Source organism: Pedobacter puniceum (assembly GCF_009674685.1).
Taxonomy (GTDB): Bacteria; Bacteroidota; Bacteroidia; order Sphingobacteriales; family Sphingobacteriaceae; genus Pseudopedobacter; species Pseudopedobacter puniceum.
In genome coordinates this window covers 1-57,671 of the sequence record NZ_WKJI01000002.1, presented here as the reverse complement: position 1 = coordinate 57,671, position 57,671 = coordinate 1, and the positions used below count along the sequence as shown (strand labels likewise).

Here is a 57,671-nt window from a genome sequence, read left to right as displayed (position 1 = left end):
TTACACTTTAAGGGTAAAAACCTAAATGAAGTTAAAAAGCTAGTAATTATGTAAATGGTAATTTGAAATCATTTATGTCTTAAAGAAAAAGAGGTTGTCTCATATGATTATTCTATTTCATATCGAGCATAGTTGATGATTTTTTCGAGTATATCAGAGAAAATTTTAGCTCTATTTAATATGAAAAATAAAATTTTCAAGACAATCTCTTTTTTATATCCGTAATAAAAAATAAGAAATATCATTTAAAGATTTGCCAAGTTATTAAAGTTTTAACATTAAAAATGGGCTAATTTAGTCGTTTATACCCTATATAAATAATATATTAAAAATCATGAAAATCAAATTCGCTTGCTTATTATTAAGCTTATTTATTACAACCACAGGTATTGCACAAAAAAAATATGAACCTACTTGGGAATCTATAGATAGTAGGCCAGTACCACAATGGTTTCAGGACGCTAAATTTGGAATATTTATTCATTGGGGTGTTTATTCTGTACCATCTTATATTCATATCAATAGAGAAGGTTCAGTTTATGATTGTTATGCAGAATGGTATGAAATTCTAGCTATGTCTAAACCTGGTCCAAGTAGAGATTTTCACGATAAAAATTATGGTAAGAACTTTGGATACAGACAATTTGCGCCAATGTTTAAAGCAGAGTTATGGAATCCAGATAAGTGGGCTACCCTTTTTAAAGATGCAGGAGCGAAGTATGTTATCTTAACTTCTAAACATCATGATGGTTATACATTATGGCCATCTACAAGTAAATATTCTAAAGGATGGAACGCTATGGAAGTTGGACCTAAGAGAGATTTAGTTGGCGATCTTACTAACGCTGTAAGAGCTAAGGGTTTAAAAATGGGCTTATACTATTCGTTAATGGAATGGGAGAGTACGCCTACCACCAGACCTGGCAATTTTAATGGGTATTATCTTCCGGATTCTATCGTATCTAAGTATAAAATCCCAGGAGATAAGATGATTTCTGAACATATTGTTCCGCAAATGAAAGAATTAGTGATGAAGTATCAACCTGCTATCATTTATCCTGATGGAGATTGGGATGAGGACTATAAACGTTTACAAAGCTTAGAATTTTTAAGTTGGTTGTATAACAATGCACCAAATAAAGATGAAGTTGCAGTAAATGACAGATGGGGGAAAGTAAGAGGAGAGCATGGTGGTTATTATTCTAGAGAATATGCAGATACTGATGAAGTAAATAACGAACATCCATGGGAAGAAATTCAAGGCATGGGCTATTCATTCGGATATAATAGAAATGAGGATATTCATGATTATCGTAGTTCTGAGGAGCTTATACATCTTTTAGTAAATACCGTAGGTAGAGGTGGTAACTTATGTTTAAATGTAGGACCAACTGCAGACGGAAGAATTCCAGTAATTATGGAGCAGAGATTATTGGATATAGGAGAATGGCTAAAAGTAAATGGAGAAGGTATCTATGGTACAAAGGCATGGCATAATCCTGCTGAGGTTAAAAATATAAACTCTAAAGTTGAAACAGAGAAGAAAGAAAAGTCTGCCGCTGAAGCAGCATCAACAAATACTAATAGAGAAGTTTTCTATACTTATAAAGGTCAAGATTTATACATTTTAACTACAAAGTTGCCCCAGAATAATTTAATGGTTAAGGGTCTAACTGTTCCAAAAGGATATAAAATAGAATTATTAGGTACTGAGGTTCTTCCAAAATACAAATCAAAAGAAGGGAATCTTTATTTAGAAGTGCCTAAAGTAACCCCACAGGCATTTAAAACTAAATATGCTTATGTATTTAAAATAAACGGTGGAGCTTCATTAATTCAGAAGTAAATAAAACAAATAGAATCTTGCCGTCTTTTGTGTAGTTTAAACACAATAAAGACGGCTTTTTTTTGATTACAATTTTCAAAATAAACGTCAATTTAGTTTAAAAAATAGCCAAATTACTTTAGTTAGGCGATTTTGTTAATATATACCTTTATAATTATTAAACCTGAAATTTAGCTTCCTGATTTCTAGGATACTCGATTTAAGTAAAATTTTTATATGATAACAAATAGGAAATATCTAGTTCCATTTATCCTTATTACGTCTCTTTTTTTCTTATGGGGTTTTGCACACAATTTAAATCCTATACTAATACCCCACTTAAAAAAAGCATGTGAGTTAACAGATTTAGAATCCGCACTTATTGATTCTGCTTTTTACATAGGCTATTTCATTATGGCTATACCATCTGGTATATTGATGAGAAGATTTGGCTATAAATCTGGGATTGTTTTTGGACTATTATTATTTGCTTTAGGAGCATTCCTATTTTGGCCAGCTGCTGAATTGAGAAACTTCAGTTTCTTTTTACTTGCCTTATTCATCATAGCTAGTGGTTTGACATTTTTGGAAACAGCAGCTAATCCTTACATAACAGTTTTAGGAGAGCCAGAAACTGCAACTATTAGACTTAATTTTTCACAATCTTTTAATGGTTTGGCAGCCACATTGGCTCCTTTCTTGGGTGGGATATTTATATTATCAGGTGTTCATTTATCTGATGAACAAAAAGGTAGTATGTCTCTTATAGAGAAAGAAGAGTTTTTAAAGCAGGAGGCTTCAAGTGTACAAATGCCTTATTTACTTATAGGTATCCTAGTTTTATTAGTGGCCATCATCATTTGGCGTGTAAAATTACCAGAGATAAAAGTTGATAGTCATCAGAAATTAATGTCAAAAAGTAGTATTTGGAAAAATAAAAATCTAGTTTTCGGAGTAATCGCTCAATTTTTTTATGTAGGAGCACAAGTTTGTGTATCTAGCTTTTTTATCAGATTTATTGGTGAGGCAGCTGGTGTAGCAGAAAAAGATGCGGCTATGTACCTATCGGTTGCATTATTGGTGTTTATGATAGGCCGTTTTGTTGGAACATTTTTAATGAAATACATTAGTCCGAGAGTATTACTGGCCATTTATAGTATAGCTAACGTGATATTATTAATAATGGCTATTAATTTCGGCAATATGCTATCTATTTATGCCCTTATTGGGGTAGAGTTTTTTATGTCTATCATGTTTCCAACCATATTCTCTTTAAGCTTAGATGGCTTAGGAGAAGAGAAGAAAATAGGGTCATCCTTATTAGTAATGGCTATAGCAGGAGGTGCTTTTTTTCCTTTAATTATGGGTAAAATATCAGATATGGTAAATATTCAAATCGCCTATATCGTACCGCTATTTTGCTTTTTAATCGTGTTCTTATTTGCAATTCAATCAAAAGTTAAGTTTAATGAATAGATATTGTTTAGCACTGGATCTTGTAGATGATGATGCTTTAATACAAGAATATGAGCGTTATCATATTAAGATTTGGCCAGAGATAGAAAAAAGTATTAAAGATAGTGGTATACTCAGTATGCAGATATACAGGCTGCACAATAGGTTATTCATGATTATGGAAACGACAGATGAGTTTAGCTTTACTGAAAAAGCAAAGAAAGACCAAGTGAATCCGAAAGTACAAGAATGGGAAACTCTGATGTGGAAATATCAAAAAGCCTTACCCCAATCTAAAGAAAACGAAAAGTGGGTTTTAATGACAAAAATATTTGATTTATAGTAATTTATAAATGAACTCTTTAAATAATAATTATCTCCAAATACATCCATCAGATAATGTTTTGGTAGCATTGCAAGACTTACCAAAAGGTATGGTAATAGCGCATGGTCAAGAAAATATCACCCTATTAGATGACGTTAAAGCGAAGCATAAATTTAGCATCACTAACTTGCTACCAAACGATCAAATTATTATGTATGGTGTGTTGGTAGGTAAAGCAAATGAAAAGATAGCGAAAGGTGCTTTGTTAACCACAACCAATATTAAACATGCCACAAATGATTTTTCTTTAGGTAAAAGAAACATCAACTGGACTTCACCTGATATCCATAAGTGGAAAGAAAGAACTTTTAATGGTTATCATCGGTCTGATGGTTCTGTAGGAACAGCTAATTATTGGTTAGTTATTTCATTGGTTTTTTGTGAAAACCGCAATATGAATATCCTAAAACAAGCTTTAGTAGATAAATTAGGTTATGGTAAAACTACCAGTTATCAATTAAAATCTGATAGACTTATTGAATATTATAAAGCAGGAAAGACAGTTGATGATATTTTAAGCATCAATTTTGATGAAATTAAAACTGATGAGCATAAACCCAATCCTTTATTTCCAAATGTGGATGGAATAAAATTTTTGACTCATGATTTAGGTTGTGGAGGTACACGTAACGATGCCAGAAATTTATGTGGTTTATTGGCCGGATACATCACAAATGCCAATGTTGCTGGTGCTACGGTATTAAGTTTAGGATGCCAAAATGCACAAGTAAGTTTATTAAAAGAAGAAATTTCTAAACGCGATGCAAATTTTTCTAAGCCTTTGTATGTTTTTGAACAACAAGTAGAAGGCACAGAAGAAAACCTTATCAATAAAGCTTTGAAGAGTACCTTTTGTGGTTTAATAGAAATAAATAAATTAACTCGTAAACCGGCATCTTTAAGCAAACTTTGCATTGGTTTAGAGTGTGGTGGTTCTGATGGTTTTTCAGGAATATCTGCTAACCCAGCCATCGGTTACACTTCTGATTTGATAACAGCTTTAGGGGGGTCTGTTATATTGGCTGAGTTTCCAGAGCTATGTGGCGTGGAGCAAGAACTTGCAGACCGTTGTGTAGATGATGAAAATGCGAATAGATTTATAAGTTTAATGAGGTCTTATAATGATAAAGCTGAGGCCTTAGGTTCGGGTTTTTTTGCTAATCCATCACCGGGTAATATCAAAGATGGTTTAATTACGGATGCGATAAAATCAGCTGGAGCAGCAAAAAAAGGAGGTACTTCACCTGTAACTCAGGTATTAGATTATCCAGAAAAAGTTGAAAAATCAGGTCTTGCTTTATTATGTACACCGGGAAGTGATGTGGAGAGTACTACTGCAGTTGTAGGCGCTGGAGCCAATATTGTATTGTTTACCACTGGTTTAGGAACTCCCACAGGTAATCCTATTGCTCCAGTAATTAAACTTTCTACCAATACAGCTTTATTTAATAAAATGCCCGATATCATAGATATTAACTGCGGTTCTATTATCGAAGGAGAGGAGACTATACAGCAAGCTGGAGAAAGAATATTAGAGTATGTGATAAAAGTTGCTAGTGGCGAGGAAATACCAAAATCTGTAAGGCTAGCTCAAGATGATTTTATTCCTTGGAAAAGAGATATCTCTTTGTAAGAGTTTTGTACAATTATCTGCTTAACTAATTAGAAATGAGGATTAAACTTCATTATATACTTTATTGTTCTATCATTTTACAATCTTTAGCTATTAAAGCTTTATCCCAAGAAGCTTATATCAAGCTGCAGGAAAGACTTAAACTAGGTTGGCATACTTATAACCATAGTAGTATACTTAGTTATGTTTATATGCCCGGTAATTTTTCGGTTAAACTAAGCTTAAAAAGTAATAATATTGGATTATATGGTTATATGGGTGATGCCTATATTTCAACAAAAGTAAAAAGACCAGAACGTGTATACCCTATAGCTTATAGTGCAAACGGAGACTATAGTGAAGTTTTACTGACTTATGAGGAGATTGAAGTAAATATTAAATCTGCAAATATTAATAACGAATTATATTTACTGGTCACTCCAATAAAGTATAGCGGACTTAAACCAACTCTAGTTCTAGAAGGTGGTATCTTATGGAATGCAGCGGGTACTGTACAAAAAGATGGTAATATCATCATTGCCCAATTGCCACAGAAAAAAATTCAAGTACAGGCAACCCAACAAGCAATAAAATCTATCTTGCCAATTAATAACCCTTATTTGGCTTTTGATATGGAAGGAAAAATTGGTTTTACAAGTAAAGCCAACTTAACCTTAGCAGATATAGAACAAGCCATTGAAACAGTAAAGTTAAAACATCAAAAAAATCTAGAACAATATAAAAACCAGGCAGAAATGGTTAGTATCATACAAAATGCTATTGGTTTTAATACTACATACGACCCTTTGAATGACAGGGTAATTACACCCGTAAGCAGATACTGGAGCGAATCATTTGGAGGACCGTTTGTATTGTTTGCTTGGGATACCTATTTCGGAGCGTATATGGCTTCACTTTTTAATAAAGATTTAGCCTTTTCTAATGCTATAGCTATTACCAAGAGCTTAACGCCTGGAGGTTTTGTACCTAACTATACTTCCGGAGAGAACAGAATATCTGCTGATAGGTCACAACCCCCCGTGGGTAGCACTATAATTAGAGAAATATATAAAAAATATCCAGAAAAATGGTTCTTAGAATATGTTTTTGATGATTTATTAAGCTGGAACAACTGGTGGGTAAAGAGTAGAGCTACCTCAGAAAATTTATTATGTTGGGGTTCAGATTATTTAGGGGATGCATCAGCAAATACCTGGCAAGCGGCAGCTTATGAATCTGGTTTAGATAACTCACCCATGTTTATTGATGTTCCATTTAATAAAAATACACACTTAATGGACCAAGCAGATGTAGGCTTACAATCCTTATTTATTATGGATTGCGAGGCTTTAGCAGACATCGCCCAAATACTAGGTAAACAAAAAATTGCTAAACAATTAAAAGACAGAGCGGCTATCTATAAAAAGGCATTAGCTAAATTATGGGATCAAGAAACAGGGCAATACTTAAATTATAGAACCGATATTAAAGCATTTAACCCGGTAACTTCTCCCACAAATTTCTATCCTTTACTCATTAATTTACCTACACAATCACAAGCCAATAGGATGATTAGTCATCTAGAAAACCCCGAGGAATATGCTGGAGATTATATCATACCCTCTACACCTAAGAATAATAAGTATTATCAGGAACATGATTATTGGAAAGGTAGAATATGGGCACCTTTAAACTTCTTGGTTTATTTAGGTTTGAGGAATTATGAGACTTCTTTCAAAAAAGAGTTAGTAGAAAAGTCTGCTAAGTTGTTGGTTGACAATTATAAGGCTACTAGAGGTTACGTTTATGAAAATTATCATGCTATAAAAGGTGTTGGTAGGGCCAATGATGAAATCATCAATCAATCTGATAATTTTTACCATTGGGGAGGATTATTAGGCTTTATATCTATAATAGAGGGGGGGTATATGAATAGTCCTTTACAAAGTATAAGTAAGTAACTGCAAGAAAGTGGTAAAAAATCTTTCTAGAAGATAATAAGTATAAGTTTAATTTTTTATTAGATGAATTTAGATTTAAAAGACAAGGTTATTATAGTTTCGGGTGGAGCTAAGGGAATTGGAGAAGGAATAGCAAAAGTTTTGGCGTATGAAGGAGCTATACCTGTAATTATTGGAAGAAATATTCATGATGCTAATAAAGTAGTAGCTGAGATTGAAGATTATGGAGGAAAAGCTTTTGCTGTGCAAGCAGAATTAAGTTCACCAGAGCATTGTAAAAAATCCATCGAAACTGTAGCAGCTCAATTTGGCAAAATCGATGGTTTGGTGAATAATGCCGGGGTTAATGATGGTGTAAATCTAGAGCATGGGAATTATGAAAGATTTATGGCTTCATTGCATAAAAATTTAATTCATTATTACTTATTAGCTCACGAGTGCCTTCCTTATTTGAAAATCTCTAAAGGTAGTATCGTTAATATTGGTTCTAAAACTGCTGAGACAGGTCAAGGAGGAACATCTGCTTATGCAGCAGCAAACGGAGGTAGAAATGCCTTAACCCGAGAGTGGGCAGTAGAGCTTTTAAAATATAATATTAGAGTAAATGCAGTGATAGTTGCAGAATGCTATACACCTATGTATGAAAGTTGGATTAAGTCGTTAGATAATCCAGAAGAAAAGCTAAAAGAAATAACAAATACTATTCCTTTGGGAAACCGTATGACAAGTGCTGAGGAAATTGCAAATATGGTTGTTTTCTTATTGTCTGAGAAATCAGGTCATACTACAGGTCAATTGATACATGTAGATGGCGGATATACACATCTAGATAGAGCACTTAATAAATTAAAATAGGAAATGATGAAAAAATTGTGTTTTAGTTTTTTATTAGTTCTTATAATTCATGCAAGTTCATTTGCGCAAAAAGGAACAGTAAGCAGAAGTTTAGTATTAAAAAGTGCTATTCTAAATAAAGAGATGAAGTACTCTATTTACCTGCCTCTGGATTATGATAAAAATAATGAAACCTATCCAGTTTTGTATCTTCTTCATGGTTATGGAGATAACGAAAATGCTTGGATAGATTATGGTAAGATTTTCGAGTCTCTAAATCAGGATGTGTTAACAAGACTTAATTTTCAAATGATTATTGTTATGCCTGATGCTTTGAAAACTTATTATATGAATAATTATAATGGTTCAGTGAAATATGAGGATTATTTTTTTAAAGAATTTATACCACATATAGAGAGTGTCTACAGAATTAAAAAATCAAAAAATTACAGAGCTATATCTGGTTTATCGATGGGGGGATTTGGCTCTTTTTTATATGCTCTAAAATATCCTGAGTATTTTAAAGTAGTAGCTCCCTTAAGTTCTGCTGTGAGAACAGATGAGGAGTTAGTTAGCATGAAAGATTCTATATACAACCGTTCAGCATATGCTTATCTGTTAGGTAGTAATTTAAAAGGAAGAAAAAGACTCAATAAAACGTGGTATGAGAACGCTATTATCCATTTGATTAATAATAGTGATGCAGATAGCCTGAAAAGTATTAAATGGTACATAGACTGCGGAGATGATGATTATTTATTGAATGGTAATATTTATACGCATCTAGCTCTTGCGCAAAAGAGAATCCCTCATGAATTAAGAATTAGAAACGGTGAGCATAATTGGAAATACTGGCAAGTATCTTTTGTAGACGTATATCAATATATTGCTCATGTTTTCAAAAGTGAGTATAAAGAATAGGTATCTAAAAGGTTGATATGTGACTCGCTTTTGATACATTTTGTACTTATGAATGTCGCATTGGTTCACCATTGATGGTTTTGCACCAGATATACAGCATAACATCAGCTTGGTCCTAGACAGAATAAATAAAGCAAAATTTTTAGTTAAGCCGTAGGTACTGAAGATTACAAAAGAAACTTGGATAGTTAGGAAAATTTTAATAATGATAAATAATTAGTAAAGAATGAAAATATACAAAATAACAGATGGTATTGTAATTGAAGATGAAAAAAACAATTACTATTTAACAAAAGAAGAAAATTTTGATCAGTTTATAAATCAGGAAAATTTATATAATTTTCTTGAGAACAAGATTGTAGGCTTAACCCCTTTAATAGATACAAATTTCCAATCTCAAATACAAGCGCCATTAGTATCACAAGAAGTTTGGGCAGCTGGGGTAACCTATCTTAGAAGCAGAGATGCAAGAATGGAAGAGTCTCAGGAAGCAGCCGGCGCAACTTTTTATGATAAAGTATATGATGCAGAGAGACCCGAAATATTTTTCAAAGCTACTGCACAAAGGGTAGTAGGAACCAATCAAAAAGTAAGAATAAGAAAAGATTCTACTTGGAATGTTCCAGAGCCTGAGCTAACATTACTTATCACATCAACAGGTAAAATTGTTGGTTATACCATTGGTAATGATATGAGTTCTAGAAGTATAGAAGGCGAAAATCCTTTGTATTTACCACAGGCAAAAGTTTACGAGAAATGCGCTGCTTTAGGACCATGTATCTATGTTCCTAGATCTCCTATTTCTCCAGAAACAAAAATCAGTATCATGATAGATAGAGATGGGAATACCTTATATCAAGATAGTGTACAAATTAGTCAAATGAAACGTAAGCATACTGAGTTAGTTGAGTTTTTATTTAGAGAATGCGACTTTCCTGATGGATGTTTTTTAATGACAGGTACATGTTTGGTACCACCTAATGAATTTACCTTAGAAAGCGGAGATGAAATAAGTATCTACATAGAAAATATTGGCACACTTAAAAATAGCGTAGAATAATGGATATTACCGGAAAACACTTAATAGCATCAGAGTTTGTTGCTTTTAGTAGAAATACTTTTAACGCTTCAAGAGCAGCGGATGAAAGTATCATAGATATACCTTTTTATGAGGCTACTAAAGCAGAAATAAATGCTGCTTGTACAGCGGCAGCTTTTGCATTTGATACATACAAAACTAAAAGTGGGATAGAAATTGCTAAATTTTTAGAAACCATAGCAGAAGAAATTGTTGCTTTAGGGGATGTTTTAATAGAAACTGCCAAAGCAGAAACTGGTCTACCAGATGCTCGGTTAAATGGTGAAAGAGGGAGAACTACAGGTCAGTTAAATCTTTTTGCAAAGATGTTGAGAGAGGGAAGCTGGGTTAATGCTATTATAGATACAGCGCAACCAGAAAGAAAGCCTTTGCCAAAAGTAGATATCAGAATGATGCAAGTTCCTATTGGCCCTGTTGCGGTGTTTGGAGCAAGTAATTTTCCTTTTGCTTTTTCTGTGGCTGGTGGTGATACTGTTAGTGCTTTAGCGGCTGGTTGTACAGTTGTTTTTAAAGCACACCCAGCTCATCCAGCTACATGCGAATTGGTTGCTACCGCTATTCATAAAGCTATTATTAAATGTGATATGCCTGCTGGCGTATTTAATATGGTACAAGGCGCTTCTCATGAGACAGGTGCAGAATTAGTTACCCATCCATTAATTCAGGCAGTAGGATTTACAGGTTCTTTCAAAGGAGGTAAGGCCCTATATGATTTGGCTACTCGTAGAGAGCAACCCATTCCTGTTTATGCAGAAATGGGAAGTGTAAACCCAGTTTTTTTTCTGCCTGGTATTTTAAAAGAGAAAGGCGATGGATTAGCTAAGAGTTTGGCAGAGTCTGTAACTTTAGGGGTTGGGCAATTTTGCACTAATCCGGGGATGTTTATTGTAGAGCAATCTAAAGATGCCGAAGCTTTTGTTGAGAAGACAAGAAATGAGCTAGCATCTATTTCTGTTGGTCCTATGTTAACTTCAAATATTAAAAATGCTTTCCTATCAGGAGTAAACAAAATTAAACAAACAGTAGGGGTTAACTGCTTAACAAACGCTGTAGAAGGCAAGCTAAGCCCTTATTTATTCACTAGTAACGTTGCACAAGTTTTAGCCAATGAAGAAATTGCAGAAGAGGTTTTTGGCCCTTCTACAGTTGGTGTTTATGCGAATAATATAGAAGAAGTTTTAGAATTTGCTCGTAAATTAAAAGGACATTTAACGGCAACTATTTTTGGTACAGAAGAAGATCTACTAAAATATCGAGAACTCATTCATATATTACAGGAAAAAGTTGGAAGATTAATATTTAATAATTTCCCAACAGGGGTAGAAGTTACACATGCAATGGTGCATGGTGGACCTTATCCTGCAACCACAGATTCCCGTTCTACATCTGTTGGAACCACAGCTATTTACAGATTTACTAGACCTATTTGCTTCCAAAATTGCCCTGAGGAATTATTACCTAAAGTATTAAAAGAAAGCAATCCTTCAGGTATTATAAGAACTATAAACGGAATAACAGCTAAACACTAACTAATAAAATAATATGAAAAGTATATATAAGTGCTTATTAATATGCCTATTTACAAGTAAAATAACATCAGCGCAAGAAAAGAATATAGAGAAGAAGATAGACAGTTTGATTTCCTTAATGACACTTGAAGAAAAAGTAGGGATGATTCATGCTAATTCTTCCTTTACGTCTGGAGGAGTTCCGCGTTTGGGTATTCCAGAGTTAGTAACATCAGATGGTCCACACGGAGTAAGGGTTGAGCATGGCAGAGATTGGGACTATACCAATGATAAAGTAGATGATGCAGGAACCTATTTACCAACCGGTATTGGCTTGGCTGCTACATGGAATACTAAGTTAGGATACGAATTTGGTAAAGTTCTAGCTAATGAAGCAAAGGCAAGAGGCAAAGATGTGATTTTAGGCCCTGGTGTAAATATCATCAGAACGCCTTTAAATGGTAGAAATTTCGAATATTTAAGTGAAGACCCTTATTTAAATGCTAGAATGGCTGTTGGATATATTAAGGGAGTACAAGATCAAGGAATATCAGCAAGTGTAAAACATTATATTGCTAATAATCAAGAAAAAGATAGAAACACGATAGATGTAAACATGAGTGATAGAGCTTTAAATGAGATTTATTTACCTGCTTTTAAAGCTGCTGTAGTGGAAGGTGATGTGAATACAGTAATGGGATCTTACAATAAGTTTAGAGGACAATGGGCTGCACAAAATCATTACCTTATTAACCAAATTTTAAAAGGACAATGGGGCTTTAAAGGGGTATTGATAAGTGATTGGGGTGCTATTCATAATACTATGGAAGCACTGTACAATGGTTGTGATATAGAATTTGGTTCTGAGCTTAGCACAAGAAAAGGATTGGGATACAATAATTTTTTCTTAGCAGATACGGTGATTCAATTGGTAAAAGAGAAAAAAGTTCCACTTTCTATTATTGATGAGAAAGTAAGACGTATTCTACGAGTGATGTATAAAACCAAGATGATTGGTGGCGCCCAACGTACACCTGGAGAATTTGCAAGTACAGCACACTTTAAAAAAGCTTTAGCAATCGCAGAAGAGTCTATTGTGCTTTTAAAAAATGAGAAAAATATTTTGCCTTTAAATGCGAAGAAAATTAAAACTATTGCAGTTATTGGTCTCAATGCCAAACGTCCGCATGCTTTTGGTGGAGGTAGCTCTCATGTTAAAGCAAAATATGAGATTACTCCTTTACAAGGTATTGAGAAATATTTTGCTGGTAAAGCAAAAATAGTTTATGCTGATGGTTATGAGATTAAAAGAGGTGCTATAGCTAATCCTCAGTTAATTAACGAAGCGGTTAAGTTAGCCGCAAGTGCTGACCAAGTAATTTTTATAGGAGGCTGGCACCATGGTTATGATTATACCAAATGGGAAGAAAAAGCTTACGATACGGAGGGAGAAGATAAACCCGATATGAAATTACCATCTGGACAAGATGAACTGATTAAAGCGCTTTTAAAAGTAAAACCTAATACCATCAATATCATGATGGGAGGTGGCCCAGTAGATATGTCTGCTTGGATTAATGATGCCGCCGTTGTTGTACAAGCCTGGTACCCGGGTATGGAAGGTGGTACAGCTTTAGCCAACATCATTTTTGGTAAAACCAATCCGTCTGGAAAACTTCCAGTAAGTTTCCCTGTAAAATTAGAAGACTCTCCAGCACATAAGCTCGGAGCTTATCCCGGTACAAAAGGAGTTACCTACTATAGTGAAGACATTTTTGTAGGCTATAGATATTTTGATACCTATAAAGTAAAGCCACAATTTGCTTTTGGACACGGCTTATCTTATACAAAATTTGATTACAGTAATTTACAGCTATCCATGCAAGCAGATAGTACAGTAAAGGTTACTTTTAATATCAGAAATACTGGAAAAACAGCAGGTTACGAAGTTGCACAGCTATATGTAATGCCTTCTAAGGCTCTAATTCCACGGCCAGAAAAAGAGTTAAAGGGGTTTGAGAAAGTATGGTTAGAAGCGGGAGAAACCAAAACAATAAAATTAGTTTGCAGTGTAGATGATTTTAAATATTACGATGACCTACAAGCAAAATGGGTTTTAGAAAAAGGAACTTATGGCATTGCCATAGCAAGCTCTTCTGATGATATTAGGTTAAAAAAAAATGTGGAGTTGTAGTCTTTAAGCAAAAAGGAAAATTAGCTATACTGAGCTTCACGCTTAAACTTGCCGAAGTACAATACATAGAATTAAGTTAGCTTGGTTTAGCCGATATTAAAAAGAGTGTAGACCAAGATGAATTAAAAAGGTGGGAAAAAGCACAAAGTGGGTTGAGCTAAGTCCAAGATGTTGTTAAATCATGATTTATGAAAAATATAACCCCATTAATCTTACTGATAACCATAGTCTTTTTAACTACCAGTTGTAAAAAGAATGCAAAAGATAACAAAGGGCAGGAGCCCTGTCCAGGCTTTTGTGAAAACTTTGATTTCGGTCTGGTAGATTACCAGCCAGCCTGGAGCCCAGATGGAAAATACATTGCTTATTACCATATAGATATAGAAACAGCAAAGAATGGCATCTGGCTTATTACGCCAGACGGCAAAGAAAACCGTTTATGGCACTCGGGAGTAGGCGCAGAAACACCAAGCTGGTCACCGGATGGGCAGTGGATAGCTTTCTCGCAAGGTGTACAAATATGGAAGAAAAAGCTGAATGGCGATAGCCTCACCAGAATAACAAATGAAGGCCGTAATTTTTTTCCGGCTTGGAGTCCGGATGGAGAATGGATTGCTTATGATTCTGATTATGAAAGTTCAACAGGTTTGAAGTTTATTTGGAAAGCATCATCAAATACTAATATTAAAATCCGCATAGCTTATGAACCTCTCCAAGGAGAAATCCGAATGCCTTACTGGTCCCTAGACAATAAAATTTATCATATAAGATATATAGTAGGGAATTATTACTCCGAAATTTTTTCAATGGAGGCTGATGGAAGTAATTCCAAAAGATTAACAAATAATTCTGCAAGAGATAATTATCCCCGATACTCTTCAATAAATAATAAAATAAGTTATACCTCTCAATCTGTAAACGGCGTACCCCAATTATGGGTGATGAACATGGATGGAACAAGCCAGAAACAATTAACCCAAACAGGTGGCTATACCAGTGATTGGAGCCCTGATGGAAGTAAAATAGTCTTCACAGATTCCAGAGCTGTTAATGGCCGTTTATGGCTCATGAATGCCGATGGCAGCAACAAGCAACAACTTAGTTTTGCAGAAAATTTTAACCCTTAAATTATATAATATGAAAAAACAAGTATTATCTCTACTGTTATTAACGATCTTAATAACTATGCAAAACCTAAATGCTCAAAATAAAATTTATGATTATCCAATAAAACCTGGAAGTGTAGAATGGAAAAATTTAGCAAACACAAATGAAAAAATAAATGCTTGCCAGATTCCTGAAACTCTATTATTAAAACTAACAACATTAGATTTACTAATAATATGCCTAGACTACCCTCTATTGAATAATTATACAGCATCCAATAATCCTATAGAGGGACTAAAAAATATTGTTTCTAGTTTCAATGGATTAAAAGAATTTTTAAAACGTGAAGATGCTGGTAAAGTACTTTTAGAATATTATAAAAATGAAAACCTAAACAAAATCCAATCTTATTCTGATAAAGGTAAATACACTTTTGATTTTTGTGCTTTAGAGTTGCTTTTATGCCAAGATGAAATAATTCAAAAACTAACCCCATTACAAAGAAAAGAAGCGTTGAATAATGTTATAATAAAATATAATGAAAAATCTAAATATCAGGAATATTTTGGTTTTTATGGTAAGATGACTACTTCTTATATAGGCTCTAAATACATGATTTCTTTAGGAAATGATATAACTATAACAAGTCCTTCTAAAAAAAGATTTGTAGAACAAATGGCAATCTTGGATTTATCACTTATAGATGAAATAGTTCAGGATATTGATCAATATTTAAATAAAAGCAAATAAAGTATGAAAGCTATTAAACTTAACATGATAATTTTAGCCCTTTCTTTCATTTTACCATTTCAATCATGCGAAAAATCGACAGAAAATAAAGGTATTTGTGGTGTCGAAGATCCTCTCAATAACTTAAGCTGGCTAAATAAGGAGTTTAAGTCTCTTATTGGTGGTCCAGAAATGAATGGAATTGTTCTATATGAATACAATGAACAACAAATTATTGAGATTCAAAGTTCAGAATTTAGCTCTACCAATCAGCATCAGTATTACTGTGATGGCACTAAATTAAACCTAGATGACTCTATAGAATATAGTGATTTTATGAGAAATCGAAAAGAAATTAAAATTATTTACGGATCTAAAATATGGAGATAATCCAAGAATTATTTATGGAAATTTTAAAAAAAATTATAATTTTTTATCTATTGATAATAAACGTATCCACGGTATTTAGCCAAAAAACGCCCTTTTGTACAGACATATCGGGAAATATAGTTTTAACTGCTCCTTTGACACAATCTCAAATTAATTCAATTAATACAATGCAACTAAGCCAATTTCCAAATGTTTCTAAACTAGCTGAACCAACTTCTTCTTATAATTGTCATAATTATGCTTGGGTAAAGCGAACTGGTGGAAATTCATTTTGGTTAAATAGTCCAGGAGATGATGCGTTTTGGAATGACAATAGTTATATTCAAACAATAAATAACGGAGAAGGGGAATTACGTATTTCTTATCAAGGTGATCATTCTGCAGTATCAATAGGAAACTCAAATTTAGCCGATTCAAAATGGGGATCTTGGGGTCTTTATAGACACGCAATTACTGATGTACCAGCTTCGTATTTACCTAATAGTACCTTAACTTATTATAAGAAGAATGATATCATCGGCCCTATCCAATCTTGCCCTAACGAAACCTATAGTATTCAAAATCTCCCAAGTGGTTTTACTGTAACTTGGTCTGCAACAGGCAGTATTGGAATTACGGGTTCAAATACTGCTAATCCAGTATCAACTACTTCTTTATATAATGGTACGGGCGTACTTACAGCAACTATAACAACTACTTGTGGGCAAACAATAACTACTACTAAAAGCATCACACCCCTTGTAATAGAAGGTCCGTCCGCATTATGTGAGAATTCTAGATATACCATAGCTAATCTTCCGGTAGGGGCAACAACAACATGGAGTGTAACATCTGGTTATGTTTATAGTTATGGAAATTATCCTAATGGTACTGCCAGCATTAGCAGCTATGATAATAACTATGCAGACCTTAATAATACATCAGATGGATGGGTTACTATACAAGCTAATATTACTACTTCTTGTGGGAATAAAACCCTAACCAAACATTTAATGGCTGGCTTACCCCCTTGGGATGCAAATATGTATGTTACATATAGCCAAGGCTATGGCTATTCTTTTAATGTAAATGCTTTAACATATCCTGGGGCAACATCCTGTGAATGGTATTTAGATGGAATATTAATGGATCCTTCTACTAACTGTTTTGGAGCTACTTTAGATGTTCCTTTTGGTTCTGCCTATTATAATTATTTTCAATATACTTACTATGGTAACCATACAATAACGGCAATTGCTCATACCGCTTGTGGAGATGTAACTGTTGAGCATCAGTTTAACACCAACAGTAATTATTTTGCCATATCCCCAAATCCAGCAGATGAGGAACTTGTTGTAAGTACCCATAAAAATAATGAGGATGTTGTTTTAACAGCAGAGAGCCAGAAGATTTATGAAAAATTCAAAAACAAAAATAAGTTAGAGTCAGAAAATTTCCTTGTAAAATTACTAAATGACAAAGGTGAAATTTTAAGCTCTGGTAATATGTTTAATGGCAAAATCACCATCAACACTAAATCTATTCCTAATGGCATTTATTTCTTACATGTTTTAGCTGGTAAAGAAGTGATTAAAAAACAAATTCTAATTAGCCATAAATAGCTTTGAAATCTCATTCTTAAAATAGGCTAAATCGATAGTTAACAATTGTAAGAATTACCATTAGAGGATGTGATTTTGTTAATCATACTATATCATAGGGCGCTAGAACCTGGAAAGTACAATATATTAATTGGCTCAGCCAGTGATGATGTTAAACTTGATAAAGAAGTGAGATTTAATTAGAATTTTAAAAAGATAATTATCCAATTTTAGCCCATTGTGGGTTCCTTTTTAAAGAATCTTTTAGCTTACAAGAAGAGTAAAAAGATATAAATTGAAAGGGGGATAAAAAAAGCTAATTGGACGAAAGTCTAATTAGCTTTTTTATTGTAATTGCTTTCTCTATCAATAAATTATTGTTTTTTCAAAAGAATAACAGACGTGAAAGGTTTTAATACAATAGGTTCATCTACCTTTTCTCCATTAATGAGAAAGTACTGATCTTTTGGAAAATTAAAGGTCTTATCTTGTTTACTATCATTCACCAAAATCTCTGAGAGCGTATTTTTTGCCCAAAGGGTTGAGGCGTCAATGACAGTACTATTTTCATCTTGCCTGTATAGATTACGCCAATGCTCAAAAGTTAAATGAAGTTTAGAATTCTCTGGAACTTGTTTGGTTTCAAAATAAATGGGTGTCGTAGATTTTGTATTGATGTAGGTGTTATTATCGAGTGTGCCAATTTTTAAAGTTGGACCTATATAATTTTTTATGCTTAATGCTTTTTGCGAAGCATTGTTACTAGCAATTACATTATTGGTGTTCACGCAATCATAAATTTTTCCCAGTTTGGCCCATTCTGCATAACCTAAGCCTTCTTGGCAATTAAATACATTATTCCCTATAAAACTATTTTTAAAAGAAGCATCATTATTTACCATGCCCGCAGCCCCAGTTTTAATAACGGTATTATTTTCTACTAAAACATGATTAGTATTATTATCTAAATAAATCCCAAAAGCTAGGTTAGGATTATTTGGTGTAGCCTCGCTATCTCCAACGCTGTACCTTACAATATTATTTCTAAATATTGAATGGTGGGTGGCTCTTGGATCAGATCCATAACAGTATATATTGGCTCCATCATTTAAGGTTAAACTACAATAATCTATTACATTGTATTCTAAAATATTGTTATTCCCATCTACCCGGATGCCGTTATAGCCACAGCTATCTATTCTGTTATAGCGTACTAAATTGTGGTTGGCATAGGTGCTGTCAGTGGATTTTTTTCTTTCATTGTTATGAATTAAAATTCCGGTAGCTCCGTTAACGCCAGTAAATCCATGCCCCCTTACCAAACCAATACGTCTGATAGTATTGTCTGATATCTCCAATTTATAAGGTTCTAAAGCAGAAATCCCTCTTCCTAAAATATCCTTAATATAATTTCCTTCTATACTGCAATGAGAAGAAGCACTGTCTAACTCAATTCCGTTTTGATGGATGTTTTGAAATTGATTATTTAAGATTTGAATATGAGATAAATGTCTTCCTCCACGAATTCCTGCCTTTTCATATTGTTGAAAGTTGATGTCTTTTATTTTAACATATTTTACATTATCTGCTATAAAAAGCCCATAATCATAAACAACCGCTCTTATAGCTTTAGGCTGTTTCTCTTTAGGCATTTGAAGCAGAATTTTGTTATTGCTCCAGCTCCATTCATAGGTACTATCAACCATGTTTGGTAAACCTTCTAAAAAAAAGCCATATCCTTTTCTAAAGTTATAAACAGGTATGCTACCATTGATAGTCCGGTCAAGAAAACTTCTATCAATAGGATAACGATCTTGTTTACCTTGTTCTATTAAAGTATTTTTAAACTTCTTAACGCTTCTCGTCTCATACACCCAATCAATGGTACGTATTCTTAGGGTTGCGCCGTTCCAGTAATCTTCTGGTTCTTGTAAACTTAAACTACTTAAAGAATCCTTGCCAAATCCCTTTTCTACTTTCAAAAATCCCGAATTAGGATATCGAGCAGGAGTAAAGCGATAATTTTTCTCATAAATATCAAAGACCTTTTGATTTAATGAAGCTTCATATTTATTATTGCCTATGCTTTTCCAGTCTTTCACAGTAATGGAACCTAAAAATAAAGGATTGACACCTTTTCCAAAAGCAGTAATAACAATAGGATGATTTCTTGTGCCTGATTGCTGAATATCTAGAGTACCAGTAAATATATCTCCTCTCTTAAAAAAGAGTGTATCGCCGGGTTGAAGTTTGAAATTTTTGAGTTTATTAAGCGATTTCCAAGCTGTTTTAGGTGATTTTCCATTGGCTTTATCGTTTCCTGATGCTGAGAAATAAAAGTTTCTAGCATAAGAAGAGTTAAAGCAAATAAACAGGTACGCAATTGCAAATAATAATTTTTTCATCATGTAATAATAAAGAAGCTTTATTTAATTAGGTTAAATACATCAAATTTAAACCTCTTAAATAGGATTGTATATATCAAAATTGACATTTTCTTAAACTTTTCTGCATATTTCTTTTCCTTTATCGAATATCTAGTTTAAGATTTTGATAAAATAGTTGAAGTGTTTTTGCACTTTGTCTTTTATTTTTACTTAAAACACAATCCCAATGAAGTTATACCTTATACTTTTATTCTGCTTATTTTATAAGTTCACGCTCGGACAAGATAAAGCACTTATTAAACTTAAAAATCAAGTAAGTTTAGAAGTTGATAAAAACTTTATTTCTTATAAAGCAGATGCACAGCAGCTTTATCAGTACGCAGAGTTAGGCTATAAAGAATATAGGAGTAGCGCCTTATTAAAGAATAGGTTAAAGACCAATGGTTTCAAAGTAGATACTGTTTTACAAATACCTACAGCATTTGTAGCTACCTATGGTACCGGCAAGCCGGTAATTGCTATTTTGGCCGAGTATGATGCATTACCCGGTTTCTCACAAGAAGTTAGCCCTTATAAATCAGTAAAGGATAGTCAAAGTAACGGGCATGCTTGTGGACATCATTTATTTGGTGTTGGAAGTGTTGCTGCTGGTTTAGAGATTAAGAAATTAATTGAGCAGGGGAAATTAAAAGGAACTATAAAAATTTATGGTTGCCCAGCAGAAGAAGGAGGAAGTGGGAAAGTGTATTTAGTAAGAGATGGTTATTTTAAAGATGTTGATATTGCTTTTCATTGGCATCCGGCATCTAGAAATAGGGTCATTACTACAGATGCACTAGCCAATATCTCAGCTAAATTTAGATTTAAAGGAGTTTCTTCACATGCTTCTGCTTCTCCGCAAAAAGGAAGAAGTGCCTTAGATGGTGTTGAAGCTATGAATTATATGGTTAATATGATGCGTGAACATATTCCTCAAGAAAGTAGAATACATTATGTGATTACTGATGGAGGTAAAGCCCCCAATGTTGTACCAGATTATGCGGAAGTATATTATTATGTTAGACATCCTGATAAAGAAAATGTTAAAGCATTGTTTGAAAGAATTGTATCTTGTGCAAAAGGAGCTGCTTTAGGTACGGAAACAGCTGTAGAGTATGAGATCATCGGAGGAACGCATGATTTACTTATTAATGTGAGTTTGGCTAAGCTGATGTATCAAAATTTGGAAAAAGTTGGAGGCTTAACATATACTAAGGAAGAATTTAAGTTTGCTCAGGAATTATCTAAGAGTCTTCAAAGAGAATTGACTGTTCCAGAAAAAATTGAAGCTTTCTCTTTAGCCAAAGAAAGTACCAATGGAAGTACTGATGTGGGAGATGTTAGTTATATAGTACCTACTGTTGGTGTAAATACGGCAACTTGGATACCAGGCACTTCAGCCCATAGTTGGCAGGCTGTAGCTTGTGGGGGTACAGATTTTGCCATTAGAGCGACTTCAAATGCCATTAAAACACTGGTTTATACTGCTATAGATTTATATCAAAACACAAAACATATAGAAACAGCTAAGATAGAGTTTAATAAAGCTATTGGAAGTTATCAATACAAACCATTATTAGGAGATCGAAAACCAGCTTTAAATTACAGAGATTAATTAGCTTTTATTTTCAAAGTTTTTCTGATAATCAAAAGGAGTTTTACCTGTGATGGATTTAAAACATTTGTAAAAGTTAGTAAGGTTATTAAATCCGCTTTCGTAACATACTTGTGTTACAGATAGTTTATTGTCTATTAATAATTTACAGGCATAACCTACTCTAATTTCTTTTAAAAAGTCAGAGAATCTTTTTCTTGTTTTAGTTTTAAAATATCTACAAAAAGAATTTGGACTTACATTAGCAATATCTGCAATTTCTTCAAGTGTAATTTTTCTTTTAAAATTTGAAGAGCAATATGCGTATATCTTGCTGATATTGTCTTTGTCTTGTGTTTCCATTTGTAAGTCAAACCCTACAGAGGAAAGTATTCGATTGTTTTTACCTTCTGAAATAGTATGTAGCACAGTCAAGAGTAATATTATTCTAAGTTCTCCATTAGAATTAACCAATTCTTTCATTAATGATATAACCTTCGGCTTGATTTCTTTTGAAATGTATATTCCCCTTTTAGCAGTAATAAGTAGCTCTTTTATTTTTTTATTTTCGGGTAAATTTATAAAAGTATCAGACCAAAAGTTAGGTAGAAAATGTGATACCAATGCCTCTGCATTTAAATCTGGATTGTTTTGGAAATAATTATCGTCACATCTCCAATAATGAGGTAGATTGCTGCCTATCAATAAAATATCCCCTTTTTTGAATCTTTCAATACTATCGCCAATAAATTGTGTTCCATTTCCTTCTTTTATATAAATTAACTCCGCCTCAGGATGATAATGCCATTTGTCATAGAAATAAGGCACAACATCATGTCTAATGCTAAAAGAATAATATTCAGACGGATTAATTTTGAGTAGAGTAGGTTTCATCTAATTAAATTGGCTTATAAATCTTAGATTAATTCTAATATAAAATTTATTCTTTTTTCGGGGCCGCAATATCTATAATAAATTCATTACAAAAATTAGAATTTGTAAGTAGCTAATATAGTTGTAAACATTGCTTACAATTTTGAAGATTTGCGCCATTGTTAAGCTTAGTTTTAGAGTATTTTTCTTAACATAATCTTATTTGTTAATGCGTAATATTTTCTCAATTATTCTATTTGTTTTATTATTTAATCCAAAAGAAATAAAAGCATTTTTTAAAGGGATTGATAACAAATTATGGTATAAAAGAGCTGCTGAAGTTTGGGAAGAAGCCTTACCAATGGGTAATGCCAAAACGGGGGCAATGATTTTTGGTCATTATAAGCATGAACGACTTCAATTAAATAATAATACATTATGGTCTGGTTATCCGCAGTCTGGGAATAATCCAAAAGGAAAAAATGCACTTCCCTTAGTAAGACAGGCTGTTTTAGAGGGTGAATATGACAAGGCTAAGGATATTTGGAGAAATAATCTTCAAGGAAGCTATTCTGCCCGCTATTTACCTATGGCAGATTTGTTTATTAATTTTAATTATAAAGGCTTACATGTTAAATCCTACAAGAGAGAATTAGATTTAAATCATGCAATACATCAAGTTTCATATCAAGTTGGAAATGTTATTTATAACAGAGAGACATTTATAAGTTATCCAGATAAAGCTTTAGTTATGAAAATTACAGCAAGTAAACCGCATGCTATTAATTTTACTACTAGGTTAACAAGCAAATTAAGGTTTAAAACTGCTACGCTAACTAATGATTATTTAGTTTTAAAAGGAAAAGCACCTAAACATGTTGCCCATAGGGCTAGCGAGCCTCAACAAATTGTATATGATGAGCAAGAAGGGATGACTTTTGAAGTACATTTAAAAATAAAAGTAGAAGATGGAGTAACTGTATCTAATGATGATGAAATAACTGTAAATAACGCTACATCTGTATTCATTTACTTAACAGACGCTACAAGTTATAATGGCTTTAATAAATCACCTGTTTTGGAAGGTAAAAACCCTGAAATAGAAGCAGTTTCAGATTTAAATAAAATAATTGCTAAATCTTATGAAGAAATTAAAAACCGACATTTAAATGATTATAAAAGTTTATTTGATAGAGTTCAATTTAAATTACCGGTTAATCATAAGCTTAGTAAATTACCCACAGATGAGCGCTTGAAAAGACAAGGTATTAAGGGAAATGATCAAGGTTTACAAGCCTTATATTTTAATTATGGACGATATTTAATGATATCCGGTTCTAGACCGGGCTCTGTTCCTACTAATTTGCAAGGGATATGGAATAATTTAGTACAACCTCCTTGGGGTAGTAATTACACAACCAATATCAATACTCAAATGAACTACTGGCCTGCTGAAAATACAAATTTATCGGAATTGCATCAGCCATTATTTGATTTTATGGAGTTTTGGGCAATAAACGGAAGGGAAACCATAAAAACTAATTATGGTATAGAAGAAGGATGGACATTACATCATAATTCTGATATTTGGGCTAAAACGTCTCCTTCGGGGGGATATGATTGGGATCCAATATCTGATCCTAGTTGGTCTGCCTGGGTAATGGGGAGTCCTTGGTTTTCTACTCATTTACATGAGCATTTTCTATATACGGGTGATTATAAGTTTCTAGAACAAAAGGCTTATCCATTGATGAAGGGTGCTGCACTTTTCTTGTTAAATTGGCTGCAAAAAGATGAGAAAGGGAACTTTGTCACTAACCCGTCTACGTCACCTGAAAATTTATTTAAAATAAATGGGAAAAGTTATGCTATAAGTATGGCAAGTACTATGGATATGGCTATCAGTAAAGAGTTTTTTTTAGCTTTTATAAAAACTTCAGAATTACTACAAATCGATGAAGAATTAAGAAATAGGGTTAAGAATGCTTACCAGAAATTATATCCTTATCAAATTGGGCAATTTGGACAATTGCAAGAGTGGTTTACAGATTGGGATGATTATAAAGATACTCATAGGCATGTTTCACATTTATTTGGCTTATTCCCAGGGACACATATTACGCCTAAAAATACGCCAGATTTGGCTGCAGCTTCTCAAAAATCTTTAGTTTTAAGAGGTGATGTAAGTACAGGCTGGTCTATGGCATGGAAGATTAATTGGTGGTCGAGATTACAAGATGGTAACCAAGCATTAAGAGTTTTAAAATCTGGATTAACATATATAGATCCACTTAAATATTATAATAAGGAAATTGGTTCGGCAAGTTTTAAAAGCGGTTTACCATTTAATGCAGGAGGCACCTATCCTAATCTTTTAGATGCGCATCCTCCGTTTCAAATAGATGGAAATTATGGGGCTACAGCCGGTATTGTGGAGATGTTAATGCAAAGTCATACAGATGCGATTGAGTTATTACCTGCTTTGCCAGAGGAGTGGAGAGAGGGTGAGATAAAAGGAATTAAAGCTCGGGGTAATTTTACTATTGATATGAAATGGAATGCAGGGAGCTTAAATGAAGCTCTCATTTTATCAAATATTGGAGGAAACTGTAGAGTTCAAACAAGTACTCCGGTAAAAGTGGTAGGCTATATATTTAAAACTGCAGAAGGAAAAAACAATAATCCTTTGTTTAATAGCCCAATAAATATGAAGTACGAAAACCATTCTAAAGAGGTAATAGTGCCAGTTAAACAGCATGTAGGTTATACTATTGATTTCATGACAGAAGCAGGTAAAACATACAAGATCGTACCTGTTAATGATTAGTTATTAACTGTTAATTTGTAAAACAACATAACTTATAAAATATAGATAGCGGTTTTAATTTTAGACCACTAAGCTATAATTTTATGAGACATACAGTTTAAAAGCCCTTAACTATTTTTTTATTAATTTATAATGATGTATCTGCACAAGAAATAATTTAGTTCTAACACAGAAGTGCTCCTTAATCTTTGTAATAGACTATTTTGAAATAAGTAATCTACTTTATCGGATAAATATTTTCCAGCAGATTACATTTAACACAATCCTTATATGGGAAATTGTACAGAATCATTTAAACTATCGGCAAGAAAATGGAATAACTAAGAAAAAAACGTTTAGACACTATGCAATCAATACCGATAACTCAAAATAGAAATCCTATTTTTATTTTATATATAAGTCTAACCAATTTAAAAAAGTCCCAAACCAGTCTTCATTAGTTTTTCTAGTTAAAAAACTATTACCATGTCCACCAGATGGATATATATGCATTTCACTTATTACATTAGCGTTTTTAAGAGCTAGGTTCATATTTATGCTATTTTCAACAGGCACAACTTTATCATCATTAGCGTGTACTAAAAAAGTGGGAGGAGTTTCAGCGGTTACTTGTAATTCGTTTGAGAAATAGGTTATTTTATCTTTATTAGGATTGGCCCCAAGAAGATTCTCTAAAGATCCTTTGTGTGTGTACTGCCCGAAAGAGATAACAGGATAAATTAATGCCATAAAATCAGGTCTTAAATTAGTTTTTGCTTTATTTTCAACTACTTGATTGTTGAAGTGGGTACCCGCGGTAGCTGCTAAATGTCCCCCTGCAGAAAAACCTATTATACCAATTTTATTGGGATTTATGTTAAATTTATCCGCATTTTCTCTTACAATCTTAATAGCTTGTTGCGCATCTTGAAGCGGACCAATAGATTTATCCTTCATAATCTCATCAGAAGGTAATCTGTATTTTAGAATAAAAGCTGTTATACCTTTATCTGTAAAACGCTTTGCAATATTTAAACCTTCGAATGTCATAGATAGTACCCTATAACTGCCTCCAGGACATATAATTACAGCAAGTCCGTTGAATTTATTTTGGCTTGGGCGGAAAACAATTAATTGAGGGTTGGAAACTTTACTAATAATTGTTCTATTACCGCTTGTGTCAATTTTTTCGATATAATCTTTAGCTTCTAATTTATTAGGAATCTCATTCTGATAAAGATTAAAAACTTCCTGACTTTTAGCAGCTAAATTATTAGTTAATATAATTAAAAAGGTTATTAATACTTTGCTGATTAATTTTTTCATGATTGTATCTAATATAAGTTTCCAACAATTGCTAGCTAGCTCATTAAAACGGGTTTCTAACTAAGCATATAGGCTTTGGAGTTAGGGTAAACAAAATACCAAAGCCCAGCATCATTAAAAGAAAGGGGGATTTAAACCTAGATTTTTCGATACTTTTGCGACATATTTTAAGTAACATTCCTAATCTTAATTTCTGCTTCATAAATATTATGGAACTAAGTAAACAGGATCTCCTTTTTTATAAGGGATACATCCATCGTATCTGCCTGGTACTTCTACATAAGTTAAAACTTTGCTACCACCTATTTCTGATGTAAAATAACCTAGCAAGGTTAGCTCTTTCATCATTCTAAAATAATGCGGAGGAGCTTCTTTTTCTTTAGTTTCTTGATATGTCTTTTGTTGCTTATCTAAATTGGTTAATAAAGCTTTTTTCTGCTCTTTATCTAAAGAAAGGAAATCTGTTTGGTATTGCCTTTTAGCTTCCTCATCAACGTTTTTCAATCCATCAAGGAAAACTTTTTGATGCTCTTTATCATAACAATCTTTCACAATTAAGGCCATAAATTCACCTGCTTTGGTAGCTTTAGCACCTGGCGTATCTGTCTCTGGAATGATAGTTTCTGCAATTTCATCTAGCAGCAATACATCATTGGCGTTAAACAAATCATTTATTTGCTTTGGCGTTGAAGTACAACCGGTTAGAGTGAAAATTTCTGCCCCTAAAACAGTTCCCCCTAATAATAAGGCAACTGATGATATGGCTTCTCTTCTATTCATGATTTTAATGTTTTTAATCTTTTAGTTAAACACCTAGCGTCCAGCCGGCTCTATAGTTTCTTTTTACAAACTGATTAGCTTCTTCAAAATTGGTTACCCGCATTTGATCATTATCCCAAAGTAATTTGATGTTTCTACCTGGGAAAATGTCTTTACCATCTTTTTATGTCTTAATATCATAAGACCTGATAGCTAAGTTGGCCATTAATAGAGCTTCTGTTAACGGCACTGCTTTTTCAAACGGAGAGCTCAGCACTTGGTTAAATACCTATATTGGCAGTTTTTGCACATAAACACATTTGCCCAACTGCTTGGTTGTTAAGTTTATGTTTCCATGACAAGGTATTAAAGGTTCATCTTTTTAAGTTCAGAAACTGCATGGTCTACGGCTCTGGCTGTAAAGGCCATATAAGTTAATGATGGGTTTACGCAGCTTCCTGATGTCATGAAAGAACCATCTGTAACGTAAACATTCTTAGCATCCCAAACTTGATTATGCTTATTTACAACAGATGTTTTAGGGTCTTTACCCATACGAGCTGTACCCATTTCATGTATACCTTGACCAAAACCATAACCATTGTCATGAGCTTTAACATCTTTAAGACCTGCTTTTTCAAGCATTTCTTGAGCGTCATCCATCATGTCCTTACGCATTTTAATCTCATTCTCTTTTATCTCAGCATCAATAGCTAAAACAGGTAAGCCCCATTTATCTTTTACTGTTTTATCTAGGGTAACTTTATTTTCATGATAAGGCAAAATCTCACCAAAGGCGCCTATCCCCATGGTCCATTGCCCAGGTTGTGCTAAAGCTTCTTTTAATTCTACACCTATGCTTAACTCGGCAATTTCGCTGTTCCAGCTTTGTCTGCTAGCCCGCCCTTGATAACCAAAGCCACGTAGGTAATCACGCTTTTCGCCATTCATATTTCTAAAACGTGGCACATAAATACCATTTGGTCTTCTTCCGTAGTAGTATTTATCATCATAGCCTTCTGCTATCCCCACTGCACCTACTCCTGAATGATGATCCATCAGGTTATGACCAAGCTCGCCACTGCTACTGCCTAAGCCACCTTCCCAAACATCAGTTGCAGAATTCATTAAAACCCAAGCAGAGTTTAAGGTTGATGCGCAAAGAAAAATAACTTTGGCTTTATACTCGTAAGTTTGGTTAGTTTCTGCATCTATAATCTCTACACCAGTAGCTTTTTGGGTGTTTTTATCATAAAGTATTTTAGTAACGATTGAATGCGGACGAAGCGTAAGATTACCAGTAGCCATAGCAGCTGGTAGGGTTGAGGATTGCGTACTGAAATAAGCACCAAAAGGACAACCTAAAGAACATTTATTTCTGAACTGGCAATTGCTACGACCTTTAACAGGAGCTGTAACATGGGCAGTACGACCAATAAACATATGTCTTTGGTCTTTATATTGTTGTTTGATACGAGCCGCCACATCTTTCTCAACACAATTTAATGCCATTGGCGGCAAAAACTCGCCATCAGGCAAATGAGCTAAATTTTCTTTAGACCCACTTATACCGGCAAATTTCTCTACATAGCTGTACCAAGGAGCAATTTCATTGTAACGAACAGGCCAGTCTACAGCAATACCTTCTTTAGCATTGGCTTCAAAGTCTAAATCGCTCCAACGGTAAGATTGTCTTCCCCACATTAAAGACCTACCGCCTACATGGTAGCCACGGTACCAATCAAAGCGTTTTACTTCTGTATAAGGAGCATCTTTCTCGTTAACCCAAAAACTTAGGTTTTTTTCTGAGAGCAAATAATCCCTTTTAAGAACAGGATAGGTATCTATCATTTTCTGAGTTTTAGTGCCTCTGTGCTCAAACTCCCAAGGAGCTTTAGTGGCATTTTCATAGTCTTTTACATGCTCTATGTTTCTGCCTCTTTCGAGCAAAAGTGTTTTCAAACCTTTTTCTGTAAGTTCTTTAGCTGCCCAGCCACCAGATATACCAGAACCCACTACAATAGCATCATATTTTTGTTCAGACATTTTTTGTGATTTAATTCAGTAATTTTTTATAAGTTTATTTTATAAATATCAATTAAACTATTTTGCTTTTGTATAAGTGGTTTTCCTTAGTTGAATCATTGGTTTTACAAAATGTATCTCTGAAAAATTCTTACAAAAGTTTCAATATCCCTAATTAATAAGATAATAAACTTCAATATATTACTTAATAGTTTGGTCGAAAATAAATTATATGGCTTTTATTTTTTACCCATCAATTAGCTTATTTTTTAACTATTTTGTCAATTTTTCATTTATAAAAGCACAAATCTGGAAAGTAATTTGAAAATTGATGTATCCTTTAGTCTTAATGTCCTTTAACAATGGAAATTATTTCACAACTCTTTCTCTTGCAAAGATTATTATTTATGCAATAGGCTTTCTAGTCGAGTCTTAAATTAGTAATTTACTAAACTACAAAGCTTTTAAAATACGGATAACGGTTTAATAATAGTTTAGGGTTATACTCAGCTAGAATTTTATGAGACACTCAATTTTAAAGCTCCTAACTTTTTTATTAATTTATATTGATGTAACTGCACAAGAAATAATTGTTAGTTCTAACAAAGAAGTAGTCCTTAATTTTTGTAATGGACTGTTTAGATATAAGGATTCTAGTAATTGATAAGTATATACTTGAAGATTATATTCAACACAATCCTCATGTAGCAGATGGTAGAGAAACCTTTAAACGAGCAGCCAGAAAATGGGATCTTTATCATACACCTAAGAAAAAAATTGAAATTATTAAAGTGATAGCTGATGAGGATTATGTTATTTTGCATCTTAAAGAGCATTGACAAGATAAGCTTTTCTCTTCGGTAGAGATATTTAGATTAGAAAATAGTATGATTAAAGATAATTGGGAATTAGGCAATAAGTACTAACGACAGCTCAAAATAAGCATCCTATGTTTTAGAGTTACCATTTTTAAGTTAATGAATTAATGAATCTTGTGTTATATTTTTGTTTAATATTTATAACACTAACGTAAACTGTGTATCTAAAATTTATATTTAGGCATCAATTTGTTAAAACTATAATAAATAAGATTAAATATTCCTATTCGATGTTTGTGATATATGAAAATCAATAATCACAACATGAAAACAAAGCTTAAAAAGTCGACCAGTTTTTTATTGGCAGCCTTTATTGTTCCTTCAGCTATTACAGCTTGTAAAAAAAACACAACTAATACAGAAGAACCAAATCTGGTAGAAATTAAAGATAGATCAGTAAATCCTGCTCTTGTAAATACTTTATCTGGATTTGAAAATTTAAAAATCACAACATTAATAAGTAGTGATGATATTCTGCCAGAATCACCTGATTTTATATTTGGAGCTCAGCCAGATGGTGCTGCTGTGCTTAAAAATCCTGATGGTAAAGGTTATATTATGATTAATAATCATGAAATTTTACAATCTGTATCAAGAGTTTATCTTGACGAGAATTTTAAGCCAATTAAAGGAGAATATATTGTAGATTCTGATGGTGGTATGACTCGTCTTTGCTCTGCAACACTAGCTACACCAGAGGAACATGGTTTTCCTAGACCGGTATTTTTGACTGCAGGAGAAAGTGGAGTAGAATCTATGACACATGCAATCGACCCTTTTGGTTCAGCGTCCGAAAAGAAAAATCAATACCGTGTGAAATCTGCTTTAGGTAGATGGAATGCAGAAAATGCAGTACCATTGCCAAAAGGAGCTTATCCGGGTAAAACAGTAATATTAATTGGTGAAGATGAAAGCGATGGGCAATTAGCTATGTATGTTTCTAATACTCAGGGTGATTTAGAAAGCGGTAGAGTATATGTTTTAAAACGTACTGATGATAATCCAGTTGAAACAGATATTTTGAAGAATAATTCTTATAACGTTGAGTTTGTTGAATTAGATAATGTAAAGTCTAGCACAGGGGCGCAATTACAACAACAAACTGTAACTAAAAAAGCGATTATGTTTGCTAGGGTAGAAGATATCGAGTACAGAAAAGGAAGTGCTGCTAATGGAAGAGAAGTATATTTTGTGGCTACTGGTGTTTCTCAGTCTGATAAAATTACTCCAGTTGCAGGTAAAACAATGTGGGGTAGACTATATAAGTTAGTTTTAGATGCAGATAATCCACTTAAAGGAAAATTAGAAGTTGTGGTAGATGGTGCAGATAACCCTGGGAAAAGTATAGTAAATCCAGATAATGTTTGTGCCACAGAAAACTACGTTTACATCCAAGAAGATGGTGATTCTTTTTATGCAAATAATGATCATGACGGAACTATTTGGCAGTATAATATAGCATCAAAAGCTTTAAAGCCTATGTTACGTATGAACCATAATAGAACCAATGCTGCTTTTAATGCAAAATATAATCCATCTAATGATACTCGTTTAAGTTCATGGGAGTTTGGTGCTATGTATGATATATCAGATTTAATTGGCAAGCCTAATACTTTTGTGGTTAATATACATCCTCATACTTGGAGAGATGATAAATATAGAAATGCCGATAAAGGAACTACACGTCTATCAAATAATAATGAAGGTGGACAAGTAGTTATTGTTACTGGTGTGGCTAAATAAGAATTTAACATAAGAGGCTATCTTAATATTGAATTTGTCGATAATGATTTGATTCATTTTTTAGATAGCTAGAATCAAAACTATTGATAGTATTAAAAGTCTTTGATTTTAAGAGAAAAATCCTAAAAGCTAAATAGATAGTCTCTTATTAAACTTCAGAATTATATGAATGCCATTATCAAAATGAAATAACTATCATTTTGATATGGCTTCTTGTTTTATAGTTATGATAACAAGACAAAAAATAATTGTTTACAGTTGTTTACTGTTATGCTTAACAGTAATGCTGTTCTGCTCAGAAAGAAAGCAACCTATAGCGTATACTACAGAATTTGTAGAAAATAATTTAAAAGCTTTTGAAGTTGCTATTACTAAGCTTTCAGAGGAAGCTAATAAAAGTGAAATTTCTGAAAGTGAGCTTAAAGAAAAATTTTTAGAAGCTAGATCGGTATATAAAAAAATAGAATTTTATATTGAGTATTTTTTTCCAGCATCATCAAGAGTAATTAACGGAGTACCTATTGCGGAAATAGAATTAGGAGAAAACTTTATTGAGCCACCTGGTGGTTTGCAAGTTATAGAAGATTATATTTATAATCCTATAGGTGCTGAAGAGAAAAAAGAACTCGAAAACGAGATTAATAAATTAGCTTTGGTAATAAAGAAAATAAATCTTTATCAAAAAGAGTACATCATAACAGATGAACAGCTTTTTGATGCTATTAGATTAGAAATTTTTAGAATTACAGCCTTAGGCATAACCGGTTTTGATACTCCTTTAAGTTTACATGCTCTACCTGAAACTTCTCTAGCTTTGGAAGGCTTAAAAAAAGTTCTAAGCCAATATCAGTATCATGAAAAGGTAAAGAAACAAATAGAATCTGCTCAAGATTTTATCAGTAAAGAAAATGATTTCAATCAATTTGATAGGCTGGCTTTTATCACCAATTATTTACAACCATTAAGTTTAGCTCTTCATCAACAACGTAAACAGTTAAATTTAGATACCGTAGAAAGTAGCGCTGCTCTTTACAATGATGCTATTAGTTTATTCCAAGAAAATGCGTTCAATCCCAATAAATTTGTAGGTAATTATACAGAGTTTTTAACGCAAGAAAAGATTTTATTAGGAGAAAAACTATTTAATGATAAGGTTCTTTCTGGTGCAAATAACATAAGTTGTGCTTCTTGTCATCACGAAAATAAAGCTTTTACCGATGGTTTAAAAACGGCAAAGGGCTTATCTAAGAATAATTTACTTCGTAACACACCTACCCTATTATATGCTGGTTTTCAACGAGGTTTTTTTTATGATTTAAAAGCAGGTTCTCTAGAAGATCAAGCTTTAGATGTTGTACACCATAAAGATGAAATGGATGGTAGTCTTCAAGAGATTTCAAAAAAAGTACAACAACAAACTGCTTATAAAAAGTTATTTAAAATGGCTTATGAAAACGAAGAAATAACACCATGGAAAATACAGCATGCTTTAGCTAGTTATGTGAGGTCGTTAGCGCCATTCTCATCTCGATTTGATAAATATATGCGAGGAGATAAAACACAACTGAGTGATGTGGAAAAGCGTGGCTTTAATTTATTTACAGGAAAAGCAAAATGTGCTACCTGCCATTTTATGCCTTTATTTAATGGTACGCCGGCTCCACTTTTTGATAAGACAGAGGTTGAAGTATTAGGAGTACCTTTGACTCCAGATACTGTAAATGCTAAGATTGATACAGACTTAGGTAAATATGCATTGAATAAGTATAATCAATATCTATATGCCTTTAAAACTCCTACTTTGAGAAATATTGCTAAAACAGCTCCCTATATGCATAATGGGGTTTATAAAGATTTAAATCAGGTAATGGATTTCTATAACAGAGGAGGAGGTGCGGGATTGGGTATAGCTTTAGATAACCAGACTTTACTTGATACCAAGCTTAATTTATCTGCTTCGGAGATAAACGATATCATCAGCTTTATGAAGACTTTAAATGATGAGTGATTGAAAAGATTAAAGAACGAGCTATTCTTATTTTAATGGTGAAGAATAGCTCGTTTAAAAATGCTTATTTCTACTTCTCAATTCTATTTTCCCATCTTTGCAACATATCGGGTCCCCATTCTAAAACACCAGCTCTTTGTTCCCATTTTTGATATTCCTGTATAAGTAGTTCAACTACTTTTGGATATTTTAAACGCACATCTGTAAGCTCAGTAGGGTCTTTCTTGAGGTTGAAGAGTTGCCACTCTTTGGCATTTTGTTTTACCAATTTCCAGTTTTTATATCTTACAGCTTTATTTCCTTCATGTTCCCAAAAGATATATCTTTCATGCTTATCTTTCTTTTGAAATAAAGCAGGTATTAAGGATTTTCCCTCTAATGCTAAAACCTGATTGTTCTTATAAGTTTTTGGATATTTGGCATTTGCCAGCTCAACTATGGTAGGCATAATATCCATAATATGACCATTGTAAGGAGATAAAGTATTAGCTTTGATTGTTTTTGGATGATAAGCTATAAATGGACTAGTTATACCACCTTCTTCAAGGTACGATTTATATAACCTAAAAGGAGTATTTGATAGGTTTGCCCAAGGTTTTTCATAAGATTGCCAACTTAAACTATCTCCGGCAGCATATTTACTGGTGTTAATTTTAAAAATCCGATCTAACAAAACCCTATCTTCGGAACATGCACCATTATCTGACAAGAAAAAGATATAAGTATTTTCAAGCTGATTTTCTTGTTTTAAAGTCTTGATAATTTCTCCAATTCCTTTATCCATCCTATCTATCATGGCAGCATAAACAGCCATCCTATTTGCCCAATCTTTTTTTTCTGTTTCATTTACGCTTTCCCATGCAGGTATATCAACATCTTTTTCTGGAAGCTTTGTTTTAGACGAAATGATGCGTTGCTCGATCATCTTATGGTACCTTGCTAGGCGTAAAGTATCCCAGCCTTTTAAATAGGTAGTTTCGTATTTTTTAATGTCTTCTTGCAAAGCATGTAAAGGCCAATGTGGTGCTGCATGAGCAACATATAAGAAGAATGGTTTATGAGTCTTGGTATTTTCTTTAATAAAATAGCTTGCATATTGGTTTATCGCATCTGTAAGATAATAATTTTCTCCACCTGGGTAAATACGTTGGCTATCAATAGCAAAGGTAGACTCGTACCAACTTCCATAAGCTTTGGTACCAAAATAATTACTTACACCATTGATTAATGAAAACGAACGATTAAAACCACGGTCTACAGGCCACTGTCCTCTAGCATTCCCAATATGCCATTTCCCGCTCATATAAGTATTATAGCCCGCATCTTTTAAAACTTCAGCTATGGTAACAGATTGATGGTTTAAATAGCCCTGATAAGCAGGTATTTTTAAGTCAATATCCATTTGACCTATACCTGCTTGGTGTGGATACAATCCGGTCATTAATGAGGCTCTGGAAGGGCAGCACCGGGCATTATTGTAGAACTTATTAAATTTCATTCCATTTTTGGCCAGCCAATCTAAATGAGGAGTTTGTATTTCTGAGCCATAAGCTCCTAAATCACTAAAACCCATATCATCAGCCATGATTACTATGATATTAGGTTTTTGGGCTAAAATTTTAGATGTTAAGGCTACATTCAAAAAGAAAATCAAGCCCAATTTGAGCTTGATTTTAAACTTCATTATATTCATATTAAGGATTTATTATTATTTTTTGCTGATGTATTTGAATACCATCTTTGCTAATGGTTAAAACGTAAGTACCAGCTGCCAATGATGACACGTTAATATAATCGCTATTTCTGATTTTAGTTTTTAAGACGGTTTGTCCGGCCATATTGGTAATTTTAACCTCATGTACTTTAACTGCTTCGGCTAAGTTTATAAAAATACTATCCTTTGCAGGGTTAGGGCTTACCACTATAGTTGTGGTGTTTAATTTGATGCTTATAATCTTTGAATAGGAGCTTTTCTCATCAAAATCAACTTGTTTTAATCTGTAATAGATTACGTTATCTGATGAATTAGCTTTATTAAGATTGACATCGGCATACGTATAGTTGTTGATAGTATTACTATTTCCTGCGCCACTTACTCTTGCAATATCTTCAAAAGTTTTACCATCATAAGAACGTTGAATGATAAAGTGGCTATTGTTAGCCTCGCTAGAAGTTTTCCAATTTAGCACAGCTTCATTGTTTAAAGAAAGTTTTGCAGAGAATGAGGTTAGAGATACAGGTAAGGTAATCAAGGCGGTAATATCTCTTTTCCATCCGCCATTACCTTGAGTAGAAGTGTAAAGCCAGATATTCTCGTCTGTACTGTTTTTGGTGATACGCATTCTTCTAATTCTAGGGAAATGTATATCATCAGAAAAATCACTCCAAGTTACCGCAGTAGAAGCATTATCAGGAATGGTACCCATGAAAACACCAAATCCTTTATTGTAACCAAAGGTATGCCAGCCAATAAATAATTTATCATGATAACCTACCATATCGCCAGCATTTAACCTGGTAGTAGAGGCGTTATGCCAATTAACCACTCTTAAATTTTCTGCAAGACTTTCAGACATGATAGATGTCCAGCTTGAACCGCCATTATTTGATATAGCAACCGATGTTTCACCTGCAGGTGATCCAGGAATGGTAGTATTATTAAAATTCCCTTTAATAGCCATGTAGGTAACACCATTATAGTCCCAAACAGATACTTCAGAAAGACCTCCGCCTGATAATACAGTAGTCCAATTCCAATTTGTACCGTTAAATTCTCCTTTATACAAAAAGCCTGATGCCGTAGCATAAATTACGTTTGAGTTATTAGGGTCTACGTTAAGAGAGGTGATGGTAGCTACTTCGATAGCAGCTTGTGCTGAGCCGGTTGCTAATGGTGCTGCAGTAATATTAACAATAGGTACAGTGGTAGCAGCAGTAGTACCATGCCCTCCGCCCACAACAGCATTACCAGTATAAAAAGCTTCAATATCGTTGATAAGCATTACCCCGCCACCAATATTTCCGGCTGTGCGGAATAAACCTAGATAAACTCTTTCGGTATTATTAGGGTCTACAGCAATATCTCTGATGGTGGCATTGGGTAATCCAGCTCTTGAGCTAGTTCCACCAGCTATATGCGCCCACACATCAGTATTGGAGGAGTTTACTAAACGCTTAGCAAACAAAGACCCTCCGGTTCCTCCTCCACCAAAAGCATTTGGTTGTCCATGTGCAACCACAACAGGTGTTTTGCCAGTTCCAATATTAGCAATTTCTACAGCCTCGGTTTGTGTTGTTGTGGGTTTACTTCGTGTAGCCCAAGAAATACCTCCATCCCAACTCTCCAAAATACCGTTATCTGCTTGGCCTTGTATGCTATAGTTATTGTATCCTGTACCATCATAATTAACAGTACAAGCTGTACCTAAGGTTTCATAAGTTTCACTGTTAGTACCGGCATTAGCAATGGTTTTGGTGTACCTGTTTTGCCAAGCATTATTATATGGGAAGCCCGGTGTAGCTGTATTGGCATAATAATAGTTTTGTAATCCTGTAGCCCATATCCCTCTCTCGGCCCATGTGGAAGGGGTGTAGTTAAAAGCCTGTACGCCAGGTATAAAATCTTCCCATCCGGGCTCATACGTAAATGCAGCTGTTGGTCCTGGGTTTACAGAACCTCTTGCATAAAACACCCTTAACCAATTATAAGAGTTTAATGTACCACTGCTATAATTAAAAGTTCCTTCATACAAACCTTGTCTGGCGTTTGAAGCAGTACCGATAATAATTTTATGTTGAGTAGGGGTAGACCTTGGGTCCATTTTAGGTGTCCACCAGGCGCCATTAAAAGCCGTTGTGGTAGCCCCTGTGGTAGCATTGGTTTGTCCCAAATTCCAACCATTGGTGTCTAAAACCGTCCAACTACCAGAAGTTATGTTAGCAGTAGGGCTTACATACAGTTTTGTAGTGGTAGTGGTTTGGCTACCAGAATTAGTAGGGTCATTTACAGTTGCAAAACTAGCATAAATAAATTGTCCATCAGGGCTAATACAAGCTCCATAGCAGTTAAAAGTACCTGTTGGCTGTGCTATTTTAGTCCAATCTGTGCCGCTATTGGTAGATTTATAAAGCCCTGCTGCTGCACCCAAATAAAGTGTATTATTATCATTAGGGTCAAAATCTAAAGAATAGGTATTCCTATAGCCTGTTGCAGGCTCATATTCTAAAGAATCCCAAGTTAAACCTTTGTCATTTGATCTAAAGAGAAGTCTTCTTCCTGTAATCAATGAATTAGATTGTGCATTCTGAAAGCTTACTGGCACTTGATTCTTATACCTAAATCCAATCCCTGCAAATACCTGATTAACATTTGAAGGATTAACATAAGCTCTGGACAGCGGGTAGCCTGCCAGTGTTAAAGTAGGCCAGTTATCTCCCTTATTATCAGAAATGTGTAAACCACCGCAGCCTGCGGAGTAAATGCGATTAGCATTACCGGGCTCAACAGTTATCCCAAAAGTCATGTTAAACCTGAGCTCGTAACCTATGTAAGTCCAAGATAAACCATTATTATCACTACGATAACATCCCTCCACATCTGATGAAAAATATACTGTACCATCAGTATTGGGGTCGGGGTCTAAACTTTGCACTTGCCCACCTGCACCGGGGTTCTGATTAAGCCATTGTGCCTGTACCGTTTGGGTTAATAGTAAGACGACAATGAGTAGTTTGAATTTAATCTTCATGAGTATATTGTTTTAGGGTTTTTGAATGATGATTTTTTTAGTGATTTTTTTACTTGATGACTGTATAGTGAGAAAATATACACCTGATGTTAAATTTTGAGTATTAATTTTTAAGTGATTATTTTCTTTGCCTATAAGCTTCTGTTGTTGCCATACAGTTGTGCCTAATAAACTGATAAGTTTAATTTCTGCTAATTCTTCATGAGCAAAAGATATGATAGTATTTAAATCACCACTAGAAGGATTTGGATACACTATTACCGTTTCTGTAAACGTATTTTCCTGAAGCTCTGGACTAAAGTTTCTTATCGCCATGAAACCAGAACTGAAAGAAAAATTACCAATGCTACTAGGGTAATTGCTAGAAGTTAAACCAGAGAAGCTACCTAATAAAGTGAAGTTGATATTGTCATTTGAACCTAAACATTCGAACGCGGAAAATGCTCTATTAGCAGCACTAGCATCTATCCTAATTGCAGTTGGATTGATTTCGTTTCCACTACCTAAATCAATGGTAATTTGTGCAGGAAAATTTTGTGCAATAGCCCATCCAGTTGTTAAGCCAGTATCATAGGCTTTCCAAGCATTGGTTCCTACATTAGCAACTACGGTACCGTTATCGGAGGTTAGTTTGTTTGTCGGATGTGCTGTAGTGCCTGTTAACCAAGTAATATCTTGTATAGTAATATCAAGTTCTACTGCACTTAAACCTCTTAGTCTTAAATACCTATAAGCTGGTTGGTTAAATGTGATATTAACAGGTGTAGATGTGGTTGTAGCACCATTATTATCTGTAGCTTTTGCCGTTATTTGATAAGTTCCGGTTCCAACATTATTCCATTGATAGGTGTAAGGGCTATTTAAATCCTCTCCTAATTTGGTAGTTCCTTGAAAAAACTCAACTTTTGTTATAGTGCCATCAGTGTCATTAGCATTAGCATTTAAAGTGATATTTGTACCGCTCTGGAAATTAGCATTGTTACTAGGCGAAGTAATACTTACCGTTGGTGCAATATTGCTGGGTACTTGATTTAAAGAGCGAGTCCAAGTACCACTACCTTGTGTTGCGGTCAAAATGTGAGGTGTTCCATTGATATCTCCAATTCTAGCCCTTTCTGTCCAAGGGAATTCGTGATGAGAACCATTTGTGTTTTCGGTTGCCCAATCAGCCCAAGATACTGCTAAAGCACTTCCTGTTCCTGTTATAGAACCCTTCATATAACCCATTCCTTTACGATTATTACGCATGCCTGCGCCAAAATAGAAGGCGTCTTGATAACCAACAATCCCCTTAAGGGTTATATTTTTTGTACTTCCAATAAACAACCAATCTTCCCAATCATGACTTGGTAAATGAGTTGATGCAGTAAATACTTGCTTAAAAGATGCCCCATCATCATCAGAAACAGATGCAGTAGGGTTTGCCGCCACCCCAGTTACATAAGCAATATAGGTTCTGGAGTTATGTCGCCAAACCGCAAAATCAGCGGCACCAGTTGCTAATGCGGATGTAAATGACCAAGAACCGCTTGAGAATGTACCTTTTCTAATGGTATTACCGGTTAAAACATATACGGTGTTTGCTAATGTTGGATGAGCAATTACCCTTTGTATATCGCCAGACAAAATACTGCTGAAATTGTTGCTATTGTTCCATAAATCGTAAATATTATTGATATAAAACAGACCTGTGGAAGTTGCTACATATACTTTTTTACCGTCTACAGCATCAGAAGAAATATCACTTACACCACCAGATATTCCTCGGCTGATGTTAGTCATCCAAGAATCTGTTAGGTTGGCGTTATCTAATTTACAAGCATGTAAATTTACAGTACCAGTACCTCCTAAAAAACCTGTTCCAGCTCCAGCCAGTACAACTTTAGGGCTTATATTCTTAACAATATAGCAGGATTGCCCATTTGGTACTCCTGGTCCATTTAACCTTGTCCAAGATTCTCCTCCATCCACACTTTCAGCAATACCGTTATCAGACATGGCTTGTACCATGTAATTTCCACTGGCATCTACATCCCAATTAATGGATGACGCAGTTCCTCTATGTTTATAAGTTCTGAAATTATTAGTTACGCTAATTTGTTCACTGTAACGTTCGCTCCAGCTAGCAGCGCTTACAGGCCACCCACTAGCTGCAGGGTTACCCTGTAACATGGTTTGATTACCTGTTGTCCAAATATTTCTGGAAGGCCAGTTGGTTGGCGTATAAGAGTAATATCTGCCAGTTACATCATAAGTATCCCAGCCTGGATTGTAAGCAAATGTTCCTAATCCATTTGCCTGTTGTTTGCCACTTGTCCATAAAATTTGTGTCCAAGCAGGATTGGATATAGTTGAACCAGAAATAGAGAAAGTATTTTCCCATAACCCACAAGAGCCAACTGCAGTACCAAGTAACACAGTATGTGAGGTTGAGGTAGAGCGAGGGTCTACTTTTGGATAAGCATATTCTCTTGAGTTTGCATCGCTGGATGCTCCTAAACCAGTACCTCTATTATTCCAAGTAAAAGAAGTACCTATATTTCTTGCGGCGTATAAAGTTGCTTCTGGGTTTCTACTGCCAGATGGTGCGCTTTGTCTCCAAGCAATAGGAGAATTTTCTGTGGTAAAGCATGCGTAAATCCAAGCACCATCAGGTGATATATCCATTCCTCTACCAAAAAAGGCACCTGTTGGGGTATTGATTTTAGTCCAACTACCAGCTGCACCATAATTGTTAGATACATACAAACCTGTGTGTGCAGAAACAAAAATTTGAGCCGGATTAGCTGGATTAACTGTAATAGAGTGTATATTCATGTAGTTTGATGTGGGCTCAAAAACTACTTCTGTCCAAGTAGTTCCTTTGTTTCTGGATACCCAAATTCTACCTGTATGGTAAAGGTCTGCATTGGTGGTATTAAAAGCATTGCTAAAACCAAAAGCACTCCATACAGATAGTCCATCTTTAATTTTCCATGAATTGGCAAAATACACATTATCAGAGTTGGTAGGGTCTACGGTAATGGTAGCTACGGGCATACCTCTTTGAGCAGCAGTTCCGGTGGTGCCTTGCCAATTTATGGTATGTGTTATCGGACTCCATGTATCACCTCCATTATCAGAGTATAAAACACCTCTAATAGTGCCTAAATAAACTCTTGCAGCGTTTTGTGGGTCAGAAGCTAAAGTGAAACACATACTGTTATGAATGCCTTCTGAAATGCTTTTATAAGAAATGCCATAATCTTCACTTCGGTAAAGACCTTCCACATCACTTAAAACATATATTCTTCCTGGTTTTGCTTTAGCAAGTACAATGTCTTGTACTTGCCCGCCTTGCCCTGGGTGTTTTATTTCCCAGTGTTGGGCATAGGCCATTGTTTGTAATCCTACAATAGCACATAGTAGTAATCTTTTAATCATAATTTAATTTTTAGATTTATTTATGGTCTTGTTTGAAGAGACCTTTAATTAATTGGTTAAATCAAAATTATGATTGTCATACATTCTCCTGCCATCACTCACCTTTAAAATACTATGGTTTCGCAAAACACAAGTAGAATAATCTTTCAAGGTAGGTCAGTCTTAGAACTTTTATAAGCGTTAATACGAGCCTCAATTTTATATCCGCTAAATTCTATCTGTTATGGAGTGTTTCTTTAAACTATATCGGCAAACTTTTAAACTTAGTTATCAAGTTTCGTTTTTTTAAACTTTAATTAATTGTAAAATCTAAATTTTATGATATTAATAGTGCCATCCTGATTTAGCATAGTGATATACATTTTTTTAATCTTTGATGAATTTTAACTTTTCATGATAGTCTAGATATTTAATTTCAATAAAATAGACACCAGGCTTTAAGTTTGTAATATTAATTTTGTAAGTGGAGGTATCATATAAAGTTTTTACTCCTTTTTCCTCGTAAACAATGTTTCCTAATATATCAGAAATATAAACTTCAAATTGCTGGATGGGTTTACTTGCATTTAATGTCATATTAATTTCAGTGGTAGCTGGATTGGGGAATAATTTAATTGAAGCAGCTTCATTTAGGGCTATACTGATGATATTGCTATAGTTGGAATGGCCATCAAAGTCTACTTGTTTTAATCGATAGTAATTATTACCTATTATAGGGTTTGTATGCGTATAAGAATAATTAATAGCCGTTTCAGAATTGCCAGCACCTTCAATACGTTTCAGAAATTTCCAGTTAGCTGCTTGTATAGAATTAGTATGCTCAATTTCAAAATAAGCATGGTCTTTTTCGCCTTTGGTTAGCCAGCTTAGCTGTACTTCTCGCTGATGATGAGCATGAGCTTTAAAATCAAATAGATTAACAGCTAGTGGAATAGGAGTAAGATCTGTAATAATCGCATTAGCATTAGTTGGTGTATTGGCATTATTAAATATTGCACTTTGTGCATTGCTACCAAAACCATAAAGCTTATAATTATTACCTAATGCTAAAGTATGGTTAAGTCCAGCCTCAACATCAAGCCAAGCTGTAACACCTGTGGGCATGGATACTTCACCTACAGCAAACGGACCTCCTGCACCTCTTCCAACGGCATTCCCAGAGCCCCAAGAATAAAGTTTCCCATCATTGGTAATACCCAAAGCATGTGTTCCTCCTGCAACAACTTTAACCCATGAAGTCGCTCCGGCAGGTAATGGTATTTCTACTGGGCTTAGCTGTCTATCAACAGTGGTATTTCCAAGTTTGCCAGTTATAGCATCATTTTGATCCTCATTACCACCCCAGGCATACAATTTTCCTTCTAGGGTAATAGCTAAAGAGAAATCTAAATATTCGCTTGCAAGATCATCAGTACCTCCATTAGGCTGACCGCCATCGGCATTAGCCCATTTCCAGCCCGTTGCACCAGCTGGTAAAGGTACTTCGTAAAGTAAACCATCAGGGCTGTTAGTGCTGGTTCCTGTTCCAAGTTGTCCGGCATAATTGTGCCCCCAGGCATACAATCTGTCATTTTGGGCAATAGCTAAAACATGGTTATAGCCGCTAAAAATATGTTTCCAACTGGTAACACCAATGGGATTAGGGATAGCAGTAACCGCAGGATCTGTTGTAGTACTACCTGGGGTTGGGCTCAATCTTCCTAAAGTACCATAAACATTTCTTCCCCAACTGTATAATTGGTTGTCAGATGCTATAGCTACCATATAACGTTCTCCAACGGCTACTTGTTTCCAACCTGTAGTGCCAGCTGGGTGTAAAATCCTACTAGGCTCGCAATTAGCAACATTAAAGGCTTGGCTTCTTATTTTATTTTCTGTGTTAGAGAGTTCTTCTGAAGCTAAATAACCTAATTGCCTAGAAGGGTTCCATCCCATAACAAATAATTTGCCATCTTGGGTAATAACTGCACCATAAGTCTCGCCAACCGCGGCAAATGATATATTAGAGAAAGCAGCAAAGGGATGATTTAATACGCTACTTTGGCTAGTACCTGTATTTACAGGAGTTGGTACCATACAATCTCCTAAGCCTAGTTGCCCTTCTACATTATCTCCCCAAACCAAAAAATGGTTATTATTATTACTTGCATAAGACGCTTGTGATCGGGTAAGCGACCAAAGCTTTTGGCTATAAGCATTATTGAATTGTGCGGCCAATAGTAAAGCTATAAGATAATTTCTTTTCATAAGTTATTTTATTGAGGATAAATGAATGTTTAAATATTTTACTAATCTGGTTAATATACTAGGTTATATGTAAAACTATTTATACTCATTTTTAAACTATTTTATCTTATTTGATGCTTAATGATTAATAAATACTGCGTTAGTTGTAAAATATATGATTAACGTAATAATATTTTTCTTTTAAGTCTAAATAGTTGTATAAATAGCCAAAATATGTAAAGTCTGTTTAGGGGCTGATTTTAACTTTGTGTAAAATTACTTTCATTTAAAAAGCATGAAGAAGATCGTATTCATTTTTGCCCTCTTGTTAAATCTGTACGCAGGTTTATTGTTTGCTCAAGTTCCTCAACAATTTAATTATCAGGGAGCCGCTAGAAATGCAAATGGAACTCCTATTGTTAACAGGGCTATTGCTCTTAGGATTTCTATATTAGAAGGTAGTGCAACTGGTACCAGTGTATATACCGAGACAAGAGGGGTTACAACCAATTTATTAGGACTTTATAATGTGCAGATAGGAAGTTCAGGGGCGTTAACCACCACAGGTAGTTTTTCTTCGATAAATTGGGCAAGTGGTCTTAAATACATTAAAGTTGAAGTAGATCCAAATAATGGAAGTAATTATTCTTTAGCTGGTACGGCACAATTATTAAGTGTGCCTTATGCCTTATATGCTGGGGGTGGAGTAGGTTCTCCGGGACCGTCAGCTTTTCAAATAGCAGTAAATAATGGTTATACTGGTACCGAGGCGCAATGGTTAGCTTCATTGCAAGGCCCACAAGGCCCAATTGGTCCACAAGGTCCGGCGGGTGGTCCAGTAGGCCCACAAGGTCCAGCAGGAAGCTCAGCTTATCAAACAGCAGTAGCAAATGGTTTTGTAGGTACCGAGGCGCAATGGTTGGCATCTTTACAAGGAGCAACAGGTCCACAAGGTCCAGCAGGAAGTTCAGCCTATCAAGCAGCAGTAGCAAATGGTTTTGTGGGAACGGAAGCACAATGGTTAGCATCTTTACAAGGTCCACAGGGTATACAAGGCCCACAAGGTCCAACAGGCGCAACCGGAAGTTCAGCATATCAAGCAGCAGTAGCAAATGGTTTTGCAGGTACTGAGGCGCAATGGTTGGCATCTTTACAAGGGGCAACAGGTCCACAAGGTCCAGCAGGAAGTTCAGCCTATCAAGCAGCAGTAGCAAATGGTTTTGTAGGTACCGAGGCACAATGGTTAGCATCTTTACAAGGTCCAACCGGAGCAACAGGTCCACAAGGTCCAGCAGGAAGCTCAGCCTATCAAACAGCAGTAACAAACGGTTTTGTGGGTACCGAGGCACAATGGTTAGCATCTTTACAAGGTCCAACCGGAGCAACAGGTCCACAAGGTCCAGCAGGAAGCTCAGCCTATCAAACAGCAGTAACAAACGGTTTTGTAGGTACCGAGGCACAATGGTTAGCATCTTTACAAGGTCCAACCGGCGCAACAGGAAGCTCAGCCTATCAAACAGCAGTAACAAACGGTTTTGTAGGTACCGAGGCACAATGGTTAGCATCTTTACAAGGTCCAACCGGCGCAACAGGAAGCTCAGCCTATCAAACAGCAGTAACAAACGGTTTTGTAGGTACCGAGGCACAATGGTTAGCATCTTTACAAGGTCCAACCGGCGCAACAGGAAGCTCGGCTTACCAAACAGCAGTAACAAATGGTTTTGTAGGTACCGAGGCGCAATGGTTGGCATCTTTACAAGGAGCAACAGGTCCACAAGGTCCAGCAGGAAGCTCAGCCTATCAAACAGCAGTATCAAACGGTTTTGTAGGTACCGAGGCGCAATGGTTAGCATCTTTACAAGGAGCAACAGGCCCACAAGGTCCAACAGGAGCAACAGGAAGTTCAGCCTATCAAGTTGCTGTATCAAACGGTTTTGTAGCTACGGAAGCACAATGGTTAGCATCTTTACAAGGAGCAACAGGCCCACAAGGTCCAACAGGAGCAACAGGAAGTTCAGCCTATCAAGTTGCTGTATCAAACGGTTTTGTAGGTACGGAAGCACAATGGTTAGCATCTTTACAGGGTGCAGCAGGCCCACAAGGTCTACAAGGTCCAACAGGTGCAACGGGAAGCTCAGCTTATCAAACAGCAGTAGCAAACGGTTTTGTAGGTACTGAGGCACAATGGTTAGCATCATTACAGGGAGCAACAGGCCCACAAGGCCCGGCAGGCGCAACAGGAAGCTCAGCTTATCAAACAGCAGTAGCAAACGGTTTTGTAGGTACAGAGGCACAATGGTTGGCATCTTTACAAGGAGCAACAGGCCCACAAGGCCCGGCAGGACCTCAGGTGCTTACCAATACCCTAACTGCCACCAATGGTAACTTGGTTAGTACAGTAAATGGGGTAGCCAATAGCCCAGCAGTAGCCGTTTTAGTAAGTGCAAATAATGGGTTAACTGCTACAAATGGAAACGTTACCTTAGGAGGTACCTTAACCAGTGCAACTACTGTAGACCAAGCAGGTTTTAACTTAAGCCTAACAGGTGCAGGTAATTTAGGTATAGGAACTGCAAATCCTAATAATAAATTAGAAATTAGCGAGGGTACTATAGGAAATTCTGGATTAAGATTTACCAATTTAACCAGTGCCTCCCCCGTAAATTCTACAGCAGGAGCTACTTTAGGCGTAAATGCTAATGGTGATGTTATCATTTTAAGTAGTGCTAACTCTACTGCAGCTAAAAATTATATTTATATGCCTTCTGTTGCTATTGATATAACAACTGCAGGTACATTTAATATTAATTTATATAATGAATACTATCAACAGTTTAATAATCCATTAGTAATAAGTCCAGGTGCGCCACCTGCTATTCCAACTGTACCTGCTGCAACTGATTTTTATTATTATATAACTTTTTATGATACTACTATTTTTAGTAATCTTAGTATTGATGTTAATGGTGTATTAACTTACACTGTTAATAGTGCTGCACCAACAGAATCAACATTTATGAATATAGTTTTAGTACCCAAAAATTAATATAGTACTATAGCATCATAAAAAGTTAATCATACAAATGAATCAAAATTTCTAGATAAGTAAATTAATTAAAATGAGAAGTAGGCTTAAATACATTGGTATAATTGTGTTGCTTACAAGTTTTGTAAACATAAATACTTATGCTCAATTTATCATAAAAGTAAATACACAACTAGGTACAGGTAATAGTTTTACACTTACTGGAGCACAGCCTAATACAAATGTAAATATAATAGTTAAAGATATTACTGGTACAACTACTTTAGCATCTTTTCCTAATGTAAGTGCGGCAAGAACAATTAATAATAACGAAATAATTGGTAACCCAACATCTTATCAGATAGAATATAGCAATGTAACACGCATAAATTTCAATAATGGAGGTGATAGATTGAAGTTAACTGAAGTTGTACAATGGGGTACTTCCACTTGGTCATCTTTTCAGAATGCATTTTCTGGTTGTTCTAATTTAACTTCAGTATCTATTATTGATGCGCCAATTTTAGGAGCAAATATGAATCTTTCAGCCATGTTTTTGAACTGTACATTGCTTAATGTAGGTAATTTTAATGGTTGGAATGTTAGTACTGTAGTTAATATGCAATCATTGTTTCAAAGTGCCTCTGCTTTTAACCAACCATTAAATAATTGGAATACTTCTTTAGTTACTACTATGGCGAATATGTTTCAAAATGCCTCAGCTTTTAACCAACCATTAGATAATTGGAATACTTCTTTAGTTAATACTATGGCAAATATGTTTAGTGGTGCTTCAAGTTTTAATCAAAATATAAATGTTTGGAATGTAGGTAATGTTATAAACATGTCTGGAATGTTTCAAAACGCAAGAAATTTTAACCAGCCTTTAAACAGCTGGAATACGGCTAATGTAACTAATATGTCTTCAATGTTTTCTGGCGCTCCTTATACTCCGCCAGCAACTCCAACTATTATTTTTAATCAGGATATAAGTAGTTGGAATACCTCTCGTGTTACCAATATGTCTTCTATGTTTTCTAATAATAGATTTTTTAACCAACCGATAGGTAATTGGAATACCAGTTTGGTAACAAATATGTTGAGCATGTTTCAAAGTGCTACAGCTTTTAACCAGCCTTTAGGTAATTGGAATACTTCATTAGTTACTAATATGGCAAGTATGTTTCAAAGTGCTATAGCTTTTGACCAACCGATAGGTAATTGGAATACTTCTTTAGTAACTACTATGGCAAGTATGTTTAGTGGTGCTTCAAGTTTTAATCAAAATATTGGTAGTTGGAACACGGCCAATGTTACGGCAATGAACAATATGTTTCAAAGTGCTACAGTTTTTAACCAGTCACTTAATAACTGGAATACAGCCAATGTTACAGCAATGAACAATATGTTTCAAAGTGCTACAGTTTTTAACCAGCCACTTAATAACTGGAACACGGCCAATGTTACGGCAATGAACAATATGTTTCAAAGTGCTACAGCTTTTAACCAACCGATAGGTAATTGGAATACTTCTAAAGTAACTACTATGGCAAGTATGTTTCTAAGTGCTATAGCTTTTGACCAACCGATAGGTAATTGGAATACTTCTTTAGTTACTACTATGGCAAGTATGTTTAATACTGCTTCATCTTTTAATCAAAATATTGGTAGTTGGGATGTTAGAAATGTTACTACTATGGCACAAATGTTTAATAATGCGGTTAATTTTAATGGACCTATAGGTAATTGGGATACAGATAATCTAAATACTTTTAATGCAATCTTTCAAGGAGCAATTAATTTTAATCAGCCAATAGGTAATTGGAAAACAGGTAAGGTTACAAATTTTTCTAGTGTTTTTAATAATGCCCGGGCTTTTAATCAGAACATTAATTCATGGGATACTGGTTTGGCAACAACAATGGCTTCTATGTTTCAAAATGCTTATGCCTTTAACCAACCTCTTGATAACTGGAATACTGCTAATGTAACCAATATGCAGAATATGTTTTTGATGGCACCAACTCAAGGCGCATTTAACCAAAGTTTAGCTACTTTTGATATTAGTAAAGTAACCACTATGGCAGGTATGTTAAATAATACCAACATGAGTGTTGAAAATTATGACCAAACTTTAGTAGTTTGGGCAAGCAAGCCTCGTTTAAATGGGGTGCAACTTGGTGCAAGTGGGCGTGGTTATTGCTTTAGTTTACCACAAAGACAAAGTTTAATAACTACCAATGGTTGGATAATTACAGGAGACATTTTGGCCTGTGCGCCTGGCGGGGTTTCTACAAATTTATCATGGTGGTTAGATGCAGATAGAAATACACAAAATGGTAATACACCTACTAATAATGGGCCAATAGACTTTTGGGGTAATAGGAGCTTACAAGCAACAACACCTAATAGCCTAGCACCTCCCGCTGTAAATGCAAATCCAATGGTGGTTGCTAATAGCTTGAATTTTAACCCGGTAATAAGGTTTGATGGTATTGATGATGTTTTACAAAGTGTGGCAACTAATAGTGGTTATAGATCTTCCACGTTTCCAGGTCAACAAACAGCTTATATCGTTGGTCGTTTTAATGGTGGTAATCAAACTTTGTTTTCTCATCAAGGTACTGCAAATCCTGTTGTTAGTTCTAGTATTACAACAAGTAATGTAAGTTACACAAATAATGGTGCTACAATTGGGTTTAATTACAATAATCCATTAAATGATACCCAAATAAAGGTTATTTCTTTAAGTCCTCCAATAAACGCAACAAGTGCGGGTACATTTTTATTAAATAGAAATGGCTTAAAAACTGATTCAATTTTTATTCCTATAGGAGGGTTATTATTACCTAATACCACAGGTATATATAGGGTAGGTGCTGATGCAATTGGTAATAATTTTGCGGGAGATATAGCAGAAATGATTTTTTATAGAGCACCAACAAATAATTTAGGTGATACAATTAATAGACGTAGAATTTTAACCTATTTAGCAATAAAATGGGGTATAAGCTTAGGGGCAAATACGGCATTTAACTATGAAAGTACAGGTGGTACATTTGTGGTTTGGGAAGGGAATACCCGTTTTCAAAATAATATTGCAGGTATAGGTAGAGATGAATTAACTACTTTAAATCAAAAGCAATCTCAATCAATTAATAGCGGTAACCAACTAATTATATCTTTAGGTGAAATAGCAGCAGATAACGATAGTAATACAAACAATTTTAATCTAGATAAACAATACTTAGTATGGGGAGATAATAATGGTAGTGATGTTATACGTACTCCAATAGCCAAACCTTTACGGCTAGGTAAAAGAATGCAGCGTTTATGGCGAGTGCAAATAAGTAATAATTTTAGCCAACCAGTAACGGTTTATTATCCTACATCAGCATTAACAAATATATTTGGTAACAGATCTGTGTTTTTAGTGCATAGCAATGTAGAAAATTTTAATAGCACTCAAAACATTTCAATACCAGCCACAGGAACACAAACAATAAATGGTATAGATTATACAAGTTTTAGGTTAACATTTCCGAGTATTAGCACACCATTTTTCATGAGCTTTGCTGCAAGTTATAGGCAGGTAATGGTAAACCCTGCAGCTATAAGTACAAATTTACAAAACCGCCGTATTAAATAATAAGCTATGATAAAGCAAATTTTAATATATATGTTTTCTTTAATTTTTTTAAGCAAAATTAAAGCACAAACGCCAGATCATTTGCCTTATGCTATAAACTCGGCAGGTATGTATAGCATTATCAATGGAGAAATGTTTGATAGCAATTTAGGAGAAATGGTATTAACAGAAACTTTTACAAGTTTACCAAACATGCTACTTAGCCAAGGTTTTTTGCAGCCTTATTATGTAGAAACCAATTTGGCTTCTCCATTAGTTTTTTATAACGCTTTTTCGCCAGATGGAGATGGGAAAAATGATTCGTGGGTAATAGAAAATATTGATTTATATCCAGAAAATACCTTAACCATTTTTAATAGATGGGGAGGCGAAGTCTTTAAAGCAGCAAATTATTCGTCTGCAAGTGCTTGGAAAGGTGATAATGTACATACTGGAACCTATTTCTACATTTTAAGGGTTACCATTAACGGGCAATTGCAAATATTTAAAGGCTTTATCACCGTAGTTAAAGAAGACTAATATGAGATTAATAACTTATACACTGCTTTTTATCTTACTAAGCCATAAAACAATGGCCCAACAGGAGGCACAGTTTAGCCAATATATGTTTAACGCTTTGGCTATTAATCCAGCCTATGCCGGTTATAAAGAAACTTTAAACCTTAGCTTATTACACCGCGACCAATGGACAAGTTTAACCGGTGCACCACAAACACAATCTATTATTGCAGATGCAGCTTTGGGGCAAGCTAAAAAAGTTGGACTTGGTTTATTAGTGTTAAATGATCGTATTGGATTACAAGGTCAAACATCTGTGTATGCCAATTATGCTTATCGTTTACCTGTAGGTGTTGATAACGAACGCTTGGCATTTGGCTTGGCACTAGGTATTTCCGAATATTCATTATTGGGTTCTGATGCTATTATTGCAGATAATTCTGATCAAAAATTAACAACTGATTTAACACATTTTACACCCGATGCCCGTTTTGGTATCCACTACTCTAATGATGTTTTTTTTGCTGGTTTTTCCATTATCAATATGCTTGGCAGGTCTCTGGACTATCAAAATACGCCAAACGGAACGGTAACAAAACAAGGTAGACACTACATGCTAAATTTAGGTTATTTGGCAGATTTAAATCAGGATATCAAGTTTAAACCATCTATTTTGGTTAAGGAAGATTTTAGAGGGCCTACTAGTATGGATATTAACGCAGCTTTGTTGTTTAATGAAAAAATTTGGATAGGTACTTCTTACAGAACCAATTTGTCTTTATGGCAAAAGGTAGATGTAAATCAAACTTTTAGAAATAGCTCTATGGTAGGGATGATGGAGTTTTTTATAGCTAAAAACCTACGTGTTGGTTATGCGTATGATTATAACTTATCCTCAACTATTGGCAGATATGTACAGGGCTCTCATGAGATTTCTGTTGGCTTTGCCATCAATTCAAAATATGATACCGCTTTACAAACACCAAGGTTCTTTTAAATTTTAAAGATGAAGTATTTAAAGAAAATATTAATTATTTGTACGCTCTGTTTAGGAATATTACCCTTAGCTGTACAAAGTACAAGTATTAAAAGAGCAGATAGGTTGTATCAAAAGTATGATTATAATTTTGCAATACAGATATACGAAAAATTACTTAAAAAAAGACCCAATTTAGCAATCGCAGAAAAATTAGCAAATTGTTATCGTTATACAAATGATGCTAAAAATGCCGAGCGTGTTTACGCCATGATTTTGGGATTTCAAAACTTTAAACCCTCAGCATATAAATATTATGCTGATGCTTTAAAACAAAATGGAAAACATCAGCAAGCGAAGGAAAATTATGAAAAATTTTTAAGCATTGTACCTCAAGATGCATCCATTATAAAAAACAAAATTGCCTCCTGTGATTCTGCAATAAAGTGGTTACACTATCCAAATAGGCAGGTAGAGATTAAGCCATTTATGTTGGCTAACTCAGAGTTTGCAGATTTTTCTATGAGTATTTACAAACAAAATTTTGTATTCAGCTCAGACAGAAAAATAGACGCTAGCAAAGCAAATAAATATCAAAATATCTATGGATGGACAGGTAATGCTTACCTTAAGCTTTATGAATATCAGGTTGATAATCAAAATATAATCCCCTTTCCTGTACAAATTAATACAGATTATCATAATGGCACCAGTTCTTTTTCTGCAAAAGGAGATACCATTTATTTTACACGTACAGAAAAACCAAAAGGTAGAAATAAAGGTAGTTTCAAATTCATTAGGAATGCTATTTATTTTGCGGTTAAACAAAATGGTGTATGGAGTAAAGCCACTCGTTTATTTGGTGATGGTATTAATTATTCTGCGCAACATCCGGCATTATCTGTTGATGGGCAACTATTATATTTTGCTTCTAATATGAAGGGTACCGTAGGCGGTATGGATATTTTTGTGTCTCGTAAAAATGCTGATCATACATGGAGCGAACCTATCAATTGTGGTACAAGTATCAATACACTTGATGATGAAGTATTTCCGGTAGTTAAAAATAATCAACTTTATTTTTCATCAAACGGACGTATTGGTTTAGGCGGCTTAGATATTTTTAAAGCTGATGGTAGCATCAATAACTTTACAGACGCTATCAATCTTCAAGCACCTATAAATTCTACAAATGATGATTTTGGGATGGTATTTACCGATGATTTTACGGGATATTTATCTTCAAACAGGTTAGGCGGTAAAGGGCTAGATGATATTTATAGTTTTAATATTACCCCACCAAAAGAATTAATTTTTGCTTTAAAAGGTATAGTGGTACAAAAAGGCACAACATTTACCATAGGTGGAGCTAAAATTTTAATTACAAATTTGAGTACCAATGAGGTGGTAGAGCTTGTTACTGATAACCTTGGTAAATTTGTTTTAGATACTTTACAAAAAGAAACAGATTACAAAATAGCACTTTATAACTCAAGAAATAGTGTTGAACAAGAACTCACTATTTCTACCAAAGGCTTAAAAGAATCTAAAACTTTCGAAGTGAAACTAGAGTTAGAAATCAAGGAGAATGATATTGTAAGACTCAATAATATCTATTTTAACTTTGATAAATGGGATATACGTTACGATGCTAGTAAGGAATTAAATAAAGTGTTTGAATATCTTAAAAATGCGCCTTTAGTACATATAGAGTTAAGAGCACATACTGATGCCAGAGGAAGTATGGTTTATAATCAATATTTATCTCAACAGAGGGCAGAATCAGCTATGAAATATCTGATACAAAAAGGTATAGAGCAATATAGACTTAAGGCAATTGGTTTTGGAGAAACTATGTTAGAAAACCATTGTAAAGATGGAGTTAAATGTAGCGAGAAAGACCATGCATTGAATAGAAGGGTAGAGTTTAAGGTTATTAAAGACAAATAGCTATTTAAGAATCGTATATTCTCCTTTATCAAAGTTTAGGATACATAAGCTAACATCCAGCTTAGTATAAATTTTTAAAGAGAAGAGGCTGTCTCAAAAATCATATTTGTCACATTGAGTGGACCTTTGTTGTCATCCTGAGGTCTAATATATTTCATATAAATCAATATGAAATGACGTTAACTTTGCAGCGGCAAAAAACCAAGAGCAGCATAACAGTCGTTCTAATAGTGCTATAGCCTGTTGCTGAGCTTTGTTTTAGGGCATGATATTAAACAATATTGGTGAATCTTATGATATCCCGCATGGTAGCAATATCCTTTTTTAAGATGCCCTAGGCTCAAGGTTTTTTTAAAAAGGCCGCTTATTTGCATGAGTAGTTTAAGTAACATCTATCCAAACAGCGCTGGTATAGATATCGGCAGCGAGAAAGTTTTTGTTTCTGTAGAAGAACAGCCCGTACGTAATTTCCGAACATTCACATCCTCCTATCGGGAACTTTCGGTATATTTAAGAGCGCATAAAATTACCCATGTAGCTATGGAAGCCACAGGTATATATTGGATTACCCTTTACGATATTCTGGAGGAAGAAGGCTTTGATGTAACCTTGGTCAATCCAGCAGACAGCAAGAATCTGCCCGGAAGAAAAACAGATGTACAGGACTGCCAGTGGATACAGCAGCTATTTAGTTATGGACTGTTACGCAAAAGCTTTGGTCCCCAGGATATAGTTAGAAAACTTAGGGTATATACACGAATGCGTGAGGATAAACTCCAGATGGCATCTTCCCATATCCAGCATATGCAGAAAGCACTTATTCAGATGAATATTAGACTGCCAGAAGTATTGTCTCAAACCCATGGAGCAAGTGGTATGGCTATGATTAAAGCTATACTTCAAGGAGAGAGAAGTGCAGAGATTTTGCTTAGCTATTGCACAAGTTCCCTAATCAAAACAAAGGGTAAGGATATTCTACAGGCTTTAGAAGGTAATTACAAAGAAGAATATATATTCGAACTTCAGCAGGCTTACGATGGGTATATGTTTTATTTGCAACAAGTGAAAAGCTGCGATAATGAAACTGCTAAAATATTAGAAGAATACAACCACAAGTCCGATAAAGATTATAAGGACAATTATCCCATAAAACCTATACGCCATAATAAACCTGAGATAAAAGATTTACATAATTTGCTTTTAGGAATCCATGGAGCAAACCCTACAGTATTACCTGGGCTTACGGATTACAGCCTGCTAAAATTGACAGCAGAACTAGGAAATAATATTGGACAATGGCCTACAATTAAACAATTTATATCTTGGTTAGGATTAGCTCCCGGTAAACATCAATCGGGTAAAATGAATAAAAGAAGCAAGAAAAAACCAATAACAAGAGCTGGGCAGATTTTCAAACAAGCAGCTCAAAGTCTTTTGATTAGTAAACAGCCCGGTTTAGGAGCTTTTGCAAGAAGGCTTAAATCCCGGAAAGGTTCAGGTATTGCAATTAAAGCCACAGCTAGAAAAATAGCGGAACTATACTATAGGATGTTTGATCAGGGAATGGATTATGTAGAGCAGGGAGTAAAGAAGTATGAAGAAAAACTAAAGCGGCAACAGTTGAACTTTGTTATTAAAAAAGCAAATGAGCTGAATTTGCAATTGATTGAAAATTAATATGTTATTAAAAACGTCAATGGTAGCGAAGTCGAAGGATAAGAAAAGGCTTCGACTCCGCTCAGCCTGACATAAAGTGATGATTTGAGACAGCCTCTAGCTTAGCTTTCTGCTATGTTTTTATAGAAGGAGGTTTAAATCATTAATGCCCACCTTCTGTTTCAATTTTATTGACATCAAAGCCTTGTTTTTGTAGCTCTTTACTTACTTTCCATGCAAAAAACAATAAATAAGCGAAACATATTACAGGGATAATGTAAGATAAATGGATACCGCTATTATCGGCAAATATACCTTGTACTGGTGGAATTATAGCACCGCCTAATATCATCATGATTAAAAATGAGGAACCTTGACTGGTGTATTTTCCTAAGCCTGTGATGGATAATGAGAAAATACATGGCCACATGATAGAGCAACATAAACCTCCGCTGATGAAAGCATAAGTTGCTGTTTGACCTGTGGTTAATAAGCCAATTACCATAGCTACAACACCTAATACAGAAAATGTAGCCAAAGTTTTTGCTGGTTTTTCCTGGCTGTAAAAGAAGCCAGCTATCAATACCACAATACAAATGGCATAGATGTATAAATTACCAATATCAGTACCGCTGATATGGTTAAAACCTAATATCACCGCGAAGGCAATAAAGGGAACTACTATAGTTAAAATATTTTTAACCGATTTGCTCAGGTTAAAAGCCGATATAGCACCTGTCCAACGGCCTATCATTAAACTGCCCCAGTATAAGGATATAAAAGGCGCTATTTCTGCCTCTGGATAAGAACCAAATGCTGGCGTATTTAACAATGCTCCAAAATTACTTTGTATACTTACCTCTACCCCTACATAGGTAAAGATGGCTAGCATCCCTAAAATTAATTGAGGATATTTCATTGCGCCCCAGCCTTCGGGCTTTTTGCTTGCTGCTGTGCTTGATAAGAATAAGGTTAATACTACAATAAGTAAAGAGGCATAAACATAAATAGCTGCAGATATACCTGTCATACTTGCTAGAGGATCGGCAGCTAAAATCAACAGAAAGGCTACCAACATAATCAGTAAAGGACCATTCGTTTTTTTACTGGCTTCTATATGTTCATCACTGGTTACTTTTGGTAATTTAGAGATAGCAAAGAAAATGGCTACCCCAATAAACAAACCAGCTAGGATGTAATAAAGCATATTGATAGAAGTAATTTCTACGGCTTTAGGCTCGGCACCTGCGGCTGTACCAAATAAGATAATACTTACGATAATGGGGCCTAATAAAGAACCAAAATTGTTTACACCACCGGCAAGATTTAACCTATCAGCACCAGTTTCTGGTGTGCCTAAAGCTACTGCAAAAGGATTGGCTGCCGTTTGTTGTAGGGAGAAACCTATAGCAATCACAAAAAATGCAGTTAGGATTAATCCGAAAGAACCTATATTAACCGAAGGAACCATCATGAAAGCTC

The 57,671-nt window shown here is 34.7% G+C and carries 36 protein-coding genes (1 of these 36 running past the window's edge); 26 read left to right on the top strand and 10 right to left on the bottom strand.

Translation table 11 applies throughout. The features are described from left to right. The 15 genes from GJJ64_RS06990 to GJJ64_RS06920 all read left to right on the top strand — a co-directional run. On the top strand, positions 1–54 hold the end of the coding sequence (locus tag GJJ64_RS06990) for a glycoside hydrolase family 9 protein (RefSeq protein WP_195759248.1). 5,538 nt of this gene lie to the left of the window's left edge; the window shows 54 of its 5,592 coding nt (coding positions 5,539–5,592); its start codon lies off the left edge, out of view; its stop codon occupies positions 52–54. Between the two features lie 280 nt (positions 55–334). Continuing rightward, positions 335–1,846, top strand: a complete 1,512-nt coding sequence (locus GJJ64_RS06985; protein WP_154287005.1) for an alpha-L-fucosidase — start codon at positions 335–337, stop codon at positions 1,844–1,846. A gap of 216 nt (positions 1,847–2,062) precedes the next feature. Continuing rightward, entirely contained in the window at positions 2,063–3,301 is a 1,239-nt protein-coding gene (gene fucP, locus GJJ64_RS06980) for an L-fucose:H+ symporter permease (protein WP_154287004.1), read from the top strand. Further along, on the top strand, positions 3,294–3,623 hold the full coding sequence (locus GJJ64_RS06975; protein ID WP_154287003.1) for an L-rhamnose mutarotase: 330 nt from the start codon (positions 3,294–3,296) through the stop codon (positions 3,621–3,623). The genes fucP and GJJ64_RS06975 overlap by 8 nt, the downstream gene beginning before the upstream one ends. A 10-nt stretch (positions 3,624–3,633) precedes the next feature. After that, positions 3,634–5,298 (top strand): UxaA family hydrolase, encoded by a 1,665-nt coding sequence (locus GJJ64_RS06970; protein ID WP_154287002.1) that lies wholly within the window; start codon positions 3,634–3,636, stop codon positions 5,296–5,298. A gap of 35 nt (positions 5,299–5,333) precedes the next feature. Then, complete coding sequence (locus tag GJJ64_RS06965; protein WP_154287001.1) at positions 5,334–7,238, top strand: MGH1-like glycoside hydrolase domain-containing protein; 1,905 nt, start codon at positions 5,334–5,336, stop codon at positions 7,236–7,238. A 63-nt stretch (positions 7,239–7,301) separates the two neighbouring features. Beyond that, positions 7,302–8,093: an L-fucose dehydrogenase gene (locus GJJ64_RS06960; RefSeq protein ID WP_154287000.1), complete on the top strand. Its 792-nt coding sequence runs from the start codon at positions 7,302–7,304 to the stop codon at positions 8,091–8,093. Between the two features lie 6 nt (positions 8,094–8,099). Continuing rightward, a complete protein-coding gene (locus tag GJJ64_RS06955) occupies positions 8,100–8,993 on the top strand; it encodes an alpha/beta hydrolase (protein WP_195759247.1) in 894 nt (297 codons plus the stop codon). Positions 8,994–9,219: 226 nt separating this feature from the next. Continuing rightward, positions 9,220–10,053 carry a fumarylacetoacetate hydrolase family protein gene (locus GJJ64_RS06950; protein WP_154286998.1) on the top strand — a complete coding sequence of 278 codons (834 nt, stop codon included), beginning with the start codon at positions 9,220–9,222 and terminating at the stop codon, positions 10,051–10,053. Then, complete coding sequence (locus GJJ64_RS06945; protein WP_154286997.1) at positions 10,053–11,621, top strand: aldehyde dehydrogenase (NADP(+)); 1,569 nt, start codon at positions 10,053–10,055, stop codon at positions 11,619–11,621. Before GJJ64_RS06950 ends, GJJ64_RS06945 begins: the two co-directional genes overlap by 1 nt. A gap of 13 nt (positions 11,622–11,634) precedes the next feature. After that, positions 11,635–13,794, top strand: a complete 2,160-nt coding sequence (locus GJJ64_RS06940; RefSeq protein ID WP_154286996.1) for a glycoside hydrolase family 3 C-terminal domain-containing protein — start codon at positions 11,635–11,637, stop codon at positions 13,792–13,794. A gap of 188 nt (positions 13,795–13,982) precedes the next feature. After that, on the top strand, positions 13,983–14,921 hold the full coding sequence (locus tag GJJ64_RS06935) for a PD40 domain-containing protein (protein ID WP_154286995.1): 939 nt from the start codon (positions 13,983–13,985) through the stop codon (positions 14,919–14,921). A gap of 10 nt (positions 14,922–14,931) precedes the next feature. Next, on the top strand, positions 14,932–15,651 hold the full coding sequence (locus tag GJJ64_RS06930) for a hypothetical protein (RefSeq protein WP_154286994.1): 720 nt from the start codon (positions 14,932–14,934) through the stop codon (positions 15,649–15,651). Between the two features lie 3 nt (positions 15,652–15,654). Beyond that, positions 15,655–16,020 carry a hypothetical protein gene (locus tag GJJ64_RS06925; RefSeq protein ID WP_154286993.1) on the top strand — a complete coding sequence of 122 codons (366 nt, stop codon included), beginning with the start codon at positions 15,655–15,657 and terminating at the stop codon, positions 16,018–16,020. Between the two features lie 167 nt (positions 16,021–16,187). Next, the gene (locus tag GJJ64_RS06920) at positions 16,188–17,621 is read left to right on the top strand and encodes a T9SS type A sorting domain-containing protein (RefSeq protein ID WP_154286992.1); all 1,434 of its coding nucleotides are present in this window, start codon (positions 16,188–16,190) and stop codon (positions 17,619–17,621) included. A gap of 353 nt (positions 17,622–17,974) precedes the next feature. Here the strand turns inward: GJJ64_RS06920 and GJJ64_RS06915 are convergent, their stop codons facing one another. Then, entirely contained in the window at positions 17,975–20,008 is a 2,034-nt protein-coding gene (locus GJJ64_RS06915; protein WP_154286991.1) for a right-handed parallel beta-helix repeat-containing protein, read from the bottom strand. 205 nt (positions 20,009–20,213) lie between these two features. Between GJJ64_RS06915 and GJJ64_RS06910 the strand changes: the two genes are divergently transcribed. Continuing rightward, complete coding sequence (locus tag GJJ64_RS06910) at positions 20,214–21,641, top strand: amidohydrolase (RefSeq protein ID WP_154286990.1); 1,428 nt, start codon at positions 20,214–20,216, stop codon at positions 21,639–21,641. Here GJJ64_RS06910 and GJJ64_RS06905 read toward each other — a convergent pair whose 3' ends face one another. Further along, positions 21,642–22,514: an AraC family transcriptional regulator gene (locus GJJ64_RS06905; protein WP_154286989.1), complete on the bottom strand. Its 873-nt coding sequence runs from the start codon at positions 22,512–22,514 to the stop codon at positions 21,642–21,644. Between the two features lie 208 nt (positions 22,515–22,722). Between GJJ64_RS06905 and GJJ64_RS06900 the strand changes: the two genes are divergently transcribed. Beyond that, entirely contained in the window at positions 22,723–25,320 is a 2,598-nt protein-coding gene (locus GJJ64_RS06900; protein ID WP_154286988.1) for a glycoside hydrolase family 95 protein, read from the top strand. A 384-nt stretch (positions 25,321–25,704) separates the two neighbouring features. Here GJJ64_RS06900 and GJJ64_RS06895 read toward each other — a convergent pair whose 3' ends face one another. From GJJ64_RS06895 to GJJ64_RS06885, 3 genes are all read right to left on the bottom strand, one after another. Next, on the bottom strand, positions 25,705–26,625 hold the full coding sequence (locus GJJ64_RS06895; protein ID WP_154286987.1) for an alpha/beta hydrolase: 921 nt from the start codon (positions 26,623–26,625) through the stop codon (positions 25,705–25,707). 207 nt (positions 26,626–26,832) lie between these two features. Then, complete coding sequence (locus tag GJJ64_RS06890) at positions 26,833–27,405, bottom strand: gluconate 2-dehydrogenase subunit 3 family protein (RefSeq protein WP_154286986.1); 573 nt, start codon at positions 27,403–27,405, stop codon at positions 26,833–26,835. Between the two features lie 345 nt (positions 27,406–27,750). Next, complete coding sequence (locus GJJ64_RS06885; protein ID WP_154286985.1) at positions 27,751–29,430, bottom strand: GMC oxidoreductase; 1,680 nt, start codon at positions 29,428–29,430, stop codon at positions 27,751–27,753. 608 nt (positions 29,431–30,038) lie between these two features. On the opposite strand from GJJ64_RS06885, the gene GJJ64_RS06880 reads away from it, so the two are divergent. The 3 genes from GJJ64_RS06880 (at position 30,039) to GJJ64_RS06870 (ending at position 34,038) form a co-directional block, all read left to right on the top strand. After that, the gene (locus GJJ64_RS06880; protein ID WP_154286984.1) at positions 30,039–30,248 is read left to right on the top strand and encodes a hypothetical protein; all 210 of its coding nucleotides are present in this window, start codon (positions 30,039–30,041) and stop codon (positions 30,246–30,248) included. A 303-nt stretch (positions 30,249–30,551) separates the two neighbouring features. Then, positions 30,552–32,030: an alkaline phosphatase PhoX gene (locus GJJ64_RS06875; protein ID WP_154286983.1), complete on the top strand. Its 1,479-nt coding sequence runs from the start codon at positions 30,552–30,554 to the stop codon at positions 32,028–32,030. A 226-nt stretch (positions 32,031–32,256) separates the two neighbouring features. Beyond that, a complete protein-coding gene (locus GJJ64_RS06870; protein ID WP_195759246.1) occupies positions 32,257–34,038 on the top strand; it encodes a cytochrome-c peroxidase in 1,782 nt (593 codons plus the stop codon). A gap of 70 nt (positions 34,039–34,108) precedes the next feature. Here the strand turns inward: GJJ64_RS06870 and GJJ64_RS06865 are convergent, their stop codons facing one another. From GJJ64_RS06865 to GJJ64_RS06850, 4 genes are all read right to left on the bottom strand, one after another. Then, positions 34,109–35,722, bottom strand: coding sequence for an arylsulfatase (locus GJJ64_RS06865; protein WP_195759245.1), 1,614 nt, complete (start codon positions 35,720–35,722; stop codon positions 34,109–34,111). 10 nt (positions 35,723–35,732) lie between these two features. Continuing rightward, on the bottom strand, positions 35,733–38,786 hold the full coding sequence (locus GJJ64_RS06860) for a T9SS type A sorting domain-containing protein (RefSeq protein WP_154286980.1): 3,054 nt from the start codon (positions 38,784–38,786) through the stop codon (positions 35,733–35,735). Between the two features lie 12 nt (positions 38,787–38,798). Further along, complete coding sequence (locus GJJ64_RS06855) at positions 38,799–42,209, bottom strand: Ig-like domain-containing protein (protein ID WP_154286979.1); 3,411 nt, start codon at positions 42,207–42,209, stop codon at positions 38,799–38,801. Positions 42,210–42,575: 366 nt separating this feature from the next. Beyond that, positions 42,576–44,456 (bottom strand): T9SS type A sorting domain-containing protein, encoded by a 1,881-nt coding sequence (locus tag GJJ64_RS06850; protein WP_154286978.1) that lies wholly within the window; start codon positions 44,454–44,456, stop codon positions 42,576–42,578. Between the two features lie 274 nt (positions 44,457–44,730). Between GJJ64_RS06850 and GJJ64_RS06845 the strand changes: the two genes are divergently transcribed. The 6 genes from GJJ64_RS06845 to GJJ64_RS06820 all read left to right on the top strand — a co-directional run bounded on the left by GJJ64_RS06845 (position 44,731) and on the right by GJJ64_RS06820 (position 56,210). Next, on the top strand, positions 44,731–47,481 hold the full coding sequence (locus GJJ64_RS06845) for a hypothetical protein (protein ID WP_154286977.1): 2,751 nt from the start codon (positions 44,731–44,733) through the stop codon (positions 47,479–47,481). 73 nt (positions 47,482–47,554) lie between these two features. After that, positions 47,555–51,109, top strand: a complete 3,555-nt coding sequence (locus GJJ64_RS06840; protein WP_154286976.1) for a BspA family leucine-rich repeat surface protein — start codon at positions 47,555–47,557, stop codon at positions 51,107–51,109. Positions 51,110–51,115: 6 nt separating this feature from the next. Beyond that, positions 51,116–51,628 carry a gliding motility-associated C-terminal domain-containing protein gene (locus GJJ64_RS06835; RefSeq protein WP_154286975.1) on the top strand — a complete coding sequence of 171 codons (513 nt, stop codon included), beginning with the start codon at positions 51,116–51,118 and terminating at the stop codon, positions 51,626–51,628. 1 nt (position 51,629) lies between these two features. Continuing rightward, the gene (locus GJJ64_RS06830; RefSeq protein WP_154286974.1) at positions 51,630–52,604 is read left to right on the top strand and encodes a PorP/SprF family type IX secretion system membrane protein; all 975 of its coding nucleotides are present in this window, start codon (positions 51,630–51,632) and stop codon (positions 52,602–52,604) included. A gap of 9 nt (positions 52,605–52,613) precedes the next feature. After that, a complete protein-coding gene (locus tag GJJ64_RS06825; protein ID WP_154286973.1) occupies positions 52,614–54,533 on the top strand; it encodes an OmpA family protein in 1,920 nt (639 codons plus the stop codon). A gap of 372 nt (positions 54,534–54,905) precedes the next feature. Further along, positions 54,906–56,210, top strand: coding sequence for an IS110 family RNA-guided transposase (locus GJJ64_RS06820; RefSeq protein WP_154286972.1), 1,305 nt, complete (start codon positions 54,906–54,908; stop codon positions 56,208–56,210). Positions 56,211–56,352: 142 nt separating this feature from the next. On the opposite strand, the gene GJJ64_RS16830 is transcribed toward GJJ64_RS06820, so the two are convergent. Beyond that, on the bottom strand, positions 56,353–57,671 hold a 1,319-nt coding region (locus GJJ64_RS16830), incomplete at its 5' end, for an MFS transporter (RefSeq protein WP_195759244.1).

What these genes read in the sequence shown, in the direction of transcription:
- GJJ64_RS06985 (WP_154287005.1), top strand. Translation starts at nt 335, where the DNA reads ATGAAAATCAAATTCGCTTGCTTATTATTAAGCTTATTTATTACAACC.
- fucP (WP_154287004.1), top strand. Translation starts at nt 2,063, where the DNA reads ATGATAACAAATAGGAAATATCTAGTTCCATTTATCCTTATTACGTCT.
- GJJ64_RS06975 (WP_154287003.1), top strand. Translation starts at nt 3,294, where the DNA reads ATGAATAGATATTGTTTAGCACTGGATCTTGTAGATGATGATGCTTTA.
- GJJ64_RS06970 (WP_154287002.1), top strand. Translation starts at nt 3,634, where the DNA reads ATGAACTCTTTAAATAATAATTATCTCCAAATACATCCATCAGATAAT.
- GJJ64_RS06965 (WP_154287001.1), top strand. Translation starts at nt 5,334, where the DNA reads ATGAGGATTAAACTTCATTATATACTTTATTGTTCTATCATTTTACAA.
- GJJ64_RS06960 (WP_154287000.1), top strand. Translation starts at nt 7,302, where the DNA reads ATGAATTTAGATTTAAAAGACAAGGTTATTATAGTTTCGGGTGGAGCT.
- GJJ64_RS06955 (WP_195759247.1), top strand. Translation starts at nt 8,100, where the DNA reads ATGAAAAAATTGTGTTTTAGTTTTTTATTAGTTCTTATAATTCATGCA.
- GJJ64_RS06950 (WP_154286998.1), top strand. Translation starts at nt 9,220, where the DNA reads ATGAAAATATACAAAATAACAGATGGTATTGTAATTGAAGATGAAAAA.
- GJJ64_RS06945 (WP_154286997.1), top strand. Translation starts at nt 10,053, where the DNA reads ATGGATATTACCGGAAAACACTTAATAGCATCAGAGTTTGTTGCTTTT.
- GJJ64_RS06940 (WP_154286996.1), top strand. Translation starts at nt 11,635, where the DNA reads ATGAAAAGTATATATAAGTGCTTATTAATATGCCTATTTACAAGTAAA.
- GJJ64_RS06935 (WP_154286995.1), top strand. Translation starts at nt 13,983, where the DNA reads ATGAAAAATATAACCCCATTAATCTTACTGATAACCATAGTCTTTTTA.
- GJJ64_RS06930 (WP_154286994.1), top strand. Translation starts at nt 14,932, where the DNA reads ATGAAAAAACAAGTATTATCTCTACTGTTATTAACGATCTTAATAACT.
- GJJ64_RS06925 (WP_154286993.1), top strand. Translation starts at nt 15,655, where the DNA reads ATGAAAGCTATTAAACTTAACATGATAATTTTAGCCCTTTCTTTCATT.
- GJJ64_RS06920 (WP_154286992.1), top strand. Translation starts at nt 16,188, where the DNA reads ATGCAACTAAGCCAATTTCCAAATGTTTCTAAACTAGCTGAACCAACT.
- GJJ64_RS06915 (WP_154286991.1), bottom strand. Translation starts at nt 20,008, where the DNA reads ATGATGAAAAAATTATTATTTGCAATTGCGTACCTGTTTATTTGCTTT.
- GJJ64_RS06910 (WP_154286990.1), top strand. Translation starts at nt 20,214, where the DNA reads ATGAAGTTATACCTTATACTTTTATTCTGCTTATTTTATAAGTTCACG.
- GJJ64_RS06905 (WP_154286989.1), bottom strand. Translation starts at nt 22,514, where the DNA reads ATGAAACCTACTCTACTCAAAATTAATCCGTCTGAATATTATTCTTTT.
- GJJ64_RS06900 (WP_154286988.1), top strand. Translation starts at nt 22,723, where the DNA reads ATGCGTAATATTTTCTCAATTATTCTATTTGTTTTATTATTTAATCCA.
- GJJ64_RS06895 (WP_154286987.1), bottom strand. Translation starts at nt 26,625, where the DNA reads ATGAAAAAATTAATCAGCAAAGTATTAATAACCTTTTTAATTATATTA.
- GJJ64_RS06890 (WP_154286986.1), bottom strand. Translation starts at nt 27,405, where the DNA reads ATGAATAGAAGAGAAGCCATATCATCAGTTGCCTTATTATTAGGGGGA.
- GJJ64_RS06885 (WP_154286985.1), bottom strand. Translation starts at nt 29,430, where the DNA reads ATGTCTGAACAAAAATATGATGCTATTGTAGTGGGTTCTGGTATATCT.
- GJJ64_RS06880 (WP_154286984.1), top strand. Translation starts at nt 30,039, where the DNA reads ATGGACTGTTTAGATATAAGGATTCTAGTAATTGATAAGTATATACTT.
- GJJ64_RS06875 (WP_154286983.1), top strand. Translation starts at nt 30,552, where the DNA reads ATGAAAACAAAGCTTAAAAAGTCGACCAGTTTTTTATTGGCAGCCTTT.
- GJJ64_RS06870 (WP_195759246.1), top strand. Translation starts at nt 32,257, where the DNA reads ATGATAACAAGACAAAAAATAATTGTTTACAGTTGTTTACTGTTATGC.
- GJJ64_RS06865 (WP_195759245.1), bottom strand. Translation starts at nt 35,722, where the DNA reads ATGAAGTTTAAAATCAAGCTCAAATTGGGCTTGATTTTCTTTTTGAAT.
- GJJ64_RS06860 (WP_154286980.1), bottom strand. Translation starts at nt 38,786, where the DNA reads ATGAAGATTAAATTCAAACTACTCATTGTCGTCTTACTATTAACCCAA.
- GJJ64_RS06855 (WP_154286979.1), bottom strand. Translation starts at nt 42,209, where the DNA reads ATGATTAAAAGATTACTACTATGTGCTATTGTAGGATTACAAACAATG.
- GJJ64_RS06850 (WP_154286978.1), bottom strand. Translation starts at nt 44,456, where the DNA reads ATGAAAAGAAATTATCTTATAGCTTTACTATTGGCCGCACAATTCAAT.
- GJJ64_RS06845 (WP_154286977.1), top strand. Translation starts at nt 44,731, where the DNA reads ATGAAGAAGATCGTATTCATTTTTGCCCTCTTGTTAAATCTGTACGCA.
- GJJ64_RS06840 (WP_154286976.1), top strand. Translation starts at nt 47,555, where the DNA reads ATGAGAAGTAGGCTTAAATACATTGGTATAATTGTGTTGCTTACAAGT.
- GJJ64_RS06835 (WP_154286975.1), top strand. Translation starts at nt 51,116, where the DNA reads ATGATAAAGCAAATTTTAATATATATGTTTTCTTTAATTTTTTTAAGC.
- GJJ64_RS06830 (WP_154286974.1), top strand. Translation starts at nt 51,630, where the DNA reads ATGAGATTAATAACTTATACACTGCTTTTTATCTTACTAAGCCATAAA.
- GJJ64_RS06825 (WP_154286973.1), top strand. Translation starts at nt 52,614, where the DNA reads ATGAAGTATTTAAAGAAAATATTAATTATTTGTACGCTCTGTTTAGGA.
- GJJ64_RS06820 (WP_154286972.1), top strand. Translation starts at nt 54,906, where the DNA reads ATGAGTAGTTTAAGTAACATCTATCCAAACAGCGCTGGTATAGATATC.